Genomic DNA, 57,671 nt, shown 5'->3' on the forward strand with positions numbered 1-57,671 from the left:
AATAACCACAAAGGAATGCATTGATGCATGCCTCGCACAGGGGTTATATGTATCATTCATGAAGGAAATGGATAGAGTATGAGATTAAACTGGCTCAGTTTCTTTCTCTATCTTTTTTTTTGTGATTTTACCCTCCACGTCAGTAAACTCCTGATCGATGTTATCGAAGGATCGTTCAAAGATTTGCATGAAGTCTTCACCGTATATATTTCGGATGATGGCCATCATTTCAATCATATCCGGAAACTTGCCATAAAGCTCACGCAGTGGGAGTGCACCCGAGAAAGCAGAGTTCTTACTTGGGTCATATGTCTCCATTAAGTCAAGTAGGATTTTTTCACCTTCCGCTGTGATCTCTATATAGGTATTCCTTTTGTCATTTTCTTTTTTTGAAAATGTTAAGTACCCGCGTTCCTCTAATTTTTTTGAAAAATTAAATGCCGTAGAAACATGCATGACCCCAAATTTTGCAACATCTGAAATGGAAGAGCCATTAAGATGGTAGGCAATCCAAAGGATATGGTGCTCATTGATATTTAAATCATAGGGCTTGATCCATTGCTGCCAATCTTTTTCAATTGATTTCCATAATGCTTTGCTTAATTGTGCAATTCGTTGACTAAAAATCATTGCTTCTTTCATAGAATAATTTTTATTCTGCATATTATGGGCTCACCTACTTATAAGATTCTATATATTTATTATGACAATAAAATAAAAATTAATAAAGATAAATATTTGCAAAATTTTTAGAAAATTTTAGTTTTTTTAATGAATTCTCCATTCTTCTCCAATAAACCATGTAATTTATTGGGAAAAATGGAGAATCAAGCTTGTGTGTCGATGCCAGCTATTAATTTTTAGAAGTAGGTGCTGCCGCTTCCAATTCTTTCAATGAATTTTCAATTTCCTGAACGTTCTTCAATAATTCATTCTTATTGGGCTCGATTTCCCGCTTCCAGCTCTCGATGACCACCTGAACATCCGAAATGAACGTTTTTACCGTTTCTTTGCTGATTTGTGAAGCTTCCATCGTGTCATCTTTAATATTTAGCATTTTTACCTTTAACTCATCAATTGTATTCTTAATTTCGTCGGTATTCGTTTTGATGCGGGTCCGTAGGTCTTTACCTGAACTCGGTGTTGAAAGTAAGGTTGCCGCACCAGCTACTACTGTTCCGGTCAAAAAGCCAATTAGTAATGATTTTGCTTTCATTAGGATCACCTCATTTTATAATATGTTTTCGCTTTCCATGGTCTGAATCCCTGCTGCATCAATTGGAAATTATGATAAATAGGGAGAGAAATACTATTGATATCAAAATACCATAATTTTCATCCTTATGGAAGAGAATCGACCATTTTATCTTTATATCACAAAAATATTTTTTTAAACTTAGAGAGTAAATATATAATATTTAAAAATAACTTGAAGCTTTATTAATAATGCTACATATAAAGGGAAGAGCAGCATATAGATAATAAAAACAAGCTGTCGGAACATGGATGGCACTGGTGGGTTAATAATGAAAATCATTTTTTTATTAGGCCTGATATGCCTGTGCGGAATGGGGTATTTTCTAAGGCAAGCAAAAACTCCTGGCATCTATCCGCCCAAGAGGGTGCTCCAGGCTAGAGCCTTCGCAATGGGTCTCCCTGGGGCTTTACTGCTTTTCATTTGGTTTATGTGGATATTGATTCATTGATCATTGGAGGATGATTGTGACTAGAATTCCAGATTCATAAGATTGGAAAAAAAGCACCGGACATTCCGGTGCTTTTTAAGGTATGATGATCCCGCTTTATGCATTAATGGGTATATTTGATTTTCTAACAATGCCGTTCACAATTGGATAAATGATGACCATCGCAACTGTATTTAACAGTACGGCAGGAAGTACAACAGCGCCGAAAAGTGCAACGAAAGGCCCTGGAAGGGAAACGATATAATATGCCGAACCAAGGAAGACAGCGCCGGAAATCATTGTTCCTACGGCAGTCAAGATACTAACGGTGACAACGGATGTTGAAAACTTCTTAAGACTGATGAATAAAAGGTAAAACAGAAAGGCTGTTGCCAATTTGTCTATGATATTTGGAATCTGTCCTCCAGGAAATGTAGTTGTCATGGCAGAGATGGCTCCAGCAGCCAGGGCGACAATGAATACATTCTTCTTCGCGGGAAACAGGGTAATCGCCAAAAACATCATCAACAGCATCATATCCGGTTTCATTCCAAGGAAGAATCCAGGTACGATAAAATGCAGGGCAGCCCCAATCCCGATTAATAGGGACAGTGACACAAGGGTTTTCGTTTTCATTTACTCATCTCTCCTATTCTCATCTCAACTAACATTTTTTCTTCAACAATGCACTATTGCCTGTTGCAAGAAGTTTAAAATAGTATATCATAAGACCTATTTTTTTAGAAGTCATATTTGTTTGATTTATAGGGTTTGAGCTTCCTTCGCTTTATACGACTCCTGGAACTTCTTCATGAAATCAGCAAGGTCCTGGCAATGGGAAAGAGGGACCGCATTATAGATGGAAGCTCTGCAGCCGCCGATGGAACGGTGACCATTCAGTCCTACGAATCCTGCTTGCTTCACTTCTTTAAGGAATTGTGCTTCAGCTTCTTCTGACGGAAGCGTGAACGTTACATTCATCAATGAACGGCTGTCCGGTAGGGCATGGCCTTTATAAAAACCATCACTGCCGTCAATGGCATCGTAAATGACTTTTGCTTTTTCTTCATTGATCTCAGCAATCTTTTCCACGCCGCCCTGTTCTTTTGCCCAATCCAACACAAGGGACAATAAGTAAATGGCCAATGTCGGAGGAGTGTTGTATAAAGATTTATTTTTTGAATGGATGGAATAGTTCATCATGGACGGGATTTTGTCATTATCCGTTATTAAGTCTTTACGGATGATTACGACAGTGATTCCAGACGGACCTAGATTCTTTTGTGCACCTGCATAGATGATGCCGAATTTACTAATATCAATCTTTTTGCTGAGAATATCACTTGACATATCGGCTACTAAAGGAATGTTGCCTGTTTCCGGGAAATCTTTCCACTGTGTTCCGTAAATCGTATTATTGCTTGTGATATGAAGATATGCAGCATCATCATTCAATTTGATATCTTCGACTTTAGGGATGAACGTATATTTTTCATCTTTGGATGAAGCGACTACGGCCGTTTCACCAACCTTTTTGGCTTCTTTTAATGCTTTTTCCGACCAAGAACCAGTGAGGACATAATCTGCCCTTTTTCCATCATTCAAAATGTTCATGGGAATCATGGAGAATTGCAGACTTGCTCCTCCTTGCAGCAGGAGAACTTCATAATTCTCAGGAATTTCCATAAGGTCTTTTAATGATTGGATGGCATGGTTATGAATTTTTTCGAATTCCGAACTTCTATGGCTTAATTCCATGACGGACATACCGGAATCCTCAATATTCAACCATTCGTTTTGGGCTCTTTGTAAAACTTCTAAGGGAAGGGCGGCTGGCCCAGCGTTAAAATTGCGTGCACGTTTCAATTTTTTTCCTCCTATGCGACTATGTGATAAAGTATTTGAGACTATTCATATATCCTACCAGAAAACTAAATTCAATAGGAGGAAAATTTAGAATTTTAAGTGACAATCCATTTTAATGATAGGCCAAAGTAAAAAAGGTCCTGCACTTTAAAGTGAGGACCAAATTAGGATCATTGTTTTTTCATGCAACAAGCGTGCTTATGTTCGATTCTTTTAAAAAGATATTAAGAAAGGAGAAAGAAACCTTCATGTGCCAGCAGTTCATTTTAAATGCTGTGCAATGGAGTCAGCGATTTGTTTCAGGTCATCTGGTGTATAGTCGCTGGTATTCGTTTTCCAAACTGCCCCAAAGCCGTCACCTTCCCCATGCCGTGGAATTAAATGCATGTGAAAATGGAAAACGGACTGTCCTGCAGCTTCTCCGTTATTGTTTAAAAGGTTCAGGCCTACAGGTTGGAATTCCTGTTTCATGGCGCGGGCAATTTCCGGTACCACTTCAAAAAGATTCTTGGCAATCTCAGGTGTCAACTCATAAAGATTTTCCTTATGTACTTTAGGTATTACCAGTGTATGGCCTTTTGTTACTTGACTGATATCGAGAAAGGCCAATACATGTTCATTTTCGAAAACTTTACTGCTTGGAATTTCCCCGTCGATTATTTTGCAAAATATGCAATCACTCATTAAAAACGCTCCTTTAAAAGTTAATGTATTTGGTTAATCGTACCATAGCTTGAATCCTTGAGAAAAGGAAAAATCATAAAAACAGGATGCAACATTAAGTTGCACCCTGCCTGTCGAAAAAGGGGGTTTTGCTTCAAAATTCGCATTAGCATAAATTCTCTGCGACAAACACCTCATCTACATTTTAGTAAAATACGGTTATTATCTGATTAGAGATTTTCCATTCAAAGCAACCATCTCCTATATCTTTAAAGTTTCATCAACTTTCAAAGCATAATTGATAATTATTGAATGATTTTTCTGCTTTTACGTGCAAGAGAACCATCTCCTTGCTCGAAACGATTTTTTTTATGAAGCTTCTGGTTTAATTCAGTTATACGTCTTTAACTGACACCTCATTTACAATATGATGTGAATCATTTGTAATAAATCTTATGGGTATTTCAGTGTAATACGTCTTTAACTGACACCTCATTTACAATATGATGTGAATCACACGTAATGACTAACCCCTTCTTCCTTAATTATGATGACCACAAAGGAGGAGAAATATAATTAGTTATTTATGGAAATTTAGTTCCGGGAACACTCGACTATATAAAAGCAGGAGAATTTGATAAAATGGAAATAAGAACCTCTATATAGAAAGGATCGTTTATATGTCCTTATTGGAAATAAAGCAATTAGTGGGCGGATACACGAAAACGCCCGTTTTAAAAGGAATAAGTTTTGAAATTCAGCCAAATGAGCTAGTAGGGTTAATTGGGCTCAACGGGGCTGGGAAAAGTACGACAATCAAACATATCATCGGACTCATGGAGCCGAAAGGCGGAAGTGTCTCGATTCATGGTAAAACACTTGCCCAGGACCCGGATACATATCGTAAACAATTCACTTATGTTCCAGAAACGCCAATTCTGTATGATGAGCTTACACTTGAGGAGCATTTAAAGCTTACGGCCATGGCACATGGTTTGGCGGAAGCCACATATAAAGAAAGGATGGACGTTCTGTTAAAGGAATTCCATATGGAGAAAAGGCTTAAATGGTTCCCGGCACATTTTTCAAAGGGAATGAAGCAAAAGGTCATGATCATGTGCGCCTTTTTAGTGCAACCGTCTTTATATATCGTCGACGAACCATTCGTGGGTCTTGATCCATTAGGCATTCAATCCTTGCTTGACTTGATGAGGAAGATGAAAGAGAGCGGTGCGGGAATTTTAATGTCTACACATATACTGGCGACAGCCGAGAGGTATTGTGATTCTTTCATCATATTGCATAATGGAGAAATTCGGGCAAAAGGCAATCTTGAGCAGCTTCGTGAACAATTTTCCATGCCGGGGGCAACTCTGGACGATTTATATATCCAATTGACGAAAGAAGAAATCGGTCATGAATAGTCAAAATCTCTGGAAGGAAAGATATTTAGGCTATATAAATGAAACGCAAAAATATCTTCGTTATATTTTTAATGGCCATCTTGTTTTTGTCATGGTATTGGTTCTAGGTGGTTTGGCATATTATTACAGTGATTGGGTGAAGACGTTAAACAGTGATTTCCCTGCTGAATTGATCATGGCCTTAGTTTTATCGATCATTGTAACCAGAAGCCCGATAAATACTTTCTTGAAAGAACCCGATACGGTATTCCTGCTTCCGCTTGAAACGAAGTTGAGAAGCTATTTCAAGAATTCACTGATATTAAGCTGGGTCATGCAAGGCTTTATTCTTCTTGTTGTCCTGATTGCATCGATACCGATGTATTCGAAAGTTACGGGGGCAGGAGGTAAGGACCTTGGAATTATCCTGGTCGTATTGCTTATTTTGAAGTTTTTGAATTTAACCATGCGCTGGCTGGTATTGAAATATCAGGATACATCAGTGAGCCATTGGGATTCTCTCATCCGTTTTTTACTTAATGGAGTGATTCTTTATTTCATCTGTTCAAGGGCAAATATACTGTTTGCACTTATAACCTTCTTATTATTGTTAGGTCTTTACATGTATTACCGAAGCGCAACTAAAGGTTTTGTGCTGAAGTGGGAACGGCTGGTGGAACTGGAGAACAAACGGATGAATTCTTTCTATCGAATAGCGAACATGTTTACAGATGTTCCTCATTTGAAAGGGAAGGTAGCGAGAAGAAAATGGATGGACTGGCTATTATCACTCATTCCGTATGGTGATAAATCAACTTATACCTATCTTTACGCCCGTACTCTGCTGCGATCCAATGATTATGTGGGCCTTTGTTTGCGTTTAACTATCATTGGATCCGTGATTTTAAGTGTATTCACTAACATATGGGCACATTTGATTGTAACGTTCATGTTCCTATTCATGACAGCCCTGCAACTGCTGCCGGTTTGGAAGGCTCATGAATGGAAAGTATGGGTCTCACTATATCCATTGCCAGCAAAAATGAGAGAATCTGCGGTCATAAAGCTAATTTCCTATTTCCTATTATTTGAGGACCTTGTCTTCAGTTTGGTCCTGCTAGTGAAAGGGGAATGGATGTCCGCTTTAGCCGCCTTGGCAATGGGGTTTGTTTTCATATTCGGTTTTAAAATCTATGCAGCAAAGAAAATTAAAAACTTTTAAGCAGAAGCTGATTTTCAAAAAATCAGCTTTTTCTTTATTAATGTTTCAGTTGATTTCAGAAATCTTCTCCCTTTGCGCCGACTGTCTGCCAAGCCTCCTCGGCGCAAAGAGCGCCGAGGAGGCTCCCGGACCGCCCGCGGAAAGCGAGTGCCTGGAGTGGAAAACAACGTTCGAATTTTACAAACCCTCAAAAAAACGTTTCAGTTGATTTTATGAAAATTGAAAATAAAAGCCTCGTAGGGGGTATATACATATTTAACGGAGGTGTTAAATGAATGGATGAATATGAACAAAAGGCATTTTCGGAACTAATATCATGGAAAAAGAAAGTAGCCAAGAAATCTGGCAGGCTTGAGCGGATGTCCAAAAAGGCGCAGATCAAATTGAATAGTTATATTCCAGACCGAGTGCACAAAATGATTACTGATAGTATTAAAGGGATGATAGAGGCCGTATTATCAGGTTCTAAATATATGTCTAAAGAAAAAAATGTAGTGCTACTATCCTTGCAGCAAAAAGAAGAGTGGGTTGCGGAAACTGTAACGGCATATCGGAAAACGGCCGTTATAGAAGGTGTGGGAACCGGAGCGGCAGGGCTTTTAATTGGATTGGCTGATTTCCCATTACTGCTTAGCATCAAGATGAAATTATTATTCGAACTATCCCGTATATACGGTTTCGATCCAAATAAATATGAGGAACGATTATTCATTCTCCATATCTTCCAGATGGCATTTTCAAGCGAGGAGAAGAAATTGGAAACTTTACAGGTAATAGAGGAATGGGATTCAGGGAAATGGCCGGAAATAGACTGGCAAGAATTTCAGCAGGAATATCGCGATCACATCGATGTCATCAAAATGTTCCAGCTCGTTCCAGGTATTGGGGCAGCTGTCGGTGGATATGCCAACCATCATTTGTTGGAACATCTTGGGGAAACGGCTGTCAATTGTTACCGAATCAGACTTCTTAAAGAGTAAGGGACGGGGGTAACCCGTCCCTTCAACATTACCGCAATAAAGATTCATTCACCATTTGGGATGATTGTTTCTTATTGTGATAAGTTACCGCTGCAGTGCCTAATATTTTGGCTGCAATGAGCATCGCATTTTCATCAATATCAAACAAAGGATGATGATGCGGATATGTATGTTCATTTTTTGGCCTGGCTCCCGTAAAGAAGAATGTACCTTTTACATTTTGTAAATAATAAGAAAAATCTTCACCTGTCATATCCGGGTCAATTTCCTCTGTAATCAAAACTTCCTTGACCGACTCAGTGCTTTCGATGAGGAATTTAGTTTCCTCAACATGTGGAATAACAGCTGGATAACCTTGAAAGTATTGATATTCATAGGTGCAGTCCGCAGCTATGCAGGTTCCTTTAACAATCCGCTCTATTTCTTCGCTAATGAATGAACGGACATCTTCCTTGAATGTGCGGACGGTCCCGATTATTTTAGCCTTATCTGCAATGACGTTAAAGGCATTATCTGCTACAAAGGAACCGACGGTAATGACTGCAGAATCTATTGGGTTTAGGCGGCGGCTCACGATTTGCTGCAGGGCCATGACGAGCTGAGAGCCGACTACGATTGCATCACGGGTTTTATGCGGCTGGGCTCCATGCCCGCCCTGCCCTTGAATAGTGATTTCAAAACGGTCAGCAGCGGCCATAAGGGGTCCATAAGCGTATTGGACTGTTCCGGTTGGGGCCGTTGCCCATAAATGGGTGCCGAAAATTACATCCACTCCATCAAGGCAGCCAGCCTCAATCATCGGTTTGGCACCCCCTGGAGCATATTCTTCAGCATGTTGGTGGATAAATATATATTCACCTTCGAGCTCATCCTTCAGTTCATTCAGATTTTTTGCAAGGACAAGGAGTGTCGCTGTATGGCCATCGTGTCCACACGCATGCATTACCCCGGGTACGGAAGATTTATAGGGAACTTCTTTTTCATCTTGAATGGGTAAGGCGTCGAAATCAGCGCGCAATGCTACGGTTTTACCAGGCTTACTGCCTGTGACCTTGGCAATAACACCATTACCGCCTACATTTGTTCGGTGTTCGATTCCAAGTTTTTCATAATATCCGGCGATGAAGGCCGCCGTTTGGGTTTCTTGAAAAGAAAGCTCGGGGTTTTGATGAAGATAACGCCGGATGGATACCATTTCTTCATATGAACCATCTAGAAGATCGTGTAATCGCTGTATCATTTTGCACCTCCCAATGATTGGATTAATTGTAAATAGTATATCATATTCTGAATAATCCAAAGTATATTAAATACCTCGAGGAGAGATATATAATGATTAAATATTTCTGGATTGCTTTGGTTTTGCTTTGCATGTTGCTATTCTTTTTTTTGATGCATGAAGTCCAAAGTGAGGAGGCTTTAGCGTTCGATACATATGTTGCGGAACTTTTTTCGGTAGGTGAAAATACTTTTTCGTTCACTTTCTTCAAAACCATTACCTATCTTGGGAAATCCAAGTTCATTGGTTTTGGAAGCTTATTATGTGTTCTCTATTTGTGGATAATAAAGAAGGATTATTGGACCATGGCCGTCTTCTCTATCGGAATTGCTGGGGGTGATGTGTTAAACGGGTGGATAAAAAATCATGTGAAAAGAGTGCGCCCTGAAAATCATTTGATGGATACCGCTGGCTTCAGTTTTCCAAGTGGCCACGCAATGGTGGGCCTTATTTTCTTCAGTATGGTTGCTTATTTAATCATGAAAGAAATTAAAGGGAACTCATTGAAATGGGCATTAGGAATCGGTTTCTTTTGTCTCATTCTGCTAATTGGTGTCAGTAGGATTGCTATGAAGGTTCATTTTCCAACTGATATCTTTGCAGGTTATGCATTAGGCGCGGCATATAGTTTAACCTTGTTTAAATTGCATAAATTCCTGGGGCCTAGAGTACTTTGAAAAAAGGATTCAGATAAAATTTATGTAAATATCCGTTGTATTTCCCCGGAAATAAAGAAGGAATTTGTCGGATTGTTATAGGTCTTTATGATTTTTTAGCGTCCAAATAACGATCTGCATTACTATGAAAAGGCCCATCCTTAAGGGGATGGGCCTTTTATTGAGCAAGAATGGATTATTCTTCGGAATCCTTCACCAATGTATATTGAGTAACATAGGCTTCACCCGAAAACATCTTCTGGCTGGAATTCGTAACGGGAGCTTTGGAGTCGCTGTTATGCGCCATCTTAAAGGAACCGGAATTCTTCCAGTTCAGGAAATCAGCTTGTTTCTCCCAAATCGTTAGAATTACATAAGTTTCAGAATTGATTGGCCGCAGGACACGAAGTGCGACGAAACCTGGTTCATTTTCAATGAATCCGGCCCTGTTTTTAAAACGATGTTCGAATACCGGCCTTCCTTCTTCACTTACAGGGATATTGTTCATGACTACATACCCATGATCCTGAAGGTTTCCTTTCCCATCAACTACTTCATACTTACGTGGAGAGCTGAAGATCGTTTTACCTGTTGTTTCATGTAAAAGTACTGCAGTGTCAGGATTTTGCATAAGTAATATTTTTTCATTCGGGTGCTTATCTTTTTTGATTTTTAAAAAATCGTAAGTGCCTGATGTGATGAATACATTCATAAATTCCCCTCCAATTTCTATATAGAACCTGTATACCCATTTTACCCAATGAATAGTGCTTTTACCATTTCCAAACTAACCATTAGGCTTGTAAACCGGTAAGATATTTATAAAAACGTCGATTTTCTGACAAATATATAGGTTGGCTATACTTCTATTATAGAAAAAGCTATAGTTTAAGGAGATTCGATTTGAAATTCAACATCCTTCTGATATTCTATGTAGGTAATGAATAAAAATAGAAACGTGATTGCTTGAAAGGTGGATATTAATGTCTAAGGAAATTACGAATGATACATTCTTAAAAGCTGCGAGAGGAGAGAAAACGGATCATGTGCCTGTTTGGTATATGCGTCAGGCCGGCCGTTCACAGCCGGAATACCGTAAATTGAAAGAGAAGTACTCTCTTTTTGAAATTACTCATCAGCCGGAATTATGCGCTTATGTAACTAGATTGCCAGTCGAGCAATATGATGTAGACGCTGCGATTTTATATAAAGATATAATGACACCGCTACCAGCCATTGGTGTCGATGTTGAGATTAAGTCCGGAATCGGTCCGGTCATATCCAATCCGATCCAATCGGTATCAGATGTTGAAAAATTAGGTGAATTGAACCCAGAGAAAGACATCCCATATGTGTTGGACACGATTAAATTATTGACCACGGAGCAATTGTCCGTTCCTTTGATCGGTTTCTCCGGGGCTCCGTTCACCATTGCTTCATACATGATTGAAGGCGGCCCCTCCAAAAACTACAATAAGACGAAAGCTTTCATGTATACAGAGCCAAAGGCATGGTTTGCATTAATGGATAAGTTAGCGGATATGATCATCATCTATGTCAAGTCGCAAATCAAAGCCGGCGTTAAAGCCATCCAAATCTTTGATTCCTGGGTGGGTGCTTTGAATGTTGAAGATTACCGCGTATTCATCAAGCCGATCATGACTCGTATCTTTTCATCATTGCGTGAAGAAAATGTACCGCTAATCATGTTCGGGGTCGGCGCAAGTCACTTGGCACTTGAGTGGAATGATCTTCCGATTGATGTAGTCGGGCTTGATTGGAGACTGCCAATTAAAGAAGCAAGACAAATGGGAATCCAAAAAACGGTACAAGGTAATCTAGATCCTGCCCTGCTATTATCTTCATGGGATGTTATAGAAGAACGGACGAAAAGGATCCTGGATCAGGGCATGGAGCAGGACGGCTACATCTTTAATCTTGGTCATGGGGTTTTCCCGTCCGTAAATCCGGATACACTGAAGAGGCTGACCGCTTTCATTCATGAATATTCATCAAAAATGAAGTAAGGTGAGCGAACCATTTGCTAAAACTCCTTTATTGGATGCACAATAAAAGAACGAAATCTTTAAAAGAGGTGTAACTTCATGTCAAGAAAAAAAATGGGCCTTTTAGTCATGGCTTATGGTACTCCATACACTGAAGAGGATATTGAAAGGTATTATACACATATTCGTCATGGGAGACGGCCAAGCGACGAATTGATTGCCGACCTAAAGGGCAGATATGAAGCGATCGGTGGATTATCCCCGCTTGCAAAAATAACGGCAGGACAAGCTGAAGCGCTTGAAAAGAAATTGAATTCCGTTCAGGAGGAAGTTGAATTCAAGGCATATCTTGGACTGAAACATATTGAACCTTTTGTTGAAGACGCAGTGAAACAAATGCATGAAGATGGAATCAAAGAAGCGGTCAGTATAGTATTGGCTCCGCATTTTTCCACATTCAGCGTGAAGTCTTATAATGGACGTGCCCAGGATGAAGCAGCTAAATTGGGGAACCTCACCATCACTTCCGTTGAAAGCTGGTATGATGAGCCAAAATTCATCCAATATTGGGTAGACCAAGTAAAAGAAGTAATCGGGAAAATGACCTCGGAAGAACGCGATAATTTCGCTTTGATTGTGTCGGCACATAGCCTCCCTGAAAAAATCCTGCAATCGGGAGATCCGTATCCAAATCAACTGAAAGAAACGGCAGACATGATCGCTGAAGGCGCAGGGGTTAGCAATTATGCAGTAGGCTGGCAAAGCGCTGGACAAACACCTGAACCATGGTTGGGACCTGATGTACAGGATTTAACCAGAGATCTTCATCAAGCAAAAGGTTATAAAGCTTTCATTTATATTCCTGTCGGCTTTGTTGCCGAGCACCTTGAAGTCCTTTATGATAACGATTATGAATGTAAGGTTGTGACGGAAGAGATTGGTGCAGGCTACTATAGGCCGGATATGCCCAATGTTAAACCTGAATTCATCGATGCTTTGGCAACAATCATTTTAAACAGATTACAGGAAAAGTGATCAGTCAATAGGAGAAAGTAGTTTAACAATGTTTGCAATGTGCTCTACATATTTACATGTGAAGTTGAAAGATGTTGTACAACTGGAAAAGCGCCGCTTTCTTTTTACTTGACCTTGGTGATTTAAATGAATACTCGAAAAAGTGGCTGTCCAGTAATGAGGATGGCCATTGTTTCTATAAGTAATTGAAAATATAATTGAAAAGACTGAAAATTTTTGGTATGATATCGTTGAACATAATGACTGTTTTGTCCGTTTGGTCAGGATTGAGGTGGGAAATGTCTGTTGATCGTAAAAAATTAATTTTAGAAGCTGCGACCAAGTCGTTTTCACTTTTTGGATATAAGGCAACGACGATGGATCAAGTCGCTAAAATTGCCAATGTGGGAAAAGGGACCATTTATACCTTTTATAAAAATAAAGAAGAGCTGTTTAAAGAAATCGTTCAGCGGTTGATAGAGGAAATGAAATATGAGGCGGAACAATCTTTGGATGACCAACTTTCCTTTTTTGAAAACCTGCATCGGGCCGTTTATCGAATTCTGGAGTTCAGGCAGGAACATCAATTATCTTTGAAACTTCTTCAGGAAGAGCGCGAAATTGGGACGCCGGCCGTTCAGGAAATGGTTAATGAAATGGAAGAAGCCATTGTCTCCTACATTAAGGAAAAACTAAAAATAGCGATTGATAAGGGCTATATACAGCCTTGCGATCCAGAGATAACAGCATTCCTGATGCTAAAGATGTACCTAGCACTGATTTTTGATTGGGAAAGGAACCATGCCCCATTAGAGAAAGAGGAAATTGCTGAACTATTTAAAATATATTTATTCAAAGGATTATCCGTTACGTGATAATTCTATTTTTTTTGCTCAAATGCAATGAACCCGAAATAAAAAGAAGAGATACCGTTCGGTACCTCTTCTTTTTATTTCGGGTTTTCAGCTGCGAAACCGAACCATATATGAATTCATCCTGCTATTTGGGAAGCGGATGGTGAAACACAGGACAACTACTCTCCAGATAGGCAATGATCACAGTGGTTTCCATAACATTCGTGCTGTTCTTCAATTTTTTTTCCGCATTCCGTGCATTGTTTCGGTGGCAGGTTTTTAAAGAACTCAACGCTACTTTGAAGCATGAAATCATCTCCTGAATTTTTTTATTATTCGCTTTTCTATGGTTTTATTGTATTATAACAGATTTTAAATGTCAATGAATGTTTTATAACATAAGTAAAAAAGGTGAAATAAGGGCAAGAATAGTTTATATTAATGGGGAAGTCATTGAGAGAAAAAAAGGAGTGCCTAAGCATGAAAATCACCGTAATTGGCTGCTGGGGCGGTTATCCAGCTAAAAATGAGGCAAGTTCCGGCTATTTGCTTGAATATGAAGATTTTCGCATTCTGCTTGATTGTGGCAGCGGTGTTCTATCACAGCTGCAAAACCATATGAAGCCGGAGGATCTTGGTGCAGTTGTATTATCCCACTATCATCCGGATCATGTAGCGGATATTGGTGTACTGCAGCACGCTGCGTTCATACAGCAGATATTGGGCAGCGAAAAAAGGACCATTCCTATTTATGGTCATGATTTAGACGAAGTCGAATTTGGTAAGTTAACTTATAAAGACGTGACAAAGGGGATAGCTTTCTCTGCTGATCAACCCTTAACCATTGGACCGTGTAAATTTACGTTCATGAAAACGAAACATCCAGTACCGTGTTTTGCAATGAGGATTGAAGCTGAAAATCATTCGATAGTTTACACAGGGGACAGTTCATATATGGATGAGCTTGCAGATTTCGCTAAAGACGCAAATGTTTTATTATGTGAAAGTAACTTTTACAGTGATATGGATGGGTCAAAGGCGGGGCATATGACGGCAAGGGAAGCGGGCATGCTGGCAGAAAAGGCTGACGTCCAGCTTTTGCTGTTAACTCACCTCCCGCATTATGGGAATCTTGATCAACTGAAAAAAGAAGCATCCGAGGTATTCAAAAGAGAAATAGCTGTAGCCAAAACCAATCTTGAATTTCAACTATAAATGAAACATCGGGGATATGAAGTCTACAAGGAGGAACAACTGTGCTTTTTATTGATAATAAGGGAATTACAGATCCAAGAATTAATCTGGCCATCGAAGAATATGCGCTTAAACATTTAAATATAGATGAAACCTATCTTCTATTTTACATTAATCGTCCTTCAATCATCATAGGAAGGAATCAAAATACGATTGAAGAAATCAATTCCGATTATGTAGATGGAAATGGCATTACAGTTGTTCGCCGCCTTTCCGGGGGTGGAGCAGTTTATCATGACCTAGGGAATCTCAATTTCAGCTTCATTACGAGAGATGATGGGGATAGTTTCCATAACTTTAAGAAATTCACCCAGCCTGTCGTGGAAACGCTCGAGAAACTAGGAATACATGCTGAATTGAGTGGTCGTAACGATATTCTGGCTGAAGGAAAGAAGATTTCGGGAAACGCGATGTTCTCAACTAAGGGCAGGATGTTCAGTCATGGGACATTGCTGTTTCAATCAGAAATGGATCACATTGTATCCGCTTTAAAAGTGAAAAATGATAAAATCGAGTCCAAAGGGATTAAATCGATAAGAAGCCGTGTCGGTAATATTGCCGATTTCCTAAAAGAACCGATGTCTGTTGAAGAATTCCGTTCATTCCTTCTGCAAAATATTTTCAAAGAGAGCGGAAAGGTAACAGAGTATGTTTTAACCGAGACGGATTGGGAGAAAATTCACGAAATCTCGGAAGAAAGATATCAAAACTGGGAGTGGAATTACGGGAAATCACCTAAATTCAACTTGCAAAACTCACATAGATTCCCTGTGGGATCTGTTGATATCCGCCTTGAAGTGAACAGGGGAATCATTGAAAATTGTAAAATCTACGGCGATTTCTTCGGGGTCGGAGAGGTTACGGATATTGAACAAAAGCTTACTGGAATACGCTATGAAAAGGAAGCAATCAGCAGGGTACTAGATGAGATTGATGTTCGTCATTATTTTGGCAATGTAACGAAAGAAGAAATATTGGCTTTAATATATTAAGCCTGAAAAGCCGTCCCGACTTAATGGGATGGCTTTTGTTCCTGATAATGACAGTAATTGCTGGAATATGGATAAAATTGTTGCTGTGATCGCATTCTTTTAATATAATAAAAATGTATTTAGTTTACCATAAAAATGAATGACTATTCATTCATGCTATTTGCAGGGGAGGGAGAAAGATGAATTTATCTGAACAGCTTCATCAAATGGCTTTAAAAAAGGCAGGTAAGCCAGCATATTACTTTATGGATCAATCCACTTCATATGGGGAATTGGATAAAGCCGTTACGAAGTTCGCAGACGAATTACATAGGCTTGGTGTTTCAAAGGGTGATAACATTGCGCTGTTATTAGGCAACTCTCCACATTTCATCATTTCGTTGTATGGAGCTATGCGAGCAGGGGCGACCGTAATTCCCGTCAATCCAATTTACACACCTGACGAGATTGGTTATATCCTGAATAATGGCGATGTAAAGGTTGTTGTGGCATTAGATAAGCTTTTACCCTTACTTGAGAAAATGAACCCGATTCTCTCAAGCGTAGAACAATATGTGATTTGTGAAACGCAGCCTGATAATGGGGATATTAGCAAATTTAACATCTACCCAAAAATGAAATCGTTTACAAAAATGATCGAATCGGGGGATGAAGGCTTTAAAGGTCCAGAACTGGATCCTGAAGATACGGCAATCATACTCTATACTTCGGGAACAACGGGGAAACCAAAGGGGGCCATGCTCACACATACCAATATCTACTCCAATGCACATGATATTGGTGAATATTTAAGAATCACGGAAAGTGACCGTGTCATTACGACATTGCCAATGTTCCATGTTTTCAGTTTAACGGTAGTTGTGAATGCCCCATTGATAAGCGGAGGTACGCTTTTAATTGTCCCGCAATTCAGTCCAAAGGAAATATTCAGGCAAATCAAAAAATATGATGCGACCGTTTTTGCTGGAGTGCCTACGATGTATAACTTTCTTTTCCAATATCCAGATGCGAAAGAAGATGCTTTAAAGTCGTTACGCATTTGCATATCGGGCGGATCCGCCATGCCGGTGTCCTTGCTTGAATCATTCGAGCGGAAATTTAATGTCAGGGTTTCAGAAGGATATGGCCTATCCGAAGCTTCTCCTGTTACCTGCTTCAATCCTTTGGATCGTCCAAGGAAGGCGGGATCCATCGGAACCTCCATCCTTAGGGTGGAAAACAAAGTGGTCAATGAGCTTGGAGAAGAAGTGCCGATCAATGGGGTAGGGGAATTGATTGTCAGAGGTCCGAATGTAATGAAAGGGTATTATAAAATGCCTGAAGAATCAGCCGCTGTCTTGAAAGATGGCTGGTTATATACAGGCGATTTAGCCAGGATGGATGATGAAGGCTATTTTTTCATTGTAGATCGTAAAAAGGAGCTTATTATCGTCGGTGGCTATAATGTCTATCCACGTGAAGTGGAGGAGGTTCTGTATGCCCATCCTGAAGTAGTTGAGGCGGCTGCCATAGGCGTTCCCGATCCCAATCAGGGGGAAGTGGTTAAATGCTTTGTGGTAAAGAAAAACAATGCATTGACCGAGGAAGAACTGCTTTCCTATTGCATGGAACACTTGGCCAAATATAAGGTGCCGGCAAAAATTGAGTTTTTGGATGAACTTCCAAAAAACGCGACAGGTAAAATTTTACGACGCTCTTTGAAAAACCATGTACTGCAAAACTGAATTCATTGATGGATCATTGCCTATAACCGGCAATGGTCCTTTTTTTGTACAACCAAAGTGTATCAAGCTGCATAAAATATATCGGAGAAACTTAAAACCTTGATTCTTGTTTAGAAAAGAGTTATGATAGTCATTAAAAATTTCCACATAATTGTAAGGAGGGGTTAGATGAGAGATGTAAAGCTTTTGGATATTTTTACACATCCCATTGCTCAAAAATACTTGAACCGTTCAGGGCTGTCACATGCGATTGCGGTAGCATACCATGCTTTTCACTTAGCAAACGAATATAATGTCGACCCTGATATTGCTGCTAAAGCTGGACTTTTGCATGATATGGGTCATTTCACCTGGTATCGCAATGGTAAATGGGATTATGATCTTTATAAACAAAATGATATTCACCCCATAAAAGGTGCAGAACGAGCACATAAACTGTTAATCCGCTTGGGAGAAAACCCGATTAAGGCAAAGACCATTTCCCTCGCCATCTTATTTCACACCGATTCGTTCTTACCTTCAAATGATATTATTCGTACACCGCTTCAGCAAGTCGTCAAATGGGCCGACGAAAAAGATGAAGAAGAAGGTGGAAAACACCATTATCGCAAAATTGATTTTCCACGGGCAAAGGAGAGCATCATGAAACTTGATACGCTCATAGATGAGGAACAAAGAAAAAGGCTATCATCCTGAAGGCAAACGGGTTGATAGCCTTTTTATGTCAGGAGGAGCATAGTTAATTAAAGTATTTTACAGTTTAAATTTGTTATCAGGTGAATTAATGATGTAAAATATAGACCATTAGAACTATTTCGCTGCGGGAAATTATAAAAACGATCGGATTAATAACAAATAATGAAAAGAACAGGTGAAGTTATGAAGTCGATTAAGCTAATGATATATGGTGGTCAGGGAGGACTTGAGGGAATCATTGAAAAAGAAGCTGACATTAAGGTCATAGGGATAACCGGAAATGAAATGGACCTTCTTGATTCTGATCATAGACCATCAGTCATGCCAGATGCCATTCTTATTGATGCCCGGTCATCAGGGAAGTATGGACAGGAAGTCATGCCAATCCTAAAGGAAAAACACCCATTTACTCCTTTCGTCATTTTTACTGCCTATTCAGAAGATCATTATCTTATCGAAGCGATATGCCATGGTGCAGCAGGTTATGTGTTACAGGGTGGCGGAATGAAACAAGTGCTGTCGGCAATCCGTCAATGTGCCAATGGTCAAATAGTCTATCCTGCCTCAATAAAATCAATATTAATGAAGAAGCTGCAGCAGAATGTTGAAAGATCACCAGTAACTTTGGATAAGGCAATCGAAAAATTGGGAGCCTTTTCCAAACGCGAGTATGAACTGCTTATCCTGATAACCCAAGGGGAAACGAATCAGCAAATTTCAAAAAAACTTTTTCTATCCATCGGCACGGTAAAAAACTATATAAGCCGGATTTACAGAAAACTGAATGTTAATAATCGACCGGAGCTTATTGCGCTTTTGTATAGCTTTCAAAATAGCGGGATGAAGGGATGACTTACTCATGTCCGTTCCCCCGTTAATCGTTTTCACGGATCCTTTATCGGAGTCACATTCCAAAACAATTAGGTAGCGGCAGAGAGACAAAATCGTTTAACCCACCCAGCCCTCAGCTTTTTAAAAATGCCTCTGCATATGCATCATTCCGCCTGGTGGATATTAAAGAATCAAGAAAATGATGGAGATTGAAAAGAATAAATATATAGAAGGTAAATGCGGTTCTAACCTGTCCATTTTGGATTAAACTATTAAGAGGGAGATTCGGTTTAAGGAGGGGCATCATGGTCAGAAAATGGGCTGGCAGAGCGATTCTATTATATATCCTTTATGCAGCAGCGATGTATTGGTATATTTTTTATGGAGCTGATACCTCCATTCCCGAAGCTTTGCGTGGAACTGCAGCAGATCCTGCAACATTCCTGAATGCAAGGGAACTAAAGCTTAGCGAAGAATATTCAGGGCTGCGGAATTTCATTTTTTTCGTATCCACGCCATATGAATGGCTGCTGTATTTCTTCATTTTACTATTTGGTTTATCAAAAGCATTTGAAAAGTCGTCAAAGGCGGTCTCGAGAAGGAAAGCGATCAGAACGGGCATTTACTTATTCTGGCTTTCCGTTATTTCTTACCTGGCACTGTTTCCAATCAGTTTCATTGGATATCGGATGAGCAAAAGTTACCATATAAGTACACAAAGTTTTACCTCGTGGATGAAGGATGGAGTCATCGAATTCTGGGTGAATTTTGGGATGATGTTCATTATCGTTTCCGTTTTATATTGGTTAATGAAGAAAAGTGTGAAGAAGTGGTGGCTCTATGCCTGGATGTTGTCCATTCCATTTACCTTGTTCCTGATGTTTGTTCAGCCTGTAGTGATTGATCCGCTGTACAATGAATTCTACCCGCTAAAAAATAAAGAGCTGGAAACGGAAATATTGGCACTTGCGTCACAGGCTGAAATTCCGGCTGAACATGTGTATGAAGTAAATATGGCGGAAAAGACAAATGCCTTGAATGCATACGTGACCGGCATAGGTTCCAACTCAAGAATAGTTCTTTGGGATACGACTCTGAACAAACTGAAGGAAGATGAAATCCTTTTTATCATGGCACATGAAATGGCTCATTATGTGGAAAAGCACATTTATATAGGGATTGCAGGTTATTTAGGACTGACTTTAATCGGTTTGTGGCTGACATCGAAAATAATGAATTTTATCATTAGACGCTGGGGCCACCTGTTAAAGGTCCGTTCGGTTGACAGCATATCATCTCTTCCATTATTTCTCTTAATAACGTCTGTGCTGCTCTTTGCTTCGAGTCCGCTGTCCAATTATGTTTCCAGATATCAAGAAACAAGGGCTGACCGTTACGCCATTGAAATGACCGGGGATAAAGAATCAGCAATCACGACTTTCCAGGAACTCACGAGGTCGGGTTTGAGTCAGGTCAACCCGCCATTCCTGGTTAAATGGCTGAGGTATTCCCATCCAACCATGCTCGAACGGATTTCAACTGTTGAAAATGCAGATACAAAGGGTGATTGAAAGCCAGCTGAATACCAGCTGGCTTTTTTTCTTCGGAAAGTGGAAGTTTGTAGTTGTTTTCAGAAAAAACTATTATTTTTAAAAATCTTAGGTTCTCTACTATAATAAATTAAATTCCCAGTTCGTTTTAAGGAGATCGGATATGTATAATGTACTTTTCATCACTATAGGCTCAGTGCTTGTGGCAGTAGCCTACAACTTATTTTTGATACCACATTTAATTTTAAGCAGCGGACTTAGTGGGCTTGCGATTATGTTCGGAATCATCACCCCGGTCAACACAGGGATATTGAATTTTCTGATGAACCTGCCATTGCTGATTCTTGGATACCTGAAATTAGGGAGACGCTTTATCACCTATACGATATTATCAGTTGTCGTGATTTCCGTCAGTTTATATCTCATTCCAGTTCACGGAATTTCCACTGAACCGATTTTGTCTTCTTTATTTGGCGGAATCATATCGGGAATCGGTATAGGCATCGTCTTTCGCGCTTCGGGGTCTTCGGGCGGCTTTGACATCATTGCCATGCTATTGGCTAAGAAGAGCGACTTTCCGCTTGGTACATTGCTTTCGGTGATGAATGCAGTTGTGGTGGTTATCTCAGGCTTCATCTTCGGTTGGGATGCCGCATTATATACGCTGATTTCCATTTATGCAGCAGGAAAGGTGATCGATACGATCCATTCCAATCACATTAAATTAACATTGATGATCGTGACCAAAAAGAGTGACGAAATGAAAACGAAGCTCCTGACCAACCTATATCGTGGTATTACAGTCATGGATGGTGAAGGTGCATATTCAGGAGAAAAGAGTAAAGTAATGATGACAGTCATTACACGTTATCAGTTAACCGATGTAAAAACGATGATAAAAGAAGTTGATCCGAATGCTTTTGTCAATATTACCGAAACATCCGAGGTCATGGGGATGTTTCATAAAGAGTGATGATAATTAGAAAAGCCTCCCAACATTATGGGAGGCTTTTTTGATCATTAGGCTTTTTTTAAATCATGCATTTTAATTTCCAAACTGTTTTAGTAAAACGTTCATTTCAGAACTTAGTTTTAAGAATAAAGGTTTGTTTTTCTTATCCAAGGCTTCATCGATCTGTTTTGCAAGGATATTCTTTTTGGTAGTAAGGACGGCTTCCTGAATAATCATATCAATTAACATTTCCTGAACCACGGCATCGTTTTTCATTTCGCTCATTGATAAGGACTTCACTGACTCTGAATAAGATTTTTCATTTTTCAAAGTTACCACCCCTGACCCTTTTTATTATTATATGGATTTGAGCGGATAAAATCAACTGAAAATTTAAAAAATTTAAATATTAATAGAGAATGTGTCGTTTATATGAAGAAAAAGCCACTATATAAAAGAATTTTTAATTCTTTGTGAACTTACTTTTTATGTTCAAGGGTTGTGCTATTATAGTGAGTAATTTAACATACATTTACTATCTCCATTCACTTTTCTTCGGCAATGGGGAATGGAAGGGTACAAGCAATTAAGGGCATAAGCTTTGGTAAAGTAAAAGCGATGTTTAGCAATAAGGAAGAGGTGGATTAAAAATGAAGGAAAACAATCAGGGAATCATCGAGGAATATGAAATCACGCCACATACATTGATGGTTTCGCCAATCAATTACGGCAGTAAAATATATGCCCGTATAGTTGAAATGGAGGACGAGTTCATATCCCCGTTTAAACCTTTGGAAATAATAAAGAAAAGCTGTGAGTTTTTCGGATCAAGTTATGAAGGACGCAAGCAAGGCACAAAACAGCTTATAAACATCACACATAAAGCACCTATTGCGATCGATCCGACCAGTTCGATTTTCTTCTTTCCCACTACATCTCCGTTGCGTCCTCAATGCATCTGGTTATCACATGAGCATGTGGTATCCTATGATCGCCTGGATTCCAAACATACTACCATCACATTCAGGAATAGACAAACCATCGATATAGCAGTATCATGCAGTTCTTTTGAAAACCAGCTGCACCGGACTTCGTTTTTAAAAACGAAATTGATCCAGAGGATTGAGGAAACAAAGAGGAAATCATTCTATCTGTTCACCGAAGCAAACGGGGTCAAGGCTTCAGAGGTAATGTCAAAGTATATACCGCGTTAGACATTCAAAATTAAAGCAAGCCCTTCTTATTAAAGAAGGGCCCAGGAATTAATCTTCAAATAATTCATCCATTAGATCGTCAATTTCTTTTCTTAACTTCTCAGTGCCCTCTTTGGAAATGGTGATGGTATCTCCATCGATAATCAGCATATCTCCTACTTTTGCTCCCTTGGGGAGAGCGCTTTTAGGAAAATCCTTCATGTCACCACCATCGATTTCAACGACAGCGATCTTTCCTTCGAAGCGGTCAATAATACCTTGTACCATTTATTTCACCGTCTTTACAGTAATTTTCTGACCTGTAGAAGTAAAAATAATGTTACCTGATTTATCTGTGCGATAAGTTTTGGCCTTCACTGAATTCAACCGTTTTATAACAGTGGAAGTAGGATGCCCATAGCCATTTTTTCCTACACTGATTACAGCGTATTTCGGTTTTGTTTTGTTAATGAATGCTGAACTAGTTGATGTTTTTGCACCATGATGGCCGACTTTAAGTACATCCACACTTGGTACCAGTTTTTTAGCCAGCATATCTGTCTCTGATTTTTCTTCAGCATCACCTGTAAACAAGAATGTTTTTTTGTCGTGTTTAAGTAAAAGGACTGCACTCCAATTATTTAAGTCAGACTTGGCATATTCTTTAACAGGTGCAATGAATTTAAGGGAATTATCCTTAGCTTTAGTGTTGATTTCCACACCAGTCTGCGCTTTTTTTATTGTAAGCTTCTTCTGCTTAACAGCCGTTAAAAAGTCTTTATATGCCTGGGTAGTATGAGAAACTTTAGGGGCATACACAGATTTTACATTAAGCGATTTAATCACATAAGCCAGACCGCCCACATGATCCGCATCTGGGTGAGTGGATACTAATGCATTAAGTGTTTTCACCTTTTGCTTTTTTAGGTAGGCTACAACTTCGTCGCCCTTTCCTTTACCGCCGCCATCAATTAAAACGTTTTCGTTACCGGTTTGAATAAGGATGGCATCTCCTTGTCCAACATTGATGAAATGTACCTTCACATTTGAGGCTGCCTCAGTTGTTTTAAGTCCAGTGAATAAAGACAAAACAAGAACAGCAACCAGTAGAATATTTATTTTCTTCATTTTTCCCCTCCAAATAATAATTTACCATGTGTAATTCGAAAAATGGGGATTTGGACATAATTTTCTTTGTGATAAAAAAAGGAAGCGGGTATCAGAATCGTGGTTAGGTAAAATGATCCTGGGTATTTATGATGGATTGTCGCTGGTGAAGAAGGGGAATGTATCTGAGTTTTTAATATGGTGGAGGAGATGATATTCTACGGGCGGATAATGGAATGATTCTTTCATACGATCAATCATATCAATGTTTGCTTTAGCAAAAGTCACAACCAAAAGCCCTTCTCATATGAGAAGGGCATCAGAATTAATCTTCAAATAGCTCATCCATTAAATCTTGAATTTCTTTTTTTTATGTTTCAGAGCCTTCTTTGAAAAAACATCGATATACAAACATTTCCTCTTTTGCTTCCTTAGGATAAAGCATTTTTACTGTAATTTTCTAATTTGTGGAAGTTAGCTGAACACAGTTTAAGGATAGGTATCATAAAATGAATAGTTACTGGAAATGTGTACAGCCTTCTTCTCTCAAATGGTTCAGAAATAGAGGTGAGAGAATGCTGAATTTCAAATCACTTCTAAAATGAAACTACCTATTAAAGTGATAAAAAAACATGCTCTCCCAATAAAAAGTGCCTTTTGGGGGACCTTTAATTGCTTCTCAAGGTAATATATATATCCAAAAATGAAAGACGTTCCTAATGTAAGAATAATGTAATCTGCTTCAAAACCTAGAATTGTATAGTTATATACCGGTATACTTCTAATATAACCAATAACGAATACCCCTATTGCAATATATCCAAGTATAGAATTTATTATAAGGCTACTCTTTTTCATAATTTCCCCCGACTTTATTTAGACTGCACTTCATAGCATTCGTATATCATTTTAAAGCGACATGCCGTAAATCAATATAAGGGTATAAAGATTTATATGTTATGAAATTTTTCTCTTTTTTTGACCCCATTGTATAATTTCTGTCTCTATGTAACCCTTATTATCTCTTTCCGCTAACTATTCGGGAGGTCTGTACTTTCCGTCTTCTTTGTTATGTGTTTCTTCTGGATAAATCTCTTTAACAAAAGTTTTCAAAATGAAAATTGGTGCAATATACTGTGTTTAGACAAAATACTTTCTGCTATTCCAATTAGATCTAATAGATTGTACACCATATATTAGTAAAATGTTGCTATGATTGGATATAATTAAATACGTTAGCAATTAATCAAGAAGCATTTACAGAGTGTAGTTAAAATCAGAAAATCAAATTTACTCGATGGAATATCATTTGCTGATAAAGTTCCAAATAAAAAACATTATAGCTTATTCTTAACCGAAACATTCCGTTACGTTAATTCATATATTGACTGATTAAGCTTAACCTTCTCATATAAGATACTGGATGATCTAAGGCTCCAAACATCCACATACATGGATGCCTGCACCCGCTAATTCCTTGAACGGTGGTTTTTTTCGAAAAAGTAATAACATAACAAGTCTTCAGTTTTGTTGCGAAGGCGGGGATTGAAATAATTATGATGTTCCTCGTATCCTTTATATAAAAAACAATACATCGTGAAGGATTCATCGCGTTTGATTTCACTAACCTTAATATTCTCCTTGCGCAAATAGCGCCGCACCTCGGCAAGTTCGTCTTGAACCACTTTTAAAATATGTTCGACTAGCTCCGAATAGGGCCTTTTTAATTTAAACGGACTAATTTCGATGACCTTGAGATCCCGGTTTAAGACTGTAATAACCATAGGGAGGTAGATGGCTTTTTCAATCATATTTCGGTCATCTTCTGGAATGCGGGTCATCATGACCGCCCCTTTCTAAAATAGCGCGTTTTTAATAATAGTATGTATATTCTGCAAAATAAGAACATATGTTCTGTTTTTTATCCTAATGTATTTTCAGTGTATATGCAAGCAGTTTTGATAAATCAAGAAATATTCGTTAACAAGATTATGTTTTCCGGAGATAGGGAAAGTATGAAGATATATGGATAATAATTCTTGCAATTTCAGGGGAAAGTGATATATCTAAAATAAACAGTTTTTAATAAGTTTATGCTGCAATGATGGCAGCATGTCGAGGGAGATAATTATGGATTTGGATACTATACGTGAGTGGTTTACACTTGATCATATATCGGCACTTATTCAGCAATATCGCTCATTCGGTCCAATTCCTGGGATCTTGCTGCCGATGCTGGAAGCATTTTTGCCTTTTTTGCCCTTAGTGGTGTTCGTGCTTGCTAATGCAACGGCTTTTGGTCTCTGGTGGGGATTTTTATTTTCTTGGATTGGTGCGGTAGCGGGGTCTTTTTTGATCTTTTGGATTATTAGAAGATATGGTCAAATGAGGTTTTTCCGATTTTTGCAAAAGCATAAACAGGTGCAGAGGTTGATGGTTTGGGTTGAGAGCCATGGATTCGGTCCTTTGTTCATATTACTCTGCTTCCCTTTTACACCTTCGGCTATCGTTAATATCGTGGCAGGACTTTCAAAAGTCAGTACCCTGCAATATGGACTTGCAGTAGTGGGTGGGAAAGCGGTGATGATTTTTACGATCAGCTTCGTAGGTTACGATTTAGTATCATTAATTCATAAGCCTGTGCGAACGATCATTATCGGAATCGTCATCTTTATCCTATGGTATGTGGGAAAAAGACTGGAAGTCAGGCTAAATAAAAGCATGAAGAGAGAAGAAGGACAATAAATTAATATATAAATGCAGTAGGGGTTGAACTAGATGGAAAAAACAAACAAGAATTCTTTATCCGATTGGATAAAACCAGCGATGATAGCTTTTGTTATTTACATCTTAATCCGTACATTTCTCTTTTCAAGCTATGATGTTGAAGGGAAGTCGATGCAGCCGACCCTTGAAGATGGAAATAAACTTGTCGTGAATAAAATCAATTACCGGATTCATGATATCAACCGTTTTGACATTATTGTTTTTCATGCGAATTCACAAGAAGATTATGTTAAGCGAGTCATAGGGATTGCAGGTGACCGAATTCGTTATAAAGATGATTGGCTTTACGTAAATGGTGAAAAAGTGGATGAGCCTTATCTTGAGAAATTCAAGGAAGGTTTCCCGGAACAGGATTTTACAGGTGATTTTACATTAAAAGAATTGACGGACATGACCAAAGTTCCGGAGGGTAAGCTTTTTGTCATGGGTGATAACCGTCTTGAAAGTGCTGACAGCCGTCATTTTGGTTATATACCGGTTGAAAATGTTGTCGGTAAAGTGGATGTTCGATATTGGCCGGTCAATGATTTCAATTTTAAATTTACAGGTGAATGATTGCGGAAGCCCCAAAATTATGTGGGCTTTTTCTTTTGGGGGAAAACGCGAACGTACGATTGGTGTTTTTTAAAGGGAAACGGTAAAATAATAGAAAGTAAATCTAATTGGAAACAGAAACCTAGTCATAAAGACGAAAGTATTTCTGGTATGATGGGTCTAGATATTATGTTGTAAGGGGGAAAAAGAGATGTCACTCCGTTTTTTACTGGGAAGATCGGGTGCAGGGAAAACTTCGAATATATTGGACGAAATCCGCTCCAAATTGGCAGAAGATCCCGAAGGAAATCCAATTATCTACCTCGTTCCTGATCAGATGACGTTTCTATCTGAATATAAATTAATTAAAACACCAGGCCTTGCCGGAATGCTCCGGACACAGGTTTTCAGTTTTAGCAGGCTTGCATGGCGCGTCCTTCAGGAAACCGGGGGGATGAGCCGGCTGCATTTGGACAGTGTCGGCGTCAATATGTTGATAAGGAAGATAATGGAAGATAAAAAGGAAGAGTTAAAGATGTTTCGTCGATCTGCTGATAAACAGGGGTTCATTGCACAGATGGAGCTAATGCTGGCCGAGTTCAAGCAGTATTGCATCCAACCTGATGACATTCAAAACTATTTGCAAGAAACCTCACAGGCAGGCAGCGGCATTCAGGATAAACTGCATGATCTTGAATTGGTCTATCAGGCTTTTGAGGATGAAATGGTCAACAAATATTTAGATTCCGAAGACTATTTCACCTTGCTGATCGAGAAAATGCCAGAGTCTTCATATATAAGGAATGCGGATATATACATCGATGGTTTTTATAGCTTGACTCCACAGGAATTATTGATTGTGGAAGAAATGATGAAGCTGTGCAGGAGTGTAACGATCTCACTGACGTTAGATCAGCCCTACAGGCAATATGCCCCGGATGATTTGCAGCTGTTCAGGCAAACGGGTAATCTTTATCATCACCTTTATCAGGCTGGATTGAGGAATGGCATACCGATTTCAGAAGATCGAATCTTAAAAGGGACGGAAAGGTTTGGAAAGAGTCCAGGGCTGAATCACCTGGAAACTCATTTTGCCATTCGTCCTGCACAAACGTTTGAGCAGTCACCTGATGTAACGATCGCCCAGGCAGTTAACCGCAGAGCTGAGATTGAAGGAGTTGCCCGGGACATCTTGTCGCTGGTCAGACAGAAACAGCACCGTTTCCGTGATATTGCGATTTTAGTCCGTAATGGGGAAGCATACGCAGATATTTTACAAACCGTTTTTCGGGATTATCAAATACCCTTGTTCGTCGATTCCAAACGGACGATGCTGAATCATCCTCTGATTGAACTGATTCGTTCCACTTTGGAGATCATCAATGGCTATTGGCGTTATGAGCCGGTATTTCGTGCAATCAAGACGGAGCTTCTATTTCCGCTGCAAAAAAATCATGATAGGATGCGCGAACAGGTTGATAAGCTGGAGAACTATGTGCTGGCCCGCGGCATTAAAGGAAGCAGGTGGACGTCCAAAGAACGTTGGACCTACAGGCGCTTCCGCGGCCTGGAACTCGAGGACCGGAACCAAACGGATAAGGAAATGAAGCTTGAGCAAGAGTTGAATGAGATGAAGCAATTATTTACCGAGCCCATCTTGAAGCTCTCAAAACGTGTTAAAAAGGCTGCTAATGGCAGGGAATTGTGTGAAGCACTTTATCTATATCTTGAAGAATTGCATGTGCCGGAAAAATTGGAAAAGCTAAAACTAGAGGCAGAAGAAGCAGGTGATTTGGTATCGGCAAGAGAGCATGAGCAAACTTGGAATGCGGTTGTCGACCTATTGGACCAATTCGTTGAACTGCTGAGCGGGGAAGAGCTCTCCATGAAACAGTTTGCAGTAATTATTGAAGCTGGTCTGGAATCTCTTGAATTTTCTTTGGTACCGCCGGCAATTGACCAAGTGTTGGTCGCTAATCTAGATTTATCCCGCCTGGATGATGTGAAGACAGCTTTTGTTATCGGCCTGAACGAAGGGGTTTTGCCAGGAAAAGCTGTATCTGACGGAATTTTTTCAGATAGTGATCGTGATGTGCTGCTGGCTGGCGGACTTGATGTTGCCCCAAGTTCAAAAGTGCGCCTGCTGGATGAGGAGTTCACAGCGTACAAAGCATTCACTACGCCTGCTGAGGCACTTTATTTATCATATCCGCTTGCCGATGAGGAAGGAAAGGCTCTTTTACCCTCATCCTATTTAAAACGGGTAAGGGACGTATTGCCTAACGTTTCCGAAGTGTATTATATGAACGATCCGTCCGATCTGCCTGCTGAGGAACAGGTGAAATATGCTGCGAATCATGATGTGGCACTATCGTACCTGGCTGCCCAATTGCAGCTGAAAAAAAGAAACTATCCAATCCATTCACTATGGTGGGATGTGTATAATGCCATTATTGATGATGAAAGGGCCGGTCCTTCAGCAACTAAGGTTTTATCGAGCCTTTTTTATCAAAATAGGACAAAGAAATTATCTGAGGAAACTAGTAAGCAATTATACGGTGAGAGCATTCTTACGAGTGTATCCAGGATGGAAATGTTCAATAGCTGCCCGTTTTCCCATTATGCCGCTCATGGCTTGAAATTGAGGGAACGGCAAATTTTCCGTTTGGATGCACCGGATATAGGCGAGATGTTCCATGGAGCGTTGAAAATGATTTCCGATTACTTGAAGGAACATAATATACCTTGGTCTACATTGACTTCGGAACAATGCTTGGAGCTGGCCAGAATTGCCGTGGAGAGACTTGCTCCTAAACTCCAAAATCAAATCTTGTTAAGTACGAACCGCCATCACTATTTACGCAGGAAACTGGAACACGTGATTGGACGGGCCTCGATCGTATTAAGTGAACATGCAAAGGTGAGCGGTTTTGCTCCAATCGGATTAGAACTCGGATTCGGAAAAAATGGCGAGCTGCCACCACTATCTTTCACATTGAAAAACGGTACGAAGATGGAATTGGTCGGGCGAATCGACCGCGTGGATAAAGCGGAAGAAGATGAGGGTGTCTATTTGCGTGTGCTCGATTATAAGTCGAGTGAAAAGGAACTGAACATGAGTGAAGTATATTATGGACTCGCGCTGCAGATGTTGACATACCTTGATATCGTCGTCACCCATTCCAAGTCGCTTATTGGAAAAGAAGCGATCCCTGCCGGGGTTTTATATTTTCATGTGCATAATCCCGTTGTCAAATCAAAGGGAATGCTCAGCTTGGATAAAATTGAAGAAGAAATCTATAAAAGTTTTAAAATGAATGGACTTGTACTGGATCATTCAAATGTCATTCAAATGATGGATACTTCACTTGATATTGAAAATCCTGGTAAGTCGGATATCATTCCAGCTGGATTTAAAAAGGACGGATCGCTCCTTGCGGCTTCCAAAGTTGCCAGCAGGGAAGAGTTTTCGCTCCTGAATCATCATGTGCGCCGTATTTATCAGGAGGCTGGTGATCGAATTGTCGATGGTGATGTGGATATAACACCATACAAATTAAAGGAAAAAACGCCGTGTACCTTCTGTTCCTTTAAATCTGTATGCCAATTCGACCAGTCACTGGAGGAGAACCAATTCAGGAATTTGACACAGAAAAAACAAAATGACGTTCTTGAGCTATTAAGGGGGGAGGGGGAGAGCGATGAGTAAAACGAAAATTCCTGCTCTGCCAGGAGACGTGACTTGGACGGAAGATCAATGGAAGGCGATATGGGCTAAAGATCAGGACATTCTGGTAGCGGCCGCAGCAGGCTCAGGGAAAACAGCGGTGCTGGTCAACCGGATCATTCAAAAAGTCATTTCAGAAGAAGAACCAATCGATGTTGATGAACTGCTCGTCGTTACATTCACAAATGCCTCGGCTGCCGAAATGCGTCATCGGATAAGTGAGGCATTAGAAAAAGCGATCAATGATAATCCGCATTCACAGCATTTGCGTAAGCAATTGAGCTTGATTAATCGTGCTTCGATTTCCACACTTCATTCTTTTTGTTTAGAGGTGATCAGGAAGTATTATTATCTGACGGATATCGACCCGGGCTTCCGGATTGCAGATTCTACGGAGATCCAGCTGCTTCGTGATGAAGTGATGGAAGAGCTTTTCGAGGAGCAGTATGGGCAAAGTGATAATGAAGAGTTCTTTAATTTGGTTGATGCTTTCACTAGCGATCGAAACGATGATGCACTTCAGAATATCGTTCGATCGCTGCATGATTTTTCGCAATCGAATCCAGACCCGGACCGCTGGCTTGATGGTGCCGCCAGTATGTATGAGCTGGCAGATGATGATGGGATTGATGATCTTTCGTTTATCGATTCATTGAAGTTCGATATTGGTTTACAATTGGACACCTCCAGAGATTTATTGGAACGCTCGCTTGCGTTGACAAAAATCCCTGGGGGACCGGCACCAAGGGCTGAAAACTATTTAGCCGATCTTGCCGTGGTTGCTAAACTTTCGGAAGTGAAGGACCAATCCTGGAATGCACTTTATGAGGAAATCCAAAACGTGAAATTCGGGACGGCAAAACGCCTTACCGGTGCAGATTTTATCAAGGAAGTTGCTGATGAGGCTACCAAGTACCGGGATAAGGCCAAGAAGATCATCAAATCGTTACAGGAAGAGTTATTTTCCCGGAAACCGGAAAGCTACCTACGGGATATAAGGGAGCTCAAGGGTTATGTCGATACACTTGTAATGCTTGTTAAACGGTTTGATGAAAGGTTCTTTGCTGCAAAAGCAGAAAAGAACTTGGTGGATTTCGCCGATTTGGAACATTATTGTCTACAAATTTTGACAGGGGAAATGGTGGAGGGTGAACGAAAGCCCTCAGCGGCAGCCATTGAATACAGGAACCAGTTCAAAGAGGTACTAGTGGATGAATATCAGGATACTAACCTGGTTCAGGAATCCATTTTAAAACTTGTGACGGCCGACGGCGAATATGATGGGAATCTTTTCATGGTAGGCGATGTCAAGCAGTCCATTTACCGGTTCAGGCTTGCGGAACCGAATCTCTTCCTTGGAAAATACACACGTTTTACCCATGATGGTGTTGATTCCGGACTGAAAATTGATTTAAACCGCAATTTCCGGAGCCGAAAGGAAGTTCTCGATGGGACCAATTTCTTGTTTCAACAGTTGATGGGCATTACTGTCGGTGAGATTGATTATGATGAAGATGCCCAATTGAAAAAAGGCGCCCCATATCCCGAAGACGATCCAAACCCGATCGAACTCCATTTAATTGACGGAACAGCCGACCCGGAAGCTCATTCTGAAATGGAAGGATCGGAAGGCGGGTTTGAGGCCGAGGAGCTTGAAAAAGCGCAGCTCGAAGCAAGGCAAATGGCAAAGCTCATTAAAAAGGCTATAAGCGAAAAGCATCGGATATATGATACGAAAACCAAAAAGTACCGATCTGCCACTTATCGGGACATGGTCATTCTTCTTCGTTCGATGCCATGGGCACCGCAAATCATGGAGGAATTAAAAAAACAAGGAATTCCAGTCTATGCCAATTTGTCGACAGGGTATTTTGAAGCGACCGAAGTGGCCATCATGATTTCCCTATTGAAGGTGATTGATAATCCGCAACAGGATATCCCATTGGCATCCGTTCTCCGTTCACCCATCGTCGGATTGGATGAAGAAGAGATGTCACAGGTGCGTTTATTCCATACAGGGAGCTACTATGAAGCGCTAGCTGATTTTTACAGAAAGAGTGACCCGGAAGAACATCCGGGGCTTTATGAAAAGGCCACTGCTTTTTATAAAAAACTAGTGACGTGGAGAAAGCTTGCCAGGCAGGAGGCATTATCAGACTTGATCTGGCTGCTATACCGCGAAACGCAGTTTTATGATTTTGCAGGTGGGATGCCGGGCGGAAAACAGCGTCAGGCCAATTTAAGAGCGCTGTATGACAGGGCAAGGCAATATGAAGCAAGTTCTTTCCGCGGTTTGTTCCGTTTCTTGCGTTTCATAGAAAGGATGCAAGAACGTGGAGATGATTTAGGGGCAGCTCGTGCTTTAGGGGAACAGGAAGATGTAGTCCGGCTGATGACGATTCACTCGTCAAAGGGGCTTGAGTTCCCGATCGTGTTCATTGCCGGTCTTTCCAAGCAATTCAATATGATGGATTTACGCAAGCCCTATTTACTGGATAAGGATTATGGCTTTGCGGCAAAGTATGTGAATTCCGAATTACGGATAACTTATCCATCCCTCCCTCAATTGGCCTTTAAGAAAAAAAAGCAGCTTGAATTAATTGCCGAGGAGATGCGTGTCCTCTACGTGGCTCTAACGAGGGCTAAGGAAAAGCTTTATTTGATTGCCAGTATCAATGATGCAGAAAAGATGCAGCAAAACTGGGAAAGTAATGCGGCACATGGAGATTGGCTATTGAAGGACTATGTACGGGCAGGTGCAAAAAGTTATCTTGATTGGATTGGTCCATCCCTTGTCCGGCATCGGGATTCTCTTGGGGCTGCAGGTCTTGGCTTGGAAATGGAGTCGCACCCATCGAATTGGTCCATTTCGGTCATTCCAAGTGAAGAGCTTGCTGTTCTGGATGAGGAAGAGGCACTGGTTCAAGAGCAAATGCTTGAACATGTCCAGAAATCGGAGAAGGTTGATATCGTTTCTGAGTTTTATGATGATATCAAGGAACAGCTCGAGTGGGAGTACCCCGAGCATGAGGCAACGGTGTATCGTTCCAAGCAATCCGTTTCTGAATTAAAACGTCAATATGAACTCAAGGACGAGCAAAGCTCCACAGAGCTGTTGCGTAAATTTAAGCGGCCTATCACGAAGCGGCCGACTTTCATGCAAGAAAAGTCACTGACTCCTGCTGAAAGGGGTACGATTACACATTTAGTCATGCAGCATATTGATTTATCAAAAGAGGTTACCATTCAGTCGATTCAGGAACTGATGGTTGACTTGATTCAACGTGAGCTGTTGACGGAGGAACAGAAAGAAGCTGTGGACCCTGAGACGATCGTCGATTTCTTTGACAGTGAAATCGGGCAAAGAATGCTAGAGGCCGTGAACCTTCGCCGTGAAGTGCCATTTACGATGTCGCTGCCTGCAAAGGAAGCTTACAGCGATTGGGCAGCTGGAGATGAAGAGATCCTAATCCAAGGTGTAATTGATTGTATCTTTGAGGATGAACAAGGTCTTGTGCTTCTCGATTATAAAACGGATACAATCACCGGTCGTTTTGCCAGCGGGTATGAAGGGGCTAAAGAGATTCTTGCCGATCGATACCGGATGCAGCTTCAGCTTTATACGCGGGCTGTTGAAGGGATAATGAATAAGAAGGTAACCGGCCGTTACTTGTTTTTCTTTGACGGCTCGCATTTATTGGAAGTATAAGAGAGAAGGAGTGTCCCATTGATGTGGGACGCTTCTTTTTGGATAAATAAACAGAATAGTTTGAAAAGGTATAAATGCTTACTATATACTAGTGGAGAAAAATACCTTTTTAAAGGAGTAGAGAAGAGTATGACGAGTGAGATTAAGAGCAAGGGATACTTTGGTGAGTTCGGCGGAAGCTTTGTACCGGGTGAACTTCAGGAAGTAATGGATATTTTAGAAACGGAATTCCTGAAATATAAGGATGACCACGAATTCATTGAGGAGTTTAAATATTATCTGAAAGAATATGTAGGACGCGAAAACCCGTTAACACTTGCAAAGAATTTAACGAAAAAGGTTGGCGGGGCAAAAATATACTTGAAGCGTGAAGATCTGAACCATACAGGTGCTCACAAAATTAATAATGCGATCGGCCAAATCCTGCTCGCTAAACGGATGGGTTCTAAACGAGTCATCGCAGAAACTGGCGCTGGGCAGCATGGTGTGGCGACTGCGACTGCATGTGCGATGTTTGGCATGGAATGTGTGATTTATATGGGTAAGCTGGATACGGAGAGGCAGGCATTGAATGTCTTTCGGATGGAATTGTTGGGGGCAAAAGTCGTAGCGGTCGAAAAGGGACAGGGTCGATTGAAGGATGCCGTTGATGAGGCATTGAATGATTTGGTGCAAAACTATGAAAATACTTTTTACTTGCTTGGTTCAGCAGTGGGACCACACCCATATCCAACGATCGTTAAACATTTCCAATCAATCATAAGTGAAGAATCAAAACGCCAAATCCTTGAAAAGGAAGGAAAACTGCCAACTGCCATCATTGCTTGTGCAGGAGGGGGAAGTAATGCGATCGGTGCTTTTGCTCATTATATTGATGAAGACAATGTCCGTTTAATTGGTGTAGAGCCAATTGAAGCCCCAAGTATTTCGCAAGGTGTCCCGGCAGTATTGCACGGATTCAAAAGTTTGACGTTAGTGGACGAACAAGGAGAGCCAAAACCGACATTCTCCATAGCTGCCGGTTTGGATTACCCGAGCGTGGGGCCCGAGCATAGTTTTTTGAAAGAAAGCGGACGAGCGGAGTATGTGTCGGTAAAAGGGGAAGAAGCCCTTGAGGCTTTTCAGGTATTATCCAAAACAGAGGGAATCATTCCTGCTCTCGAAAGCTCACATGCTCTAGCTCACGCCATGAAGCTCGCAAAAGAGTTAACAAGAGATGATATACTGATCGTTAATTTATCAGGCAGGGGAGACAAAGATGTCGAGCAAGTATTCAACATGTTAGAAAAATAGGCCGAATTTAAAAGCCTCCCTGGAAATGGGAGGCTTTTTCTATAACTAATTATTCCCTGTAATGGGCTGGTCGACCCCATTGACATCAAGGACATTGCTACCGTTCAGGCCATTGGCCGTAAAAACGATTGCAGCCGTGTTCCCTGAGCCGGATCCGCTAACGGATTTGGAGGAAGACTTAGGGGAAATGACGGCGCAATCACCGAATAACAGGTTTCCTTGAGCGACATTAAATACTTGAACTGGGCCGATAATGGCGGGCATATGAACCCCTCCTTTAAAAGTTTAAGTGTTGTTGGTTGAATCCTCGATTGGCGTCTCTTCGGGTTTTTTAGGAACCTCCCGAATATGTTTCACTCTTGATTCCATACGTGCATGGCCTACGTTCCCCACACCAACCACAGATGAGGAAGATATCCCGATAATATTGATATTGCCGACCCGTATGAAGGGATTCGGATTTGAAAAACTTGATATCACGGGTTCATTCAATCTCGGGATATAAAGTGGTTTCTTAAAAATGTCATAGTTTTCGAAATGAATATCGACTGAATGGAAAGTTTCACTTTTCTTCTGAACCGCTATAGCCAGGGCATTTCCATCTATAAATGAAGTATCCCCGATTTGCAGGGTGGAGCTGAATGATACCGTGTCGGATAATAAAGATTTTACTTTTGATATTCTTGAAAACATGATATTTATCCTTCTGGAGAAAGAGGTACGAATGGCCCGATGATAAGGGATTCTGGCGGGGTATCGAATGCTGAGGATAGTTGGACCGTTTGTACATCCCCTATGAGAAATAAGGCAGAGCTTGCTACACCGGTAATTTTAATATCTCCTACACAAAGCTGGTGATTGGTTACATTAAACTCCATTTGGATTTCCTCCTGTCTCGGCTTGTGAATGGGTAATGAATTGTAATAATGCAGTTTGAATATCGGATTTCACCTTTTCCCTGATCTTTTCCTTGATATTATCCCTTTGCTGCGGAGCACGTTCCGCGTAAGAAAGATTATCAAAATACATATTGATCCGTTGATGAAGCTGGCGCTCGACGTCTTGTTTAATGAAGTCATGATAAGAGGGTTCCAATGATATTTTCAGCTGGGTTTCCGCATCGTTGATCATATTTTCCAAGTCTGAAAGTATATCGTTTTGAATCTCCTGGACGACGATTTCCCTGCCTGGAAATAGGTTAGGTGCTGGTTGGACGGCTTGGTTGTTGACGGCAAATTCATCAATGTTGTTAAGGTCAGTTGGATTTAAACCAATATTCAATGTTCCATCTAAAGATTCGACCTTTAGCTGATCGAATTTATATTCAATTTTATCCACATGGATTGGCGGTTTATTTTTTAGCTCGGCAATTTCATCTGTCAGGCGTTTGAGTTCGTGTTCAAGTTTCATGATCCGTTTATCCTGGGCTTCAAGGAAACGCTGCATTTGTATGGAATATGAATAGAGATCCTGATTCACGATTCAACACCCCACCTTCACAATAAGTTAATTTCATATAAGACAGTATATGAAAAAGTTGGAGGTAGGTGAATGCCTATGAACTAGGAGGGTGTAAATGGGACGAAACTGGTCGATGGGATTACATCTGCTTCAATTTCGGGAGCAGGCTCAGTGAATCCACCGGTATTGGCTAATGTGGAATATGGTTTGATCACCCCGGCACTTCCTATTTGAAAAACGGATGAATTGGCGATGCTTTCAATTTTTATCATATTGATTTGTATGGTCTGGTGAATATTGAAGATCATGCTGACTCCTTTCTTAAAACATTAGAGATTTAAGACCAGTGGCTGATCAACACCATCTGTATCATTTGTATTCGTGGTGCTATAGGCATTATAGAGGGATATGGATTCACCCGTATTAAACGAGCCAGCACCTGCAAACGTTTTTGAGGTGGAATAGGGACTAATTTTAAAGACGTCACCAATATGGACAATTCCACTGCTACCGACGTTGATGACTTGAACGACTCCTACGATGGCCGGCAAGAAAATCACCCTTTTTTTATTCTGGTTTTTCCCTGAATCTCAGGCATGAGCCTAGCGCTGAAGGGAGTTTCAATGTATTGTATGTTGACTGATGATTGATGTGATTCATCTGCCTATCAATATATTGTTATATAACACTGGTGGATATTATTGAAATGTTATAAACAGATATGGTAATATAATGCTAATTCAGAATTTTCAAATAAAACTAGAGGTGAGGAAATGAATGTACCATTAGTATTATCGCAGTTCTTAGATCGAGCAGCCTTACTATATGGCGATAAGAGAGCCATCATTGGAGATGACAAGGTATTAACCTACGCAGAATTGAACGGCCGTGTAAACCAGCTTTCAAATGGTTTAAGGAATCTTGGAGTCAAAAAGGGTGAAAAGGTGGCATATTTGGCACCTAACTCAATTGAAATGCTTGAAGGCTTTTATGGGGTGTTTCAGCTTGGGGCCGTAATCGTACCCTTGAATATCCGCTTGAAACCTGCAGATTATGTATTCATTTTGAACCACAGCGAGTCAAAGGTCCTTTTCGTAGATCAGGAATTGTATCATCTTATTTCCCCTGTTAAGGATGAACTTGAATCGGTGGAGCACATAATCGTTCATTATAAAGGTGAAGAAATAAATGAAACCGATTACAACCATTGGCTGGAACGTTATGATGACAAGTGCTTTAACCGGGAAACCGTGGATGAAAATGATGTTTCGAGTCTCCTTTATACTAGCGGGACCACAGGGAATCCTAAAGGGGTGATGCTGACTCACCGCAACAACTATTTACATGCCCTGGGTGCGATGCATCATTTCAGGGTCAATGACCGCGATACATATTTGCATGTACTGCCGATGTTCCACGTAAATGGGTGGGGTGCCCCATTTTATTATACGGCAAATGGTGCCACTCAAGTTTGTTTGAGGAAAACCAGCCCCGAAACGATATTTGATGCATTACAAAAGCATAAGGTTTCCATCATGCATATGGCACCAACGGTTCTGAATTCATTGTTTCAGTATTATGAACGGAATGTTCCGAATCTCGAGCAGGATATTCGAATCGTTGTTGCGGGTTCCGCTCCGCCTCCTGCATTCGTTACAAGGGTGGAAAAAGAGTTAGGCTGGGAATTCATCCAAATTTACGGAATGACTGAATCGACACCTGTTAGTCTGATATCGCTGATTCGTTCTGAATTCGATGATCTTTCGGAAAAAGAAAAATACAGGATGAAGGCGAAAGCCGGATATCCCATCATAGGCAGTGAGGTAAAGGTTATCCATGAAAATGGTGAGGAAGTGGCCCATGATGGCGTGGATATCGGGGAGCTCATTGTCCGCAGTCATGGAGTGATGTTAGGTTATTGGAAAAATGAAGAAGCGACAAGCCAGACATTGAGAAATGGATGGCTGCATACAGGGGATATGGCCACCATCGATGAAAATGGCAATGTGGATATCGTTGACCGCAAAAAGGATATCATCATCAGTGGCGGAGAAAATATCTCTTCCATAGAAGTGGAAGGGGTGCTCTACGAGCATCCGGACATTCTTGAAGCGGCAGTCATTGCCGTTCCCCATGAAAAGTGGGGAGAGACGCCGCATGCCTTCATTGTGCCAAAAAGGGGCGTGGAATTAACGGAGGATGATATAAGGACCTTCACACGGGAAAAACTAGCTCACTTCAAATCAGTTACCAGTGTGTCGTTCGTCGATGAGCTTCCGAAAACGGCATCGGGAAAAATACAAAAAATCCATCTCCGTAATGATTACTGGGAATCTAAGGGGAAAACAGGCAGATTCGTCAATTGAAGCTCACTAACGCTGTTCAGAAATGATCAGCGTTTTTTTCTGTTCACCCGTTCGATGGGTTTCATATTAAGCTATGAAGATATCGGACTTGATAAATGAAGATTGCGGGGCCGATATGTTTCCATTCATAAATAAGCCGCAGTAACTCATGCCATTGTTGGATAAGGATGTTCATTCAAGAGCATTGGAATTTGTTTCGATAAAAAGCTTCCTGTTTAACGAGAAAGTGTTACTATTATAAAATATTTCAAATTATTTTGTTTTTCATTTTTTCATCATGTTTATTGTAGGAGTCTTGGATTGTGGGGGAGAGCATTGAAACGTATACATTATAGCTGGGTTATTTTAATCATAACATTCTTCTCGATTATTGTAGCCGGAATCGTTAGGTCATCATCGGGAGTATTCATCGTTCCATTTGAAAATGAGTTCGGGTGGGATCGGTCCGTCATTTCTTTAGCCTTCGCCATAAGTTTGTTTCTTTATGGATTATCGGGTCCATTCATGGCCGCTCTAATTGAAGTGCTTGGATTGAAGAAAATGATGGTATTGGCCATGTCCACTTTATTGGCAGGGATTTTACTCACTTTTTTCATGGAGCATGAATGGCAGCTCATTCTTATCTGGGGAATTATCATTGGATTGGGTTCTGGAGTGTTTTTAACGGTATTGAGCCCATATGTGGCAAATCGTTGGTTCGAAAAGAGGCGGGGACTGGCGGTCGGGATACTCACGGCAAGTACGGCCACAGGTCAGCTCATTTTACTTCCGGTTTTAGCCATCATCATTGAGAATTACTCGTGGAGATGGGCGATTGGATTAATTTTGGTCCTTAGCTTGATCATGCTGGCAATCATCCTTTTGTTCATGAAAAACAATCCGAAGGAAGTGGGCACTCTTCCATATGGATTAGAAGAAGAAAATCAGGAGGCTGTTACAGTCCAAAAGAAGAACCCCATCGCCATGGCCTTTCAGTCGTTGATTGAAGCAGTGAGAGTGAAGGAGTTCTGGTTATTGGCAGGAAGCTTTTTTATATGCGGACTTTCGACGAGCGGGTTGATCGGCACACATTTCATTTCTTACTGCATTAGTTTTGGTTTACCGGTTGTGACGGCAGCATCAATGCTATCTTTCATGGGAATCTTTGATTTGATTGGTACGACTGTATCCGGGTGGTTATCAGATCGTTTTGATAACCGTTGGCTATTGTTTTGGTATTACGCTCTGAGGGGTGCTTCCCTCGTATTACTTCCTTTTGCGCTAAATGAAGGCTCAATTGGCCTATTGATCATCTTTTCCGTTTTTTATGGCTTGGATTGGATTGCCACCGTTCCTCCGACCATTAGCATTTCAAGGCAAGTCTTTGGCATGGAGAAAAGCGGGATCGTATACGGGTGGATATTCGCGGCCCATCAGGTCGGTGCAGCAGTGGCGGCGTATGGTGGAGGGCTTATCTTCAAAATATTCAACTCCTATACATGGGCATTCTTCCTTGCAGGAATCTTTTGCTTATTGGGCAGCTTGTTTGTCATACTGATAAAAAAGCAAAAAGCGGTCACAAAAGTTAAAGATGGTGCAATGGAGTTATAGAAAAGCTGTATGGATGAAAGTGGGTGTACCTATGAAGGGCACGATGGTACCATTGCAGGAAAGTAAAAGGATCGAAAGCATCGATATTTTACGTGGATTAGCCATTTTAGGGATTTTTTTAGTGAATATGCCTTCTTTCCACTCGCCGCTCTTGTACATAGATGGTGCCGAGCGGTGGGCTGGAGGATGGGACAGGATTTTGTATGTATTCAGTGATATTGTCGCACAGGCCAGCTTTTATCCGTTATTTGCCTTTCTGTTCGGTTTCGGGGCGATCATACTGGCTGTAAGGAGTGAAGAAAAGGGTACTTCATTTCCTTTGCTATATATGAAAAGGCTAAGTTTCCTGTTGATACTTGGATGCATTCATGCTTTTTTCATCTGGCATGGGGACATCCTCATTAATTATGCTGTATTTGGGTTTGCCTTTTTGTTTTTTTATAAGATGAGGGGCAGGAATTTAATTCTGCTAGGCTCGGTTTGTTATGTCCTGCCTTTTGCGATATTGAGTTCATTTCTTATAATGAGCATTTTTGAAGGGGATTCGATGGCAATCACGACTGATTCGGAGATGATGAAACAGTCTTTGGAAGCTTATCAATCTGGTACATTTACGGAAATAATGAGTCAAAGGGCGCTGGATTGGTATATGGTGAACAACCCCTTTAATGCCATTATCCTTTTCTTATCGATTTTTCCGTTTTTTTTAATGGGAGCAGGCGTTGCAAAACAAGGCTTTCTTCAAAATCCAACCCAATATAAACGACAATTGAAAACGATATCGATTGTAAGTTTGCTATTGGGGATGTCAATTAAGTTTCTGCCATATGTGACGGTATACCATTTTGGTACGATATTCGTGCAGGATTATTTGGGAGGACCGTTACTTACGGTTTTTTATATCACGGCAATCGCGCTTTTGGCGGAGCGGGCAGGGGCTTCCCGCCTATTACAACCGTTTTCGTATATCGGAAGGATGTCGATGAGCAATTACTTGTTCCAATCGATGGTATGTACGGCCATTTTTTATTCATATGGGCTTGGTTTATATGGATCAGTCTCCTATACGACAGGATTTGTTTTCCTAATAGCCCTGTTTTGCCTGCAAATTCTGCTTTCCTTATTGTGGATGGGTCTGTTTTATTACGGGCCGGTTGAATATATATGGCATTTTTTTACATATGGTAAAAAGCCGGTTATGCGCAAGTAGGGACCAGTTAAGAAGAAATGTAAATGATGTTCATTAAATTGTTGGTTTTACCCATTCAGGTGGGTCCTTAGTTTTGTTTTTTTGTAAAAGCCTATGATATGATGAAATGGAAACTGAACGAGGGGGCAAAAAAATGACACATATGCATATTACAGCTTGGGTTATCGGAATCATTCTTTTCTTTGTCACATATTCGATGCTTAAAGGTGAAAACCCGAAAGCGAAAATGCTACATATGATAACACGGTTGTTCTATCTATTGATTTTCCTTACTGGCGGCATGCTGATCACTGATTTTGGTGCTTACGCAGTAAAAATGATTGTTGGAATCATCGTGATTGCGGCGATGGAAATGGTGCTGGTCCGTACGAAAAAAGGAAAAAGCACAAGTGCCATGTGGACATTGTTTATCGTAGCGCTTGTATTCGTCCTTTATTTAGGACTTTCGCTGCCACAAGGAATGGACTTTTTTTAATACAGAATTATAAACGGGTAAATGAGGAAATCTCATTTACCCGTTTTCTTTTACCCGTTATTGTGAATTCACTTTCTCAATGACGATCCTTTTTCCGGTGTTCAGGGTGAATTCAAAACGATCATGATCCTTTTTCCCGTAAGAAAAGTGGTGCTGAACGAGACAAATTTGGCTCTCGTTATCAAAGGTGAAGAAATTCACGCCGGACTGGTTTGGGACTGCCCTTAAAAAGGTGAGCTGGTTATAGCTATATATACAATCATAAATAGAAAAATCAAGTGAATTCAATGTCGTTACAAATTGGAAAAAAGAATCGTCGTTCAATTCTTCCAATAAACGTTCAAAAGAGTAGAGCAGTTTTTTGCGTATCCGAATGGGCTCATTTTCCCTTAAGAAGGTGATTTCCCGATGAAGCAGGATTTTCCCCTCTTCTTCAATTACTCCTTGCTGCCAGCGCCCACCCCTGTAAACTTCGATGATGCTGTCAACGTGGTCTTCAATGGAGCAGGCCTCATCTGTTTCATCATCGAAAAAAATCCATTGTTGATTGATATTTTCCACTGTTCCTTCGGTAAAAGCTCTTGTTTGCCTGTTCATTAACTTAGTTCGTTGTTGCTGACTCATACATATACCTCCAATAGTGGAATCCTCACCTACTTTTTAGTCAAAATCCAATGAAAATATAACTGTATATTTTAAAATATTATGGACAAATAACCATCTTTCCGTCTTTGCATAGGCTATGTTTAAACACGGGATGCTTTGCTCAACAATTCATTAACGACGCCGGGCGTTGTGGGCAGGGGGTTCCTACGGAATGCTGCTGAGCGATACTTAGGGACTGTAAATCTTTTTAAGACAGGGAGCCAATATATTTTTGATAGTCCGGATAGAAAGGATGAAGTGTAAAATGTGTGGGATAACAGGCTGGGTGCATTTTCAAAAAGATTTACGGACAAAAACGAAAACGCTGGAAAACATGACAAAAACGTTGGCAAAGCGGGGGCCAGACGAAGAAAATGTTTGGAGCGAAGCCCATGTTGCCTTTGGTCATAAACGGTTAACGGTTGTCGATGCGGAAGGCGGAAAACAGCCGATGACGAAAAATCACGAAAACGGCAGATATACGCTTTGTTATAATGGTGAGCTATATAACACCGAGGATATTCGTAAACAGCTATTATTAAAAGGATATTCCTTTAACGGTCATTCTGATACAGAAGTTTTGCTAACTTCTTATATAGAATGGAAAGAAAAATGCATTGACTTGTTCAATGGGATTTTTGCGTTTGCGATTTGGGATGAAAAGGAACAGAAATTATTCGTTGGAAGAGATCGCATGGGGGTAAAACCATTCTTTTACGCGGAAAGGGACGGCGGGTTCATTTTCGGATCGGAGCTGAAGGCGATTCTGGCCCATCCGGATGTTAAAACGGAGATTGACCGCGAAGGGCTGTCTGAGGTTTTTGGTGTTGGTCCATCCCGAAAGCCAGGTTCAGGCATATTTCATAATATCCAGGAATTAAGGCCTGCCCATGCGCTTACCTTATCAAGGAAAGGCCTCCGGATTTGGAGATACTGGAATGTGAAAAGCGAAGAACACCGGGATACTCTTGATGAGACGGCCGAGAAGGTTCGCTTTCTTGTCGAAGATGCAGTGACGCGGCAACTTGTATCAGATGTTCCGCTGTGTACCTTCTTATCAGGAGGGCTTGACTCAAGCGCGATAACGGCCATTGCTGCAAACGCCTATCAAAAAGAAGGGAAAGGGCCGCTTCATACGTATTCCATTGATTATGAGGATAATGAGCGTTATTTTAAAGCAAATGATTTTCAGCCAAACTCTGATGGGTATTGGATTAAAAAGATGTCGGATAGTTTTAACACGGTACACCATTCATCGATCATCACCCAAGAGCAGTTGACAAATTATTTAACGGAAGCAGTCCTTGTAAGAGACCTCCCAGGCATGGCGGATGTCGATTCTTCCTTACTTTGGTTTTGTAAAGAAATCAAGCGAGATTTTGTCGTAGGCCTGTCCGGTGAATGTGCGGACGAAATTTTTGGCGGTTATCCTTGGTTTCATCGTGAGGATGATTTGAATCGTGCTGGTTTTCCATGGATGAGATCTACGGATGAGCGGGTATCTTTATTGAAAAAGGGATGGCGCGAGAAATTGAAGCTTGAGGAATATGCGCAGGAAGCTTATTTGACCACCCTTGCCGAAACGCCTAAATTGGAAGGCGAAAGCGGTGTAGCAGCAAAGCGAAGAGAGCTTTTCTATGTGAATTTATTATGGTTCATGACGACGCTCCTTGACAGGAAGGACCGGATGAGTATGGGGGCAAGTCTAGAGGTGCGCGTGCCATTTGCCGATCATCGCCTTGTTGAATATGCATGGAACATTCCTTGGGAAATGAAAATGGAAGGCAACCGTGAAAAGGGTATTCTAAGGAAGGCTTTGAAGGGGCTGCTACCGGATGAAGTATTGTATCGTAAAAAAAGTCCATATCCAAAAACCCATAACCCTATATATACAGACCGTGTGCAGACGTGGTTGAAAGACTTACTGATGGATAAAAGTTCGGTGCTGCATGAGTTTTTCGATAAGCAGAAGCTAACCGATATAGTAGATTCCAGGGGTGCCGCTTTTAAAGTGCCGTGGTTCGGGCAATTGATGTCAGGTCCACAGCTGCTCGCTCACTTGGCACAAACCCATGTATGGTTCAAAGAATATGATATCCAGATAATCGAATGAAAAAAACGGGGCGATTTTCATTGCCCCGTTTTTTTCAATGCCTCAATGATTGATTGCGAGAATTTTATATTGATAACCGCTCAATTCAAATTTGCCAACTTGTGTGGTTTCCTTTGTTCTTAAATCCGTTAGTGTACGTCCTTCCAAATCAAAAGGGAGGGTAAAGGATTGCTGGACATCCGTCGGATTGATGAGGACCACGACAGAACGTTTTTCATTATACTTTTGGTAGGCCACGATATTTTCGTTTCCGGCTGTATCAAGGAATTTGAACTTCCCGTCATTGGCAAGTAATCGTTCTTCTTTTCGCAAGTGGATCAATGCCTTAATTTCATTGAGCAGCTCGGTGTTTTGTTTTTCCTCTTCCCAGACCATGCATTTTCGGCACCCTGGATCCATGCCACCGGTTAAGCCGATTTCATCGCCATAGTATATACAAGGGCTGCCATTGAATGTCAGCAGGATTGCGTGGATGAGCTTGGCTCGAGCTAGATCTTCCCCGCAATCCGTGTAAATCCGCGGTGTATCATGACTTCCAAGAAGATTGAATGTCACGTCAAAAACATTGGTCGGATAACTGTGATAGATGGCTGTCATTTCTTCTGTGAACTCGCGTGCTTTGATGGTTTGTGAGGCGACCAGGCGAAAAACTTGGTTGGTGAAAGGGTAATTCATGACGGCATCGAACTGATCGCCGCGAAGCCATGGCATTGAGTCATGCCAAATTTCCCCAAGAATATAAAGGTCAGGCTTTATTTTTTTCACCGTTGTTCGAAATTCACGCCAGAATGGCTGGTCGACTTCATTTGCCACATCGAGCCGCCAGGCGTCTATATCGAACTCCTTGATCCAATAAGCCGAGACTTCGAGCAGATATTCTTTCACCTCCGGATTTGCCGTATTCAATTTTGGCATCGATTCAAAAAAACCGAATGTTTCATAATTGGGCCTTTCCCCTCCCTTAAGAGGGAAGCTGTGTGGGTGGAACCAATCCTTATATTTCGATTTCTCTCCCTTTTCGAGTAAATCCTGAAAAGGGGGGAAATAGTAGCCGCTATGGTTAAAAACGGCATCGAGCATGACCCGGATATTCCGTTTGTGGCATTCGGCTATTAGCGTTTTCAATGTTTCCTTCGTTCCGAATTGCGGATCGATACTCCGATAATCAATCGTATCGTATTTATGATTGGAGTGGGCATGGAAAATCGGCGTAAAATAGATTCCGTTGATGCCGAGATTCTCTAGGTAATCCAAATGTTCAATGATTCCTTCAAAGTCCCCGCCAAAAAAATTATCCACCGCCGGATCTTCACTTCCCCAGGGTTTCACACCTTCCGGATCGTTATCGGGGTTTCCGTTCGCAAAACGTTCAGGGAAAATTTGGTACCAAATTGTATCCTTGACCCATTCCGGTGCCCCGAAAACTTCATTTTGATGTAGATAGGGAATCGCGAAATAGCATCCTGGATCTCGGGGGGCTTCTTTAAAGAAGCCCTTTTCCGTGTAAAATGCACTTTCTTCTTCTGAGGTTACCTTGAACCCATATCGTATTCTTCGGTAAGGAGGTTTCACATAAATATGCCAATAATCATAACGGTTATCGCTGCCTGACAAGCTCATGGGAATTTCTTCATACTGCCATTGACCATTATCTGATATGTATGGATCACCAAAAATCAATCCAACTGAGGAGATATCTTGTTTTTTCGTACGTAGGCGGATATGTAGGGTTTCAGTGTTGATGGGATAGCCGTAATTGTCATTAGGTCTATGGTGTATGGATGAAAATTCCATATAAAACCACTCCAATTCTATAAGTATTTGAGGATGTGAAAAAGGAAACTTTCCAGCTGTTTATGAGGGGGGATCTCTATGAAGCTGCACTAGCCAGGTTAAGTGCTTTTTCAATATGGTTATATACCCTATTTCAATTGAAAGAAGCACTTATTAACTAAAAAATAACAAAAAGTGTTCATCACTACAAGGAAATAAATACACCAAGGAAAATGTTGTAAAAACCAAAGCCGTTCATATAATGATAACAATAGCTTTGGCATCGCTTTCATTAAGTGGCTTTATTTGAAGTACTGAACTGAAAAAACAGTATTATTTGGTGCTTTTGGACATGATAGAATAAACATTTTAAAAAGGAGAATCAAAGTGAAGAAGCTGATTTTTCATTTGTTCATGTCCATGTTTTTGATCGTTAGTGTAAGTGCTTGTGGTTCCAGTTCAGATTTGGAAAATGAAGCAGTGAAAGAAGAAAATAAGGAAAAGGAAGACGAAGCCAGCAATGAAGCGAAGCCGGAAAAATTGATCATTTGGGAGGAAAAAGGTAGAGCGGAGGCCCTAAAGCCGGTGATTGAAGCTTTTGAAAAAGAATATGGAATCAACGTTGAGCATGAAGAGCTTGAAATAGCTACCGAGATGTATGAACGGCTTCGTCGTGATGGGCCAATCGGAAACGGAAAGGCCCCGGATGTCGTAACTTTTTCTCATGAAAGAGTCGGGCAAATCGTGAAGGAAGGCTTAATTCAGGAAGTGAAGGTGGAAGATGAGGTATTGAATGCCTTCATTGAACCTTCAATTAGGGGGGAAATGTATCAAGATAAGGTATTTGGATTGCCGAAATCCGTAAACACATCCGTTTTCTTTTATAATAAAAAATTGATGGCTAAGGCTCCTGAGACGATGAATGGCCTTTATAAAATGGCGAAGGAATTAAGAAAGGGTGACGTTCATGGTTACTACGCCAAATGGAATGGTTTCCATGATTCGTATGGAGTAATCGCTGGAATGGGAGGTTATATATTTAAAGATAAGAATGGGAAACTAGACCCTTCCGACATTGGTTTGAATAATAAGGGTGCCATAAAAGGGGCTGCATACATCCAAAAATGGTATAGGGCGGGTTTGATTCCCAAAGGCGACAAGGCAGCGATCGAAAAGTTGTTCATGCAAGGGAATTTGGCTTCTATCATGAGTGACGGGAACTCATTTACCGAGCGGAAGGATACAGGAATTGCCCCCATGCCTGAATTGCCCAATGGCAAGCCAATGAAAACGTTCATGGAAATCAAAGGCTGGCATGTAACAGCATTCACAAAACATCCTTATTGGTCTACGAAGTTAGTTGAATATTTGACTAATGATGATAATGCAATGCAGCGTTATGATTTAACAGGGGAAATCCCTCCGAATAAATCAATCAAACACAATGCCGCAATCAATGAAAATGAAAGGGCACAAGCCTTAAGCATACAATTACAATACGCTGAACCAGTACCGAATATTCCGGAAATGAATAAGGTATGGGGACCGATGAATTCAGCCATGGATGAAATGACCACTCAAAAAGCAAAACCAAAAAGGGCTTTGGATAAAGCGGTCAAGACGATAAATAAAGAACGTTAATCATGTTCTGCCTTTTTTAATTCAGAAACCATAACCAGTATCCCCAATTTGTCCCTTTAGTGTAAAGTTTTTTATAAATTGGATTTGACGTTAAGGGGTCAAAAGGCTAATCTTAAAGGCGTAAAGAGATAGCTAGGAGGAGAGCGGATATGAGAAAAAGAGTGTTATCACTCGCTTTAATTCCGTTGCTTCTTTTTTACGCCATTCCAGTAGGAGCAGCTGAAAAAGAACAACGAACTTGGAAGGATGAAATCGTATATTCATTATTGGTCGACAGATTTTTCGATGGGAATACTCAAAATAATGGAGATGCGAACGTGAATGACCCTTCCGCGTTTAATGGTGGGGATTTCGAAGGTGTCACGAAGAAACTTAATTATTTAAAAGATATGGGTTATACCGCTATCATTCTTTCACCGATTTTCGCTAACGATGAAAAAGGCTATCATGGCGATTGGGTGGCCGATTTTTATAAAACGGATAAACACTATGGGACAATGAAAGAGTTTAAAAAACTCGTGAATGAGGCACATAAACGTGATATGAAGGTGATCATTGATTTTCAAGCAAATAATGTGGGTCCTGACTCCACTTGGCTGACCGATCAAAAAAAACAAGATTGGTTCCATGAAGAAAAAAAGATTTCCAAGGACGGTAGCCAAACGGATTTGGAAACAGGCTGGGTCGATGGTCTTCCCGATTTGAATCAAGATAATGAGGAAACAAGAAAATATTTACTGGATGCTGCCAAATGGTGGATAACGGAAACCGATATTGATGGATACCGTATAAATAAAGTCCAATACGCTGCGAAGGATTTTTGGAAGGAATTTGTGGATGCAGTTAAATCTGAAAAATCAAATTTCTATACAATCGGCGATGTGCAAGGTGATGCCGAATTGATTTCAAGCTACAAGGAGACGGGTATCGATGCTTTTATGGCTTATCCGCAAAATTCAGAGCTACGGAAAGCATTTGCTGCACCCGATAAAGAATTGAAACCTGTTTTTGATGCGTTTGCGAAAAGCGAAGATAAATTAGGGGGCAATGCCCATCAGGCATTGTTCATGGATACAGAGGGAATGCCCCGGTTTACAAAGGATGCAGCCGACCATAACGAAAATCCAGGTTCCAGATGGAGAATGGCGCTGTCGTATCTTTATACTATGCCAGGGGTGCCAATCGTATTTTATGGTTCGGAAATTGCCTTGAACGGCGATATTGCCCCGGATAATCATAAATTGATGAATTTTAAGACAGAACAGGAATTGGTGGAATATATAACAAAGCTTTCTGACCTCAGAGACATGTACCCAGCATTGAAAAAAGGGGATATGGAGCTTTTATATGAAAAAGGGGGGGCTTCGGTATTCAAGCGTGTATATGGTGAAGAAACGATTGTCGTCGCCATGAACAATACGACTGAAACTCAAACGATAAACCTTACTGATAAGGAGCTTGAAAGCAATAAAGAGTTGAGAGGTATGCTGAATGGGGATCTGGTCCGCAGTAAGGACAACAGCTACTCTATCGTAATCGACAGGGAGACGACAGAAGTCTACACGCTGTCACCTAAGTCGATTATTAATATTCCTTACCTGTTAGTTATAGGATTGGTTCTTCTTATTTTTGGTATATTCATTGCTTTGGTTATTAAGCGTTCAAAACGAAACCAACCAAAATAATCATATGCCTCTCGATTGTCGGTAGCCGCCAAACATTGTCCCTAAGGCTTTGTGGAAAACAGGATCGGGAGGTTACAGCATGAATAAGACCTGGTGGAAAGAAGCGGTTTGCTATCAAATATACCCGCGCAGTTTCATGGATAGTAATGGTGATGGAATCGGGGATATAAAAGGATTGATATCTAAGCTTGACTACCTGCAGGATTTGGGGATAGATGTTATTTGGATTTGTCCATTTTATAAATCTCCCAATGCGGATAATGGCTATGATATTAGTGATTATCAAGCAGTTTCCGATGAATTCGGTTCAATTGAAGATATTGATCTATTATTGAAAGATGTTCATGGACGTGGGATGAAGGTGATACTCGATCTTGTTTTGAATCATACAAGTGATGAGCACCCCTGGTTCGTCGAGTCACGTTCTTCCCGCGATAATCCGAAACGGGATTGGTATATATGGAGGGATGGGCAGGACGGCCGTGAGCCTAATAATTGGGAAAGCATCTTTTCCGGAAGTGCCTGGAAATTCGATGAAAGGACCAATCAATACTATTTACATTTATTTGCCGAAAAGCAGCCAGACTTAAACTGGAAAAATACTGATGTGCGAAAGGCATTATATGAAATGGTCAATTGGTGGCTCGATAAGGGAATCGATGGCTTCCGGATTGATGCGATCACGCATATTCATAAGCGTGAAGGCCTTCCGGATATGCCCAATCCTTATTGGCATCAGTATGTACCTGCGTTTGAAATGCATACCAATCAGGACGGAATTCTGGATTACCTTCAGGAGTTGAAAGAAGAGACTTTCTCTAAGTATGATATCATGACGGTCGGTGAGGCCAATGGCGTCAGGATTGAGCAGGCGGAAGAATGGGTCGGGGAATCGAAGGGGAAGTTCAATATGATCTTTCAATTTGAACATCTAGGGCTTTGGAATAGGGGACAGAATCACGATGTTGATGTTCAAGGGTTAAAGCGCACAATGACCAAATGGCAAAAGGGGCTGAAAAACAAAGGATGGAATGCTTTGTTTTTTGAAAATCATGACCAGCCGAGAAGTGTATCCACCTGGGGAAATGATCAACAATTTTGGTTGGAAAGCGCAAAAATGATAGGGGCCCTATACTTTTTTATGCAAGGGACACCTTTTATTTATCAAGGTCAGGAAATTGGCATGACGAATGTCCAATTTGATTCGATTGATGATTATGATGATGTCGGTATGAAAAACTTCTACCGGATAGAGACCTCGAAAGGTCGTCCTCATGATGAAATCATGAACATTATATGGCATAGCGGCCGTGATAATTCACGAACACCGATGCAATGGAACGATATTGAAAATGGCGGATTCACCCATGGAACACCTTGGATGAGGGTTAATCCAAATTATCGCGCCATTAATGTAGAACAGCAGAAAAATGACCCGTCATCCATTTATCATTTTTATAAAAGGATGATTGAACTTCGAAAAAAACATCAGGTCCTCGTTTATGGGGAATATGAATTGTTATGGGAAGATCATCCTGAACTTTATATTTATACAAGAAGCATGAATGATAATTCAGTCATGGTAATATGTAACTTTAGTATGAATCACCATCAAATCGACCTTTCCTATTGGGGGAAAATGGAACTTTTACTAGCTAATTATGATGATTGCCCTGAGGTATCCCTTATTGATTTACGTCCATATGAAACGAGGATTTATCGTTATTGATTGCTATGGACTTGATTGGAAATTAGCTTAAAACCTATGTAGTTAGTCGTCTGACTTCTTATTTTCCAATACACCTGTCGTTTTTGAAGAAGCTGATCATACATCAGCTTCTTTTTGAATTTTAAAACATAGATGAAAAAAACGGAAAAGTAAGTATTTTCTGAAAAATTGAACAAACATTAAAAAAAGTATGGATATAACTATTGAACTGAGTGTATTATGAATACATACAAAATGTATAAATATAAAACAAATATTAAAGAAGTGTTTATTGGTATTCACCTTTTTTAAAAATGAAGTCAATAAAGGCTAAGAGGGGAGAGGGGAAATGCATGGCCATCACAATAAAAGATGTGGCACAGCTAGCGAATGTTGCTCCTTCAACAGTTTCTCGAGTGATTGCAAACAATCCTCGGATAAGTGAAAAAACAAAGGTACGGGTACGTAAGGCGATGACTAAATTAGGATACCATCCAAACTTCATTGCACGTAGTCTTGCAAATCAATCGACCAGGATCATTGGTTTGGTAATGCCAAGTTCGTCAAATGATTATTATCAAAATCCCTTTTTTCCGACGATCCTCCAGGGTCTAAGTGAGGGAGCCCAGGAAAACCACTATTCCTTGTTGCTAAGCACGGGAAAAACCGAAGATGAAATCTACGAAGGAGTAGTGAATATGGTGCAGGGGGGTATGGTGGATGGAATAATCCTGATGTATTCAAGGATGAACGATCACATTCTGACCTATTTGAGAGAAAGGGCTTTTCCATTTGTAATCATTGGGAAGCCCTATGATTACATCGAGGAGATAACATATGTTGATAATGATAATGTCTTGGCAGCCGAACAGGCAACGGATTACCTTATACAGCTAGGGCATGAAAGGGTTGGATTCATCGGAGGTGATGAATCCCTTGTGATGACCCTTGATCGCTTATCAGGATATGAACGGGCATTGGAGAGGGCTGGAATTGATCGAAGGATGGAATATACCCTGCATGAAGATTTTTTGCATGAAGGGGGACAAGCTGCTGCAAAAAGGTTACTATCCATCGATGAACCACCTACCGCTTTGGTGGTCAGTGATGATCTCATGGCACTTGGCATCGTCCATTCACTTCGCGAGATGGGCGTGCGCACTCCTGAAGAAATGTCAATCGTCAGCTTCAATAACGTTCTTTTCTCTGAACTGTCATTACCGGCCCTGACTTCCGTAGATATTAATATTTTTGATTTGGGATATCAGGCCGCTAAAGGCATCATTCACATGCTGCAGACTGGGGATGCTCCTGCCGGGACCATCATTCCACATCATTTCGTGGAAAGGCACTCCTGCAGATCGATCAAGCAAGGTGCAATGGCCATGACTTATTAAAGAAAAGGGCATTGCAAAAGCAATGCCTTTTTTTGCTAGAAATGTACGCTAAAACTTTTGAATGCATGTACACCTGTTCCGTGTCTGACTAATTTATTCCCTTTAAGATATTTAATGGCTGCTAGAACTTCCTCAAGAATCCTTGGTTCGAGGCCGAGTTGGTTGTGTCCGCCATAGATTTTGGAGACTGCCTTGATCTTTGCGATTTTTTCTAACGAATTAACAAGGTCTTCAGGGCTCGTAGAGGGATAAAATGCATAAACGGGGGTATCTGAATAGAGCAGGTCGCCAGTGAATAAATAACCTGTTTCATTATCCAAAATTGAGATGTGGCCAGGTGAATGCCCAGGCGTGTGATAAATGATTAAACTACGGTTCCCGAGATCGATCGTGTCCCCATCAAATAAGAGCCTATCAGGGTACCCCTGGTATGGCTTGTATGTGAAAGGATCGAATGATTCAGGTATGGGTAATGTTATATCCCGGGCCATGTTCTTTCTTATTTGTTCCAAGGACAAGCCATCAATGCCGTTGATTAGCCAATTGGCATCATCACCATGAACATAAATGGTATCAAAATCACCGTGACCCCCAATATGATCCGCATGAACGTGTGTAGTCAGGACGGTAATAGGAAGATCGGTAAGCCGGTCTGTAATCCCCTTAATCGAACCGATGCCTAACCCTGTGTCTATTAACGCAGCTCGGGTCTTCCCAAGTAATAAATAGGAATGAACTTTCTCCCAATGACCATATTCACTGATTGCAAACGTATTTGGGTCCAATTCCTGAACGGTAAACCATGGATCTACAATTTTTTTCAAAAATGACTCCACTCCTTCCAATCATATATTCCGCGCTAACCGGTAATATCCTGCTTGAAAGAGCAAAAGCAGCGGATTTGTGAAATCCACTGCTTTTGGAAAGGTAAGGCTTATCCGTTTACAACGGTCCCGCCGTTTACATGGATGACTTGTCCGCTGACATAGGATGAATCATCACTTGCCAAATATACATAGGCTGGTGCCAATTCCTCTGGCTGCCCTGCACGGCCCATTGGAGTATCCTGTCCGAATTTGGCAACATCCTCTTCGCCGAATGAGGCAGGAATCAGCGGTGTCCAGATCGGGCCTGGAGCCACACCGTTCACTCTGATGCCATCTTTTGAAATGGAGTTCGACAGGGCTCTTGTAAATGCAAGTATTGCACCTTTTGTTGAAGAGTAATCGATTAGTTTTGGGTTGCCCTGATAGGCTGTGATAGAGGTTGTATTAATGATGCTGCTTCCTTTTTTAAGGTGCTTCAATGCAGCTTTAGTTAAGTGGAACATCGAGAAAATATTCGTGCGGAACGTTTTTTCCAATTGTTCAGCTGAAATGTCCAGGATACTTGTCTGCACATGCTGTTCTCCGGCGTTGTTGACTAGAATGTCCAAACCGCCAAATTCATCAACCGTTTTTTTGACGACTTCCTGGCAGAAGGCTTCATCACCGATATCACCGGAAATGAGTAAACATTTCTGGCCTTCTTTTTCGATCAATTCTTTTGTCGTTTTGGCATCCTCGTGTTCATCCAAGTAAGCAACTGTCACATTAGCTCCTTCTTTAGCGTAGTAAATGGCAACCGATTTACCGATTCCGCTGTCTCCTCCTGTTATGATTGCCGTTTTACCTTTTAATTTGCCGCTTCCTTTGTAGGCAGCTTTAACTGAATCAGGGTTCGGTTCCATTTTTGTTTCCAGTCCAGGTTGATGCTGCTGATGTTGAGGTGGAAATCCTTGTTTGTTCTGATTTTGGTTTTGAGTAGTCAAGATATAAACGCCTCCCATTTAATTATCTATGCTTTTTCTATTCCTTCTTTTAGGAAAAAGAAAACATGGAAAAAATACCCAATTTAAGTCTTGTTTAATGTTTTAACTGTAGGGAACATGACTAGTCTTTCCATGTTCCATGAAGGCGATTCATTTGAAGAAAAAGGGGGGATGAACTCTTATGGAGGCCGTTGCAACAAATAAAAAAAGACCCACCCAAAGTGGTGAGTCCTTAATACTTAGCGGTAATTTAGGAACTGTACATCAATGGACAGATCAGCGCCCCGGATCGCGGAAATGATTCCTTGTAAATCATCCCGGTTCTTACCGGTAACCCGGATTTGATCATCCTGGATTTGGCTTTTCACTTTAAGACCGCTATTTTTAATGATGGTATTGATTTTTTTTGCTTGCTCCTTATCGATGCCTTGAATTAACTTAGCCCGTTGGCGAACGGTTCCGCCAGAAGCTCCTTCTAATTTGCCATAATCCAGGTTCTTGACGGGTACGTCACGTTTAATGAGCTTACTGATGAGAACATCCTTCAGCTGATCGAGCTTATATTCATCGTCGGATACTAGAACCAGGTCTTCTTTTTCAATTGAGATGCTGCTTATGCTCCCTTTAAAATCATAGCGAGTCTGTATTTCCTTCATAGCCATGGTAACTGCATTCGTTACCTCTGAAAAGTCTACTTTCGAAACAATATCAAATGAATTTTCCTTTGCCATCACTTACCTCCAGCAGGGTTTATTTCCTTTATTATAGAGAAAGTGTGATAGGAAGACAACTATATAAACAATATTAAAAAAGCGAGGGGACTAGCCCCGCGCTTCATTTATGGTCCGTTTTCTTCGAATAGGAGTGCTTACCTGCAGTAAGGTTTTCCTGATAAGCGATATTTTTTTCAGCATTTCTTGCTTGGTTATCTTTGGGCCTTTTATTGTCATCGGTTGTTTTGGACATAGTGAAAACTCCCTTCCATTATCTGATCAATATATATTGTTCACAATTATGGAAGGGAGTATGTATGTTTATGATTTCTCAGGGGTATCGTTTAAGAAGAAGAGGGCAATTGTGCCAGGACCGGCATGTGCACCGATGACGGAGCCAATTGTATGGATCATGAAGTCGGTTGTCCCGAATTCGCTTTGGATGGCTTCCTTCCATTCCAATGCCGTTTCTTCATCATCGCCATGACTGATGGCAATCGTTTGGGTTGTTAAATTTTTGCCTCTTTCGTGCATTAATTCGATTACACGTTTAATCAATTTCTTTTTGCCTCGTATCTTTTCGAGCGGAACAAGCTTCCCATCTTCAACATGCAATAACGGTTTAATGTTTAATAAACCGCCAACAAGGGCAGATGTCTTGGAGATGCGGCCGCCACGGGCCAGATATTCTAGGTTATCTACAGTGAATAGATGCTCCATATGCCGCGTTTGGAATTCGATGGCAGCCAGGATTTCTTCTTTAGTGGCACCGTTTGCTGCCAGATCGGCCGCTTTCTTTACAATTAAACCGACGCCCATTGAAGCACATTTCGTATTGACGATTTCAATGTCAAGTTCAGGGTACTCTTCCTTCACCTGATTAAGAATCATCACTGCCGTTTGATATGTTCCTGATAACTCAGAAGAAAAGGCTATATATATCCCTTGTTTTTTCTCCTTGGCAAACTGTGTGAAAAGTTCTATAAAGTATTCTGGGGAAGCTTGCGATGTTTTCGGGGCTTTTCCTTCAAGCATCGCCTGATAGACTTCGTGAGAATTAATAGTAAGTAAATCTTCATAATTTTCCCCGTCAAGATGGACTTGTAA

The 57,671-nt window shown here is 40.8% G+C and carries 55 protein-coding genes (2 of these 55 running past the window's edge); 30 read left to right on the forward strand and 25 right to left on the reverse strand.

Annotated features, from left to right (window positions below; genetic code table 11):
• A protein-coding gene (locus LQ188_RS15500) for a DUF1878 family protein (RefSeq protein ID WP_101224182.1) crosses the window boundary here: on the forward strand, positions 1-82 show its 3' end. It extends 245 nt beyond the left edge of the window; the window shows 82 of its 327 coding nt (coding positions 246-327); its start codon lies off the left edge, out of view; its stop codon occupies positions 80-82.
• Positions 83-84: 2 nt separating this feature from the next.
• On the opposite strand, the gene LQ188_RS15505 is transcribed toward LQ188_RS15500, so the two are convergent.
• The 5 genes from LQ188_RS15505 to LQ188_RS15525 all read right to left on the reverse strand — a co-directional run bounded on the left by LQ188_RS15505 (position 85) and on the right by LQ188_RS15525 (position 4,235).
• Positions 85-663: an HTH-type transcriptional regulator Hpr gene (locus LQ188_RS15505; protein ID WP_034314691.1), complete on the reverse strand. Its 579-nt coding sequence runs from the start codon at positions 661-663 to the stop codon at positions 85-87.
• A 190-nt stretch (positions 664-853) separates the two neighbouring features.
• The gene (locus tag LQ188_RS15510) at positions 854-1,216 is read right to left on the reverse strand and encodes a YtxH domain-containing protein (RefSeq protein ID WP_101224181.1); all 363 of its coding nucleotides are present in this window, start codon (positions 1,214-1,216) and stop codon (positions 854-856) included.
• A gap of 586 nt (positions 1,217-1,802) precedes the next feature.
• Positions 1,803-2,321: a tryptophan transporter gene (locus LQ188_RS15515; protein ID WP_076367276.1), complete on the reverse strand. Its 519-nt coding sequence runs from the start codon at positions 2,319-2,321 to the stop codon at positions 1,803-1,805.
• Between the two features lie 126 nt (positions 2,322-2,447).
• Positions 2,448-3,551, reverse strand: coding sequence for a 3-phosphoserine/phosphohydroxythreonine transaminase (serC, locus tag LQ188_RS15520; protein WP_101224179.1), 1,104 nt, complete (start codon positions 3,549-3,551; stop codon positions 2,448-2,450).
• 261 nt (positions 3,552-3,812) lie between these two features.
• Positions 3,813-4,235 (reverse strand): HIT family protein, encoded by a 423-nt coding sequence (locus LQ188_RS15525; RefSeq protein WP_053534082.1) that lies wholly within the window; start codon positions 4,233-4,235, stop codon positions 3,813-3,815.
• A gap of 659 nt (positions 4,236-4,894) precedes the next feature.
• On the opposite strand from LQ188_RS15525, the gene LQ188_RS15530 reads away from it, so the two are divergent.
• From LQ188_RS15530 to LQ188_RS15540, 3 genes are all read left to right on the forward strand, one after another.
• Positions 4,895-5,638 carry an ABC transporter ATP-binding protein gene (locus LQ188_RS15530; RefSeq protein ID WP_101224178.1) on the forward strand — a complete coding sequence of 248 codons (744 nt, stop codon included), beginning with the start codon at positions 4,895-4,897 and terminating at the stop codon, positions 5,636-5,638.
• Positions 5,631-6,839, forward strand: coding sequence for an ABC transporter permease (locus LQ188_RS15535; protein WP_230177341.1), 1,209 nt, complete (start codon positions 5,631-5,633; stop codon positions 6,837-6,839). The genes LQ188_RS15530 and LQ188_RS15535 overlap by 8 nt, the downstream gene beginning before the upstream one ends.
• 275 nt (positions 6,840-7,114) lie before the next feature.
• Positions 7,115-7,819 carry an EcsC family protein gene (locus LQ188_RS15540; RefSeq protein WP_101224176.1) on the forward strand — a complete coding sequence of 235 codons (705 nt, stop codon included), beginning with the start codon at positions 7,115-7,117 and terminating at the stop codon, positions 7,817-7,819.
• 28 nt (positions 7,820-7,847) lie between these two features.
• On the opposite strand, the gene LQ188_RS15545 is transcribed toward LQ188_RS15540, so the two are convergent.
• Positions 7,848-9,059, reverse strand: a complete 1,212-nt coding sequence (locus LQ188_RS15545) for a M20 family metallopeptidase (RefSeq protein WP_230177342.1) — start codon at positions 9,057-9,059, stop codon at positions 7,848-7,850.
• 92 nt (positions 9,060-9,151) lie between these two features.
• Here LQ188_RS15545 and LQ188_RS15550 point away from each other — a divergent pair, with 92 nt between their 5' ends.
• On the forward strand, positions 9,152-9,775 hold the full coding sequence (locus tag LQ188_RS15550) for a phosphatase PAP2 family protein (RefSeq protein WP_101224174.1): 624 nt from the start codon (positions 9,152-9,154) through the stop codon (positions 9,773-9,775).
• 175 nt (positions 9,776-9,950) lie between these two features.
• Here the strand turns inward: LQ188_RS15550 and LQ188_RS15555 are convergent, their stop codons facing one another.
• The gene (locus LQ188_RS15555; RefSeq protein WP_101224173.1) at positions 9,951-10,466 is read right to left on the reverse strand and encodes an antibiotic biosynthesis monooxygenase; all 516 of its coding nucleotides are present in this window, start codon (positions 10,464-10,466) and stop codon (positions 9,951-9,953) included.
• Between the two features lie 271 nt (positions 10,467-10,737).
• Between LQ188_RS15555 and hemE the strand changes: the two genes are divergently transcribed.
• The 3 genes from hemE to LQ188_RS15570 all read left to right on the forward strand — a co-directional run bounded on the left by hemE (position 10,738) and on the right by LQ188_RS15570 (position 13,649).
• Positions 10,738-11,781, forward strand: coding sequence for a uroporphyrinogen decarboxylase (gene hemE / locus LQ188_RS15560; RefSeq protein WP_230177343.1), 1,044 nt, complete (start codon positions 10,738-10,740; stop codon positions 11,779-11,781).
• A gap of 78 nt (positions 11,782-11,859) precedes the next feature.
• A complete protein-coding gene (hemH, locus tag LQ188_RS15565; protein WP_101224171.1) occupies positions 11,860-12,795 on the forward strand; it encodes a ferrochelatase in 936 nt (311 codons plus the stop codon).
• Positions 12,796-13,073: 278 nt separating this feature from the next.
• On the forward strand, positions 13,074-13,649 hold the full coding sequence (locus LQ188_RS15570; RefSeq protein WP_101224170.1) for a TetR/AcrR family transcriptional regulator: 576 nt from the start codon (positions 13,074-13,076) through the stop codon (positions 13,647-13,649).
• 158 nt (positions 13,650-13,807) lie between these two features.
• Here LQ188_RS15570 and yhfH read toward each other — a convergent pair whose 3' ends face one another.
• On the reverse strand, positions 13,808-13,936 hold the full coding sequence (yhfH, locus tag LQ188_RS15575; protein WP_101224169.1) for a protein YhfH: 129 nt from the start codon (positions 13,934-13,936) through the stop codon (positions 13,808-13,810).
• Positions 13,937-14,108: 172 nt separating this feature from the next.
• Here yhfH and LQ188_RS15580 point away from each other — a divergent pair, with 172 nt between their 5' ends.
• The 7 genes from LQ188_RS15580 to LQ188_RS15610 all read left to right on the forward strand — a co-directional run bounded on the left by LQ188_RS15580 (position 14,109) and on the right by LQ188_RS15610 (position 21,648).
• Positions 14,109-14,843 carry an MBL fold metallo-hydrolase gene (locus tag LQ188_RS15580; RefSeq protein ID WP_101224168.1) on the forward strand — a complete coding sequence of 245 codons (735 nt, stop codon included), beginning with the start codon at positions 14,109-14,111 and terminating at the stop codon, positions 14,841-14,843.
• A gap of 41 nt (positions 14,844-14,884) precedes the next feature.
• On the forward strand, positions 14,885-15,874 hold the full coding sequence (locus LQ188_RS15585; protein WP_230177344.1) for a lipoate--protein ligase: 990 nt from the start codon (positions 14,885-14,887) through the stop codon (positions 15,872-15,874).
• Positions 15,875-16,053: 179 nt separating this feature from the next.
• Positions 16,054-17,598 (forward strand): fatty acid--CoA ligase family protein, encoded by a 1,545-nt coding sequence (locus LQ188_RS15590; protein WP_230177346.1) that lies wholly within the window; start codon positions 16,054-16,056, stop codon positions 17,596-17,598.
• Positions 17,599-17,766: 168 nt separating this feature from the next.
• The gene (locus tag LQ188_RS15595) at positions 17,767-18,294 is read left to right on the forward strand and encodes an HD domain-containing protein (protein WP_101224165.1); all 528 of its coding nucleotides are present in this window, start codon (positions 17,767-17,769) and stop codon (positions 18,292-18,294) included.
• A gap of 183 nt (positions 18,295-18,477) precedes the next feature.
• Positions 18,478-19,146, forward strand: a complete 669-nt coding sequence (locus LQ188_RS15600; protein WP_157831088.1) for a response regulator transcription factor — start codon at positions 18,478-18,480, stop codon at positions 19,144-19,146.
• A gap of 284 nt (positions 19,147-19,430) precedes the next feature.
• Positions 19,431-20,696, forward strand: coding sequence for a M48 family metallopeptidase (locus LQ188_RS15605; protein WP_230177348.1), 1,266 nt, complete (start codon positions 19,431-19,433; stop codon positions 20,694-20,696).
• Between the two features lie 142 nt (positions 20,697-20,838).
• The gene (locus tag LQ188_RS15610) at positions 20,839-21,648 is read left to right on the forward strand and encodes a YitT family protein (RefSeq protein WP_101224162.1); all 810 of its coding nucleotides are present in this window, start codon (positions 20,839-20,841) and stop codon (positions 21,646-21,648) included.
• Between the two features lie 72 nt (positions 21,649-21,720).
• On the opposite strand, the gene LQ188_RS15615 is transcribed toward LQ188_RS15610, so the two are convergent.
• Positions 21,721-21,957 carry an IDEAL domain-containing protein gene (locus LQ188_RS15615; protein ID WP_137017118.1) on the reverse strand — a complete coding sequence of 79 codons (237 nt, stop codon included), beginning with the start codon at positions 21,955-21,957 and terminating at the stop codon, positions 21,721-21,723.
• 320 nt (positions 21,958-22,277) lie between these two features.
• Here LQ188_RS15615 and LQ188_RS15620 point away from each other — a divergent pair, with 320 nt between their 5' ends.
• Entirely contained in the window at positions 22,278-22,841 is a 564-nt protein-coding gene (locus LQ188_RS15620; protein ID WP_137017120.1) for a competence protein ComK, read from the forward strand.
• Positions 22,842-22,889: 48 nt separating this feature from the next.
• Here LQ188_RS15620 and LQ188_RS15625 read toward each other — a convergent pair whose 3' ends face one another.
• The 3 genes from LQ188_RS15625 to LQ188_RS15635 all read right to left on the reverse strand — a co-directional run bounded on the left by LQ188_RS15625 (position 22,890) and on the right by LQ188_RS15635 (position 25,768).
• Positions 22,890-23,108, reverse strand: coding sequence for a DUF3006 domain-containing protein (locus LQ188_RS15625; protein WP_057275817.1), 219 nt, complete (start codon positions 23,106-23,108; stop codon positions 22,890-22,892).
• Positions 23,109-23,948 (reverse strand): ComEC/Rec2 family competence protein, encoded by an 840-nt coding sequence (locus tag LQ188_RS15630; RefSeq protein ID WP_101224158.1) that lies wholly within the window; start codon positions 23,946-23,948, stop codon positions 23,109-23,111.
• Between the two features lie 1,448 nt (positions 23,949-25,396).
• Positions 25,397-25,768 carry a hypothetical protein gene (locus LQ188_RS15635; protein ID WP_101224156.1) on the reverse strand — a complete coding sequence of 124 codons (372 nt, stop codon included), beginning with the start codon at positions 25,766-25,768 and terminating at the stop codon, positions 25,397-25,399.
• Between the two features lie 289 nt (positions 25,769-26,057).
• On the opposite strand from LQ188_RS15635, the gene LQ188_RS15640 reads away from it, so the two are divergent.
• The 5 genes from LQ188_RS15640 to trpB all read left to right on the forward strand — a co-directional run bounded on the left by LQ188_RS15640 (position 26,058) and on the right by trpB (position 35,977).
• Positions 26,058-26,672, forward strand: a complete 615-nt coding sequence (locus LQ188_RS15640) for a TVP38/TMEM64 family protein (RefSeq protein WP_048680052.1) — start codon at positions 26,058-26,060, stop codon at positions 26,670-26,672.
• Between the two features lie 33 nt (positions 26,673-26,705).
• On the forward strand, positions 26,706-27,269 hold the full coding sequence (gene lepB / locus LQ188_RS15645; protein ID WP_230177350.1) for a signal peptidase I: 564 nt from the start codon (positions 26,706-26,708) through the stop codon (positions 27,267-27,269).
• Positions 27,270-27,459: 190 nt separating this feature from the next.
• Positions 27,460-30,957, forward strand: a complete 3,498-nt coding sequence (addB, locus tag LQ188_RS15650) for a helicase-exonuclease AddAB subunit AddB (protein WP_230177352.1) — start codon at positions 27,460-27,462, stop codon at positions 30,955-30,957.
• Entirely contained in the window at positions 30,950-34,684 is a 3,735-nt protein-coding gene (gene addA, locus LQ188_RS15655) for a helicase-exonuclease AddAB subunit AddA (protein ID WP_230177353.1), read from the forward strand. Before addB ends, addA begins: the two co-directional genes overlap by 8 nt.
• 129 nt (positions 34,685-34,813) lie before the next feature.
• Positions 34,814-35,977: a tryptophan synthase subunit beta gene (trpB, locus tag LQ188_RS15660; protein ID WP_230177354.1), complete on the forward strand. Its 1,164-nt coding sequence runs from the start codon at positions 34,814-34,816 to the stop codon at positions 35,975-35,977.
• Between the two features lie 45 nt (positions 35,978-36,022).
• Here the strand turns inward: trpB and LQ188_RS15665 are convergent, their stop codons facing one another.
• The 6 genes from LQ188_RS15665 to LQ188_RS15690 form a co-directional block, all read right to left on the reverse strand.
• Positions 36,023-36,241: a spore germination protein gene (locus tag LQ188_RS15665; RefSeq protein ID WP_095391926.1), complete on the reverse strand. Its 219-nt coding sequence runs from the start codon at positions 36,239-36,241 to the stop codon at positions 36,023-36,025.
• Between the two features lie 21 nt (positions 36,242-36,262).
• Complete coding sequence (locus tag LQ188_RS15670) at positions 36,263-36,670, reverse strand: spore germination protein GerPE (protein ID WP_230177355.1); 408 nt, start codon at positions 36,668-36,670, stop codon at positions 36,263-36,265.
• A 5-nt stretch (positions 36,671-36,675) separates the two neighbouring features.
• Positions 36,676-36,855, reverse strand: coding sequence for a hypothetical protein (locus tag LQ188_RS15675; RefSeq protein WP_034314611.1), 180 nt, complete (start codon positions 36,853-36,855; stop codon positions 36,676-36,678).
• On the reverse strand, positions 36,845-37,456 hold the full coding sequence (gene gerPC / locus LQ188_RS15680) for a spore germination protein GerPC (RefSeq protein ID WP_101224150.1): 612 nt from the start codon (positions 37,454-37,456) through the stop codon (positions 36,845-36,847). The genes LQ188_RS15675 and gerPC overlap by 11 nt, the downstream gene beginning before the upstream one ends.
• 83 nt (positions 37,457-37,539) lie before the next feature.
• Complete coding sequence (locus LQ188_RS15685; protein WP_101224149.1) at positions 37,540-37,746, reverse strand: spore germination protein GerPB; 207 nt, start codon at positions 37,744-37,746, stop codon at positions 37,540-37,542.
• Between the two features lie 21 nt (positions 37,747-37,767).
• Complete coding sequence (locus LQ188_RS15690) at positions 37,768-37,989, reverse strand: spore germination protein (RefSeq protein ID WP_063577089.1); 222 nt, start codon at positions 37,987-37,989, stop codon at positions 37,768-37,770.
• A gap of 222 nt (positions 37,990-38,211) precedes the next feature.
• On the opposite strand from LQ188_RS15690, the gene LQ188_RS15695 reads away from it, so the two are divergent.
• From LQ188_RS15695 to LQ188_RS15710, 4 genes are all read left to right on the forward strand, one after another.
• Positions 38,212-39,804: a long-chain-fatty-acid--CoA ligase gene (locus tag LQ188_RS15695; RefSeq protein WP_230177356.1), complete on the forward strand. Its 1,593-nt coding sequence runs from the start codon at positions 38,212-38,214 to the stop codon at positions 39,802-39,804.
• 315 nt (positions 39,805-40,119) lie between these two features.
• A complete protein-coding gene (locus LQ188_RS15700; RefSeq protein WP_101224438.1) occupies positions 40,120-41,394 on the forward strand; it encodes an MFS transporter in 1,275 nt (424 codons plus the stop codon).
• 31 nt (positions 41,395-41,425) lie between these two features.
• Positions 41,426-42,604: a DUF418 domain-containing protein gene (locus tag LQ188_RS15705; protein ID WP_230177357.1), complete on the forward strand. Its 1,179-nt coding sequence runs from the start codon at positions 41,426-41,428 to the stop codon at positions 42,602-42,604.
• A gap of 133 nt (positions 42,605-42,737) precedes the next feature.
• Positions 42,738-43,079 (forward strand): YisL family protein, encoded by a 342-nt coding sequence (locus LQ188_RS15710; RefSeq protein ID WP_101224146.1) that lies wholly within the window; start codon positions 42,738-42,740, stop codon positions 43,077-43,079.
• A 57-nt stretch (positions 43,080-43,136) separates the two neighbouring features.
• Here LQ188_RS15710 and LQ188_RS15715 read toward each other — a convergent pair whose 3' ends face one another.
• Complete coding sequence (locus LQ188_RS15715) at positions 43,137-43,703, reverse strand: DUF2777 domain-containing protein (protein WP_020018810.1); 567 nt, start codon at positions 43,701-43,703, stop codon at positions 43,137-43,139.
• 286 nt (positions 43,704-43,989) lie between these two features.
• Between LQ188_RS15715 and asnB the strand changes: the two genes are divergently transcribed.
• Entirely contained in the window at positions 43,990-45,837 is a 1,848-nt protein-coding gene (gene asnB, locus LQ188_RS15720) for an asparagine synthase (glutamine-hydrolyzing) (RefSeq protein WP_230177358.1), read from the forward strand.
• Positions 45,838-45,879: 42 nt separating this feature from the next.
• On the opposite strand, the gene LQ188_RS15725 is transcribed toward asnB, so the two are convergent.
• Entirely contained in the window at positions 45,880-47,631 is a 1,752-nt protein-coding gene (locus LQ188_RS15725) for a glycoside hydrolase family 13 protein (protein WP_230177359.1), read from the reverse strand.
• A 366-nt stretch (positions 47,632-47,997) separates the two neighbouring features.
• Between LQ188_RS15725 and LQ188_RS15730 the strand changes: the two genes are divergently transcribed.
• The 4 genes from LQ188_RS15730 to LQ188_RS15745 all read left to right on the forward strand — a co-directional run bounded on the left by LQ188_RS15730 (position 47,998) and on the right by LQ188_RS15745 (position 54,041).
• The gene (locus LQ188_RS15730) at positions 47,998-49,251 is read left to right on the forward strand and encodes an extracellular solute-binding protein (RefSeq protein WP_230177361.1); all 1,254 of its coding nucleotides are present in this window, start codon (positions 47,998-48,000) and stop codon (positions 49,249-49,251) included.
• Positions 49,252-49,400: 149 nt separating this feature from the next.
• Positions 49,401-50,936, forward strand: coding sequence for an alpha-amylase family glycosyl hydrolase (locus tag LQ188_RS15735; RefSeq protein WP_230177363.1), 1,536 nt, complete (start codon positions 49,401-49,403; stop codon positions 50,934-50,936).
• A 79-nt stretch (positions 50,937-51,015) separates the two neighbouring features.
• Entirely contained in the window at positions 51,016-52,665 is a 1,650-nt protein-coding gene (locus tag LQ188_RS15740) for an alpha-glucosidase (protein ID WP_230177365.1), read from the forward strand.
• A 332-nt stretch (positions 52,666-52,997) separates the two neighbouring features.
• Positions 52,998-54,041: a LacI family DNA-binding transcriptional regulator gene (locus LQ188_RS15745; RefSeq protein ID WP_101224141.1), complete on the forward strand. Its 1,044-nt coding sequence runs from the start codon at positions 52,998-53,000 to the stop codon at positions 54,039-54,041.
• Between the two features lie 35 nt (positions 54,042-54,076).
• Here LQ188_RS15745 and LQ188_RS15750 read toward each other — a convergent pair whose 3' ends face one another.
• The 5 genes from LQ188_RS15750 to LQ188_RS15770 all read right to left on the reverse strand — a co-directional run.
• Positions 54,077-54,856, reverse strand: coding sequence for an MBL fold metallo-hydrolase (locus tag LQ188_RS15750; RefSeq protein ID WP_230177443.1), 780 nt, complete (start codon positions 54,854-54,856; stop codon positions 54,077-54,079).
• A gap of 119 nt (positions 54,857-54,975) precedes the next feature.
• Entirely contained in the window at positions 54,976-55,869 is an 894-nt protein-coding gene (locus LQ188_RS15755) for an SDR family oxidoreductase (RefSeq protein WP_101224140.1), read from the reverse strand.
• A 221-nt stretch (positions 55,870-56,090) separates the two neighbouring features.
• The gene (locus LQ188_RS15760) at positions 56,091-56,582 is read right to left on the reverse strand and encodes a YajQ family cyclic di-GMP-binding protein (RefSeq protein WP_101224139.1); all 492 of its coding nucleotides are present in this window, start codon (positions 56,580-56,582) and stop codon (positions 56,091-56,093) included.
• Positions 56,583-56,685: 103 nt separating this feature from the next.
• Complete coding sequence (locus tag LQ188_RS15765) at positions 56,686-56,817, reverse strand: DUF3941 domain-containing protein (protein ID WP_082196697.1); 132 nt, start codon at positions 56,815-56,817, stop codon at positions 56,686-56,688.
• Positions 56,818-56,885: 68 nt separating this feature from the next.
• A protein-coding gene (locus tag LQ188_RS15770; RefSeq protein ID WP_230177367.1) for a DegV family protein crosses the window boundary here: on the reverse strand, positions 56,886-57,671 show its 3' portion. It continues 81 nt past the right edge of the window; only the last 786 of its 867 coding nucleotides appear in the window; its start codon lies beyond the right edge, outside the window — the gene reads right to left on this strand; its stop codon occupies positions 56,886-56,888.

It is taken from the genome of Peribacillus sp. Bi134, from assembly GCF_918698065.1.
In the GTDB taxonomy this organism is placed as follows: domain Bacteria; phylum Bacillota; class Bacilli; order Bacillales; family DSM-1321; genus Peribacillus.

Excerpts from the sequence above, each read along its gene's own strand:
- LQ188_RS15505 (WP_034314691.1), bottom strand. The coding sequence starts at position 663 with ATGCAGAATAAAAATTATTCTATGAAAGAAGCAATGATTTTTAGTCAA.
- LQ188_RS15510 (WP_101224181.1), bottom strand. The coding sequence starts at position 1,216 with ATGAAAGCAAAATCATTACTAATTGGCTTTTTGACCGGAACAGTAGTA.
- LQ188_RS15515 (WP_076367276.1), bottom strand. The coding sequence starts at position 2,321 with ATGAAAACGAAAACCCTTGTGTCACTGTCCCTATTAATCGGGATTGGG.
- LQ188_RS15525 (WP_053534082.1), bottom strand. The coding sequence starts at position 4,235 with ATGAGTGATTGCATATTTTGCAAAATAATCGACGGGGAAATTCCAAGC.
- LQ188_RS15530 (WP_101224178.1), top strand. The coding sequence starts at position 4,895 with ATGTCCTTATTGGAAATAAAGCAATTAGTGGGCGGATACACGAAAACG.
- LQ188_RS15535 (WP_230177341.1), top strand. The coding sequence starts at position 5,631 with ATGAATAGTCAAAATCTCTGGAAGGAAAGATATTTAGGCTATATAAAT.
- LQ188_RS15540 (WP_101224176.1), top strand. The coding sequence starts at position 7,115 with ATGGATGAATATGAACAAAAGGCATTTTCGGAACTAATATCATGGAAA.
- LQ188_RS15545 (WP_230177342.1), bottom strand. The coding sequence starts at position 9,059 with ATGATACAGCGATTACACGATCTTCTAGATGGTTCATATGAAGAAATG.
- LQ188_RS15550 (WP_101224174.1), top strand. The coding sequence starts at position 9,152 with ATGATTAAATATTTCTGGATTGCTTTGGTTTTGCTTTGCATGTTGCTA.
- LQ188_RS15555 (WP_101224173.1), bottom strand. The coding sequence starts at position 10,466 with ATGAATGTATTCATCACATCAGGCACTTACGATTTTTTAAAAATCAAA.
- hemE (WP_230177343.1), top strand. The coding sequence starts at position 10,738 with ATGTCTAAGGAAATTACGAATGATACATTCTTAAAAGCTGCGAGAGGA.
- hemH (WP_101224171.1), top strand. The coding sequence starts at position 11,860 with ATGTCAAGAAAAAAAATGGGCCTTTTAGTCATGGCTTATGGTACTCCA.
- LQ188_RS15570 (WP_101224170.1), top strand. The coding sequence starts at position 13,074 with ATGTCTGTTGATCGTAAAAAATTAATTTTAGAAGCTGCGACCAAGTCG.
- yhfH (WP_101224169.1), bottom strand. The coding sequence starts at position 13,936 with ATGCTTCAAAGTAGCGTTGAGTTCTTTAAAAACCTGCCACCGAAACAA.
- LQ188_RS15580 (WP_101224168.1), top strand. The coding sequence starts at position 14,109 with ATGAAAATCACCGTAATTGGCTGCTGGGGCGGTTATCCAGCTAAAAAT.
- LQ188_RS15590 (WP_230177346.1), top strand. The coding sequence starts at position 16,054 with ATGAATTTATCTGAACAGCTTCATCAAATGGCTTTAAAAAAGGCAGGT.
- LQ188_RS15595 (WP_101224165.1), top strand. The coding sequence starts at position 17,767 with ATGAGAGATGTAAAGCTTTTGGATATTTTTACACATCCCATTGCTCAA.
- LQ188_RS15600 (WP_157831088.1), top strand. The coding sequence starts at position 18,478 with ATGAAGTCGATTAAGCTAATGATATATGGTGGTCAGGGAGGACTTGAG.
- LQ188_RS15605 (WP_230177348.1), top strand. The coding sequence starts at position 19,431 with ATGGTCAGAAAATGGGCTGGCAGAGCGATTCTATTATATATCCTTTAT.
- LQ188_RS15610 (WP_101224162.1), top strand. The coding sequence starts at position 20,839 with ATGTATAATGTACTTTTCATCACTATAGGCTCAGTGCTTGTGGCAGTA.
- LQ188_RS15620 (WP_137017120.1), top strand. The coding sequence starts at position 22,278 with ATGAAGGAAAACAATCAGGGAATCATCGAGGAATATGAAATCACGCCA.
- LQ188_RS15625 (WP_057275817.1), bottom strand. The coding sequence starts at position 23,108 with ATGGTACAAGGTATTATTGACCGCTTCGAAGGAAAGATCGCTGTCGTT.
- LQ188_RS15630 (WP_101224158.1), bottom strand. The coding sequence starts at position 23,948 with ATGAAGAAAATAAATATTCTACTGGTTGCTGTTCTTGTTTTGTCTTTA.
- LQ188_RS15635 (WP_101224156.1), bottom strand. The coding sequence starts at position 25,768 with ATGACCCGCATTCCAGAAGATGACCGAAATATGATTGAAAAAGCCATC.
- LQ188_RS15640 (WP_048680052.1), top strand. The coding sequence starts at position 26,058 with ATGGATTTGGATACTATACGTGAGTGGTTTACACTTGATCATATATCG.
- lepB (WP_230177350.1), top strand. The coding sequence starts at position 26,706 with ATGGAAAAAACAAACAAGAATTCTTTATCCGATTGGATAAAACCAGCG.
- addB (WP_230177352.1), top strand. The coding sequence starts at position 27,460 with ATGTCACTCCGTTTTTTACTGGGAAGATCGGGTGCAGGGAAAACTTCG.
- addA (WP_230177353.1), top strand. The coding sequence starts at position 30,950 with ATGAGTAAAACGAAAATTCCTGCTCTGCCAGGAGACGTGACTTGGACG.
- trpB (WP_230177354.1), top strand. The coding sequence starts at position 34,814 with ATGACGAGTGAGATTAAGAGCAAGGGATACTTTGGTGAGTTCGGCGGA.
- LQ188_RS15665 (WP_095391926.1), bottom strand. The coding sequence starts at position 36,241 with ATGCCCGCCATTATCGGCCCAGTTCAAGTATTTAATGTCGCTCAAGGA.
- LQ188_RS15670 (WP_230177355.1), bottom strand. The coding sequence starts at position 36,670 with ATGTTTTCAAGAATATCAAAAGTAAAATCTTTATTATCCGACACGGTA.
- LQ188_RS15675 (WP_034314611.1), bottom strand. The coding sequence starts at position 36,855 with ATGGAGTTTAATGTAACCAATCACCAGCTTTGTGTAGGAGATATTAAA.
- LQ188_RS15685 (WP_101224149.1), bottom strand. The coding sequence starts at position 37,746 with ATGATCTTCAATATTCACCAGACCATACAAATCAATATGATAAAAATT.
- LQ188_RS15695 (WP_230177356.1), top strand. The coding sequence starts at position 38,212 with ATGAATGTACCATTAGTATTATCGCAGTTCTTAGATCGAGCAGCCTTA.
- LQ188_RS15705 (WP_230177357.1), top strand. The coding sequence starts at position 41,426 with ATGAAGGGCACGATGGTACCATTGCAGGAAAGTAAAAGGATCGAAAGC.
- LQ188_RS15710 (WP_101224146.1), top strand. The coding sequence starts at position 42,738 with ATGACACATATGCATATTACAGCTTGGGTTATCGGAATCATTCTTTTC.
- LQ188_RS15715 (WP_020018810.1), bottom strand. The coding sequence starts at position 43,703 with ATGAGTCAGCAACAACGAACTAAGTTAATGAACAGGCAAACAAGAGCT.
- asnB (WP_230177358.1), top strand. The coding sequence starts at position 43,990 with ATGTGTGGGATAACAGGCTGGGTGCATTTTCAAAAAGATTTACGGACA.
- LQ188_RS15725 (WP_230177359.1), bottom strand. The coding sequence starts at position 47,631 with ATGGAATTTTCATCCATACACCATAGACCTAATGACAATTACGGCTAT.
- LQ188_RS15735 (WP_230177363.1), top strand. The coding sequence starts at position 49,401 with ATGAGAAAAAGAGTGTTATCACTCGCTTTAATTCCGTTGCTTCTTTTT.
- LQ188_RS15740 (WP_230177365.1), top strand. The coding sequence starts at position 51,016 with ATGAATAAGACCTGGTGGAAAGAAGCGGTTTGCTATCAAATATACCCG.
- LQ188_RS15745 (WP_101224141.1), top strand. The coding sequence starts at position 52,998 with ATGGCCATCACAATAAAAGATGTGGCACAGCTAGCGAATGTTGCTCCT.
- LQ188_RS15755 (WP_101224140.1), bottom strand. The coding sequence starts at position 55,869 with ATGGGAGGCGTTTATATCTTGACTACTCAAAACCAAAATCAGAACAAA.
- LQ188_RS15760 (WP_101224139.1), bottom strand. The coding sequence starts at position 56,582 with ATGGCAAAGGAAAATTCATTTGATATTGTTTCGAAAGTAGACTTTTCA.
- LQ188_RS15765 (WP_082196697.1), bottom strand. The coding sequence starts at position 56,817 with ATGTCCAAAACAACCGATGACAATAAAAGGCCCAAAGATAACCAAGCA.